The organism is Methylobacterium sp. C33D (assembly GCF_053345825.1).
Genome location: NZ_JBKFAV010000045.1, coordinates 1 through 49339, shown reverse-complemented (window position 1 = coordinate 49339; position 49339 = coordinate 1). Strand labels below are relative to the sequence as shown.

Annotated in this window: 43 protein-coding genes and 1 tRNA gene; 28 read left to right on the top strand and 16 right to left on the bottom strand. The window is 73.5% G+C overall.

Features of this window, described 5'->3' with window-relative positions; genetic code table 11:
- Window positions 1-48: 48 nt before the first annotated feature.
- Window positions 49-125: transfer RNA gene (locus ACLBXO_RS26985), tRNA-Met, on the top strand.
- Window positions 126-348: 223 nt separating this feature from the next.
- Here the strand turns inward: ACLBXO_RS26985 and ACLBXO_RS26980 are convergent.
- Window positions 349-2493 carry a helicase-related protein gene (locus ACLBXO_RS26980; protein ID WP_447687332.1) on the bottom strand — a complete coding sequence of 715 codons (2145 nt, stop codon included), beginning with the start codon at window positions 2491-2493 and terminating at the stop codon, window positions 349-351.
- Between the two features lie 199 nt (window positions 2494-2692).
- On the bottom strand, window positions 2693-3580 hold the full coding sequence (gene gcvA / locus ACLBXO_RS26975; RefSeq protein WP_447687331.1) for a transcriptional regulator GcvA: 888 nt from the start codon (window positions 3578-3580) through the stop codon (window positions 2693-2695).
- 93 nt (window positions 3581-3673) lie between these two features.
- Here gcvA and ACLBXO_RS26970 point away from each other — a divergent pair, with 93 nt between their 5' ends.
- Window positions 3674-4900 (top strand): MFS transporter, encoded by a 1227-nt coding sequence (locus ACLBXO_RS26970; RefSeq protein ID WP_447687330.1) that lies wholly within the window; start codon window positions 3674-3676, stop codon window positions 4898-4900.
- Between the two features lie 123 nt (window positions 4901-5023).
- Here the strand turns inward: ACLBXO_RS26970 and ACLBXO_RS26965 are convergent, their stop codons facing one another.
- On the bottom strand, window positions 5024-6748 hold the full coding sequence (locus ACLBXO_RS26965; RefSeq protein ID WP_447687329.1) for an adenylate/guanylate cyclase domain-containing protein: 1725 nt from the start codon (window positions 6746-6748) through the stop codon (window positions 5024-5026).
- A gap of 152 nt (window positions 6749-6900) precedes the next feature.
- Between ACLBXO_RS26965 and ACLBXO_RS26960 the strand changes: the two genes are divergently transcribed.
- The 12 genes from ACLBXO_RS26960 to ACLBXO_RS26905 all read left to right on the top strand — a co-directional run bounded on the left by ACLBXO_RS26960 (window position 6901) and on the right by ACLBXO_RS26905 (window position 18531).
- Complete coding sequence (locus ACLBXO_RS26960) at window positions 6901-7470, top strand: DNA-3-methyladenine glycosylase (RefSeq protein WP_447687328.1); 570 nt, start codon at window positions 6901-6903, stop codon at window positions 7468-7470.
- A 109-nt stretch (window positions 7471-7579) separates the two neighbouring features.
- Window positions 7580-8734, top strand: coding sequence for a transporter substrate-binding domain-containing protein (locus ACLBXO_RS26955; RefSeq protein ID WP_447687327.1), 1155 nt, complete (start codon window positions 7580-7582; stop codon window positions 8732-8734).
- Entirely contained in the window at window positions 8731-9357 is a 627-nt protein-coding gene (locus ACLBXO_RS26950) for an ANTAR domain-containing response regulator (protein ID WP_331303682.1), read from the top strand. The genes ACLBXO_RS26955 and ACLBXO_RS26950 overlap by 4 nt, the downstream gene beginning before the upstream one ends.
- 174 nt (window positions 9358-9531) lie before the next feature.
- Entirely contained in the window at window positions 9532-10377 is an 846-nt protein-coding gene (locus ACLBXO_RS26945; protein WP_331316320.1) for a nitrilase family protein, read from the top strand.
- Between the two features lie 37 nt (window positions 10378-10414).
- On the top strand, window positions 10415-11581 hold the full coding sequence (locus tag ACLBXO_RS26940) for a substrate-binding protein (RefSeq protein WP_331316321.1): 1167 nt from the start codon (window positions 10415-10417) through the stop codon (window positions 11579-11581).
- A 252-nt stretch (window positions 11582-11833) separates the two neighbouring features.
- Window positions 11834-12667: a branched-chain amino acid ABC transporter permease gene (locus tag ACLBXO_RS26935; protein WP_331316322.1), complete on the top strand. Its 834-nt coding sequence runs from the start codon at window positions 11834-11836 to the stop codon at window positions 12665-12667.
- Window positions 12660-14462: a branched-chain amino acid ABC transporter ATP-binding protein/permease gene (locus tag ACLBXO_RS26930; protein ID WP_447687326.1), complete on the top strand. Its 1803-nt coding sequence runs from the start codon at window positions 12660-12662 to the stop codon at window positions 14460-14462. The genes ACLBXO_RS26935 and ACLBXO_RS26930 overlap by 8 nt, the downstream gene beginning before the upstream one ends.
- Complete coding sequence (locus tag ACLBXO_RS26925; protein ID WP_331316325.1) at window positions 14455-15198, top strand: ABC transporter ATP-binding protein; 744 nt, start codon at window positions 14455-14457, stop codon at window positions 15196-15198. Before ACLBXO_RS26930 ends, ACLBXO_RS26925 begins: the two co-directional genes overlap by 8 nt.
- A 149-nt stretch (window positions 15199-15347) precedes the next feature.
- On the top strand, window positions 15348-16280 hold the full coding sequence (locus ACLBXO_RS26920) for a DUF1028 domain-containing protein (protein WP_447687325.1): 933 nt from the start codon (window positions 15348-15350) through the stop codon (window positions 16278-16280).
- A complete protein-coding gene (locus ACLBXO_RS26915) occupies window positions 16261-17673 on the top strand; it encodes an amidase (RefSeq protein ID WP_447687324.1) in 1413 nt (470 codons plus the stop codon). The genes ACLBXO_RS26920 and ACLBXO_RS26915 overlap by 20 nt, the downstream gene beginning before the upstream one ends.
- 166 nt (window positions 17674-17839) lie before the next feature.
- On the top strand, window positions 17840-18070 hold the full coding sequence (locus tag ACLBXO_RS26910; RefSeq protein WP_020096055.1) for a hypothetical protein: 231 nt from the start codon (window positions 17840-17842) through the stop codon (window positions 18068-18070).
- Between the two features lie 44 nt (window positions 18071-18114).
- Window positions 18115-18531, top strand: coding sequence for a DUF1236 domain-containing protein (locus ACLBXO_RS26905; RefSeq protein WP_447687323.1), 417 nt, complete (start codon window positions 18115-18117; stop codon window positions 18529-18531).
- Between the two features lie 395 nt (window positions 18532-18926).
- On the opposite strand, the gene ACLBXO_RS26900 is transcribed toward ACLBXO_RS26905, so the two are convergent.
- The 5 genes from ACLBXO_RS26900 to ACLBXO_RS26880 form a co-directional block, all read right to left on the bottom strand.
- Window positions 18927-22403: a CheR family methyltransferase gene (locus tag ACLBXO_RS26900; protein ID WP_447687322.1), complete on the bottom strand. Its 3477-nt coding sequence runs from the start codon at window positions 22401-22403 to the stop codon at window positions 18927-18929.
- The gene (locus ACLBXO_RS26895) at window positions 22384-22944 is read right to left on the bottom strand and encodes a PAS domain-containing protein (protein ID WP_447687321.1); all 561 of its coding nucleotides are present in this window, start codon (window positions 22942-22944) and stop codon (window positions 22384-22386) included. The genes ACLBXO_RS26900 and ACLBXO_RS26895 overlap by 20 nt, the downstream gene beginning before the upstream one ends.
- Window positions 22945-23182: 238 nt before the next feature.
- Window positions 23183-25765, bottom strand: a complete 2583-nt coding sequence (locus ACLBXO_RS26890) for a PAS domain-containing protein (protein ID WP_447687320.1) — start codon at window positions 25763-25765, stop codon at window positions 23183-23185.
- Between the two features lie 258 nt (window positions 25766-26023).
- Window positions 26024-26380: a hypothetical protein gene (locus tag ACLBXO_RS26885; RefSeq protein WP_331316335.1), complete on the bottom strand. Its 357-nt coding sequence runs from the start codon at window positions 26378-26380 to the stop codon at window positions 26024-26026.
- 194 nt (window positions 26381-26574) lie between these two features.
- Complete coding sequence (locus ACLBXO_RS26880; RefSeq protein WP_331316336.1) at window positions 26575-27675, bottom strand: SMP-30/gluconolactonase/LRE family protein; 1101 nt, start codon at window positions 27673-27675, stop codon at window positions 26575-26577.
- A gap of 236 nt (window positions 27676-27911) precedes the next feature.
- Between ACLBXO_RS26880 and ACLBXO_RS26875 the strand changes: the two genes are divergently transcribed.
- The 4 genes from ACLBXO_RS26875 (at window position 27912) to ACLBXO_RS26860 (ending at window position 31538) form a co-directional block, all read left to right on the top strand.
- A complete protein-coding gene (locus ACLBXO_RS26875; RefSeq protein WP_447687319.1) occupies window positions 27912-28190 on the top strand; it encodes a DUF6894 family protein in 279 nt (92 codons plus the stop codon).
- Window positions 28191-29219, top strand: coding sequence for a Holliday junction branch migration DNA helicase RuvB (ruvB, locus tag ACLBXO_RS26870; protein WP_447687318.1), 1029 nt, complete (start codon window positions 28191-28193; stop codon window positions 29217-29219).
- Between the two features lie 67 nt (window positions 29220-29286).
- Window positions 29287-29907: a glutathione S-transferase family protein gene (locus ACLBXO_RS26865; RefSeq protein WP_447687317.1), complete on the top strand. Its 621-nt coding sequence runs from the start codon at window positions 29287-29289 to the stop codon at window positions 29905-29907.
- 59 nt (window positions 29908-29966) lie between these two features.
- Window positions 29967-31538 (top strand): ABC transporter substrate-binding protein, encoded by a 1572-nt coding sequence (locus ACLBXO_RS26860; protein ID WP_331316339.1) that lies wholly within the window; start codon window positions 29967-29969, stop codon window positions 31536-31538.
- A 16-nt stretch (window positions 31539-31554) separates the two neighbouring features.
- Here the strand turns inward: ACLBXO_RS26860 and ACLBXO_RS26855 are convergent, their stop codons facing one another.
- Window positions 31555-33030 carry a short-chain fatty acid transporter gene (locus ACLBXO_RS26855; RefSeq protein ID WP_447687316.1) on the bottom strand — a complete coding sequence of 492 codons (1476 nt, stop codon included), beginning with the start codon at window positions 33028-33030 and terminating at the stop codon, window positions 31555-31557.
- 161 nt (window positions 33031-33191) lie between these two features.
- Window positions 33192-35183, bottom strand: coding sequence for a putative bifunctional diguanylate cyclase/phosphodiesterase (locus tag ACLBXO_RS26850; RefSeq protein WP_447687315.1), 1992 nt, complete (start codon window positions 35181-35183; stop codon window positions 33192-33194).
- Between the two features lie 459 nt (window positions 35184-35642).
- Between ACLBXO_RS26850 and ACLBXO_RS26845 the strand changes: the two genes are divergently transcribed.
- The 6 genes from ACLBXO_RS26845 (at window position 35643) to gph (ending at window position 41677) form a co-directional block, all read left to right on the top strand.
- Window positions 35643-35987 carry an MliC family protein gene (locus ACLBXO_RS26845; RefSeq protein WP_447687314.1) on the top strand — a complete coding sequence of 115 codons (345 nt, stop codon included), beginning with the start codon at window positions 35643-35645 and terminating at the stop codon, window positions 35985-35987.
- Between the two features lie 163 nt (window positions 35988-36150).
- Window positions 36151-37107 (top strand): GlxA family transcriptional regulator, encoded by a 957-nt coding sequence (locus ACLBXO_RS26840; protein ID WP_447687313.1) that lies wholly within the window; start codon window positions 36151-36153, stop codon window positions 37105-37107.
- 137 nt (window positions 37108-37244) lie between these two features.
- A complete protein-coding gene (locus ACLBXO_RS26835) occupies window positions 37245-37691 on the top strand; it encodes a (2Fe-2S)-binding protein (protein ID WP_331316344.1) in 447 nt (148 codons plus the stop codon).
- A 10-nt stretch (window positions 37692-37701) separates the two neighbouring features.
- A complete protein-coding gene (locus ACLBXO_RS26830; protein WP_447687312.1) occupies window positions 37702-39978 on the top strand; it encodes a molybdopterin cofactor-binding domain-containing protein in 2277 nt (758 codons plus the stop codon).
- Between the two features lie 31 nt (window positions 39979-40009).
- Entirely contained in the window at window positions 40010-40804 is a 795-nt protein-coding gene (locus ACLBXO_RS26825; RefSeq protein WP_447687311.1) for an SDR family NAD(P)-dependent oxidoreductase, read from the top strand.
- A 186-nt stretch (window positions 40805-40990) separates the two neighbouring features.
- On the top strand, window positions 40991-41677 hold the full coding sequence (gene gph, locus ACLBXO_RS26820; protein ID WP_447687310.1) for a phosphoglycolate phosphatase: 687 nt from the start codon (window positions 40991-40993) through the stop codon (window positions 41675-41677).
- Here gph and rclC read toward each other — a convergent pair.
- The 4 genes from rclC to ACLBXO_RS26800 form a co-directional block, all read right to left on the bottom strand.
- The gene (rclC, locus tag ACLBXO_RS26815; protein ID WP_331316348.1) at window positions 41674-42297 is read right to left on the bottom strand and encodes a reactive chlorine resistance membrane protein RclC; all 624 of its coding nucleotides are present in this window, start codon (window positions 42295-42297) and stop codon (window positions 41674-41676) included. The genes gph and rclC overlap by 4 nt on opposite strands.
- A gap of 36 nt (window positions 42298-42333) precedes the next feature.
- Entirely contained in the window at window positions 42334-42681 is a 348-nt protein-coding gene (locus tag ACLBXO_RS26810) for a carboxymuconolactone decarboxylase family protein (RefSeq protein ID WP_331316350.1), read from the bottom strand.
- Between the two features lie 87 nt (window positions 42682-42768).
- Window positions 42769-43752 carry an AraC family transcriptional regulator gene (locus ACLBXO_RS26805; protein ID WP_447687309.1) on the bottom strand — a complete coding sequence of 328 codons (984 nt, stop codon included), beginning with the start codon at window positions 43750-43752 and terminating at the stop codon, window positions 42769-42771.
- A gap of 84 nt (window positions 43753-43836) precedes the next feature.
- Complete coding sequence (locus ACLBXO_RS26800; RefSeq protein ID WP_447687308.1) at window positions 43837-44562, bottom strand: TetR/AcrR family transcriptional regulator; 726 nt, start codon at window positions 44560-44562, stop codon at window positions 43837-43839.
- A gap of 180 nt (window positions 44563-44742) precedes the next feature.
- On the opposite strand from ACLBXO_RS26800, the gene ACLBXO_RS26795 reads away from it, so the two are divergent.
- The 4 genes from ACLBXO_RS26795 to ACLBXO_RS26780 all read left to right on the top strand — a co-directional run bounded on the left by ACLBXO_RS26795 (window position 44743) and on the right by ACLBXO_RS26780 (window position 48593).
- The gene (locus tag ACLBXO_RS26795; protein ID WP_447687307.1) at window positions 44743-45948 is read left to right on the top strand and encodes an acyl-CoA dehydrogenase family protein; all 1206 of its coding nucleotides are present in this window, start codon (window positions 44743-44745) and stop codon (window positions 45946-45948) included.
- A gap of 82 nt (window positions 45949-46030) precedes the next feature.
- Window positions 46031-47209 carry a beta-ketothiolase BktB gene (bktB, locus tag ACLBXO_RS26790; RefSeq protein WP_447687306.1) on the top strand — a complete coding sequence of 393 codons (1179 nt, stop codon included), beginning with the start codon at window positions 46031-46033 and terminating at the stop codon, window positions 47207-47209.
- Window positions 47210-47226: 17 nt separating this feature from the next.
- Window positions 47227-48267 (top strand): phosphotransferase family protein, encoded by a 1041-nt coding sequence (locus tag ACLBXO_RS26785; protein WP_447687305.1) that lies wholly within the window; start codon window positions 47227-47229, stop codon window positions 48265-48267.
- Entirely contained in the window at window positions 48264-48593 is a 330-nt protein-coding gene (locus tag ACLBXO_RS26780; protein WP_447687304.1) for a DUF6285 domain-containing protein, read from the top strand. Before ACLBXO_RS26785 ends, ACLBXO_RS26780 begins: the two co-directional genes overlap by 4 nt.
- Before the next feature lie 138 nt (window positions 48594-48731).
- On the opposite strand, the gene ACLBXO_RS26775 is transcribed toward ACLBXO_RS26780, so the two are convergent.
- On the bottom strand, window positions 48732-49127 hold the full coding sequence (locus tag ACLBXO_RS26775; RefSeq protein WP_331316359.1) for a CsbD family protein: 396 nt from the start codon (window positions 49125-49127) through the stop codon (window positions 48732-48734).
- 67 nt (window positions 49128-49194) lie between these two features.
- A partial coding sequence (locus tag ACLBXO_RS26770) for a CsbD family protein (protein WP_447687333.1) occupies window positions 49195-49339 on the bottom strand: 145 nt, incomplete at its 5' end.

The following is a 49339-nucleotide window of genomic DNA, read 5'->3' as shown; positions in this document are numbered from 1 at the left end:
GCATCCGGGCCAGCCGCACACACTTGCGGATCATCCGCACACACTTGGCGCGGGGTGGAGCAGCCCGGTAGCTCGTCAGGCTCATAACCTGAAGGTCACAGGTTCAAATCCTGTCCCCGCAACCAAAGTCAGTTGAAAAAGCCGGTCCGCACCATGCGGGCCGGCTTTTTTCGTTTTTGATACTGGTTCCGGTCGATCGGATCGGCGCCGCCGTCCTTGCGAGCGCAGCGAAGAAATCCAGCGGCGCCACGCTTTTCGAGGAGGCGCCGCCCTGGGTCGCTTCGCTGCGCTCGCGATGACGGAGCGAGCCGGTTCGACCGATGCGTTCGACCGGGAACGGTATCGGCCTCACCGCGCCCCGCCGCTCCGCCGGCTCCGGCGCTCGGCCTTGCGGGTCGCGGTCTCGCGCAGGTGCTGCTCGATGGCGTCGTTGGCCCGCCCGCGCATGTGGCGGATGGCGTCCACGTCGTCGAAGGTCTCGGGGAAGCGCCGGGACAGCCACAGATAGGCGCTGGCGAGCTTCACGGTCCGCTCCTGGTAGTCGAGCGCGCCCGCGAGATTGCCGCGCAGGGCCGGGACCGTGAGGCCGGCGGCGCGCGCCTGGCACCAGCGCTCCAGCAGCCCCATGGCGATCTCGTCGCGCCGGTCGATCGGGCAGACCGAGAAGGCGAACTTCTCCTCGATCGGCAGCCGCGCCCGGTCGACCGTCCGGGCGACGTCCAGCACCTCCTCCAGGGCCGAGGGCTGGAACGGCGAGCCCGCGTAGAAGGTCGCCCGCGCGAAGTGGGTCAGCACCTCGTACAGGCTGTGCGTGCGCATCTCCTCGGCCACCGAGCGGATCGCCCCGAGGTCCGGGCGGACGTAGAAGCGCGTGTCGGCAGCAGGCGCCGTCGGGGCGCCCGAGAGGGCGGTGCGGATCGGCTCGGCGGCGTACGGGTCGGTCGCCGCCACGTAGCCGACATCCTGGTGGCCGTAGCGGCCGGCCCGGCCGGCGATCTGCCGGATCTCCGAATGGGTCAGCGCCCGCTCGGCGGTCCCGTCCCACTTGCGCACCGCCGAGAACACGATCCGCTTCAGCGGCCCGAGATTGAGCCCCATGCCGATCGCGTCGGTGGTCACCAGCACGTCGGCCTCGCCGGAGCGGAAGCGCGCGGCCTCGGCCCGGCGGACCTCCGGCGACAGGGCGCCGTAGATCGTCGCGACCCGGTGGCCCCGGGCGACGAGGATCTCGCGGTTCTCGTGCACGGCCCGGCGGGAGAAGGCCACGACCGCGTCGCCGGCCTCGACCTTCTCCAGCGGCACCGGCTCCTCCAGCAGCAGGAGCGGCGACTTGCGGGTGAAAGGGATCACCTCCAGGGACTCGCCGGCGGCCTCTGCGGCGCGGCGGACATAGGACAGAGCGTCGTCGGAGCCGCAGACGATCACGGTCCTGGCGGCGACGCCGAACAGCGCGTTGGTCCAGGCCCAGCCGCGGTCGGGGTCCGACAGCATCTGGATCTCGTCGATCACCGCCACGTCGATCGGACGGGTCAGGTCGGCGGTCTCGATGGTGCGGGCGGTGTGGGTCGGGTCGGCCGCGCCCAGCACCTCCTCGCCGGTGATCATGCCGGCGCGCAGGCCCCGCTCGCGCAGGGTCTCGTAATTCTCCAGCGCCAGCAGCCGGAGCGGCGCGAGGTAGGCGCCCGTCCCGGCCGCGGTCAGGTGCTGCAGGGCCGCGTAGGTCTTGCCGGAATTGGTCGGCCCCATGTGGAACACGATCTTCCGGTCGAGGCGCCGGGCGGCGGTGAACCGCTCGATATAGGCGCCGAAGCCGACCTGATCGCGCAGCCGCCGCAGGCGCGAGCCCTCGCGCGCCACCGCCTTGGCGTGGCGGCGGACGGGGGTGAGCGTGTCGTTGAGGCCGCGGGCGAGCTTCGGGCCGTAGGTGAACACGCGGGACCGGAGGGAGCGGTCCATGTGGGCGATGTAGGCGGCGGCGTCCGCCCCGACCTCGCGCAGGTCGACGAGGAGCTGCGCCCGCAGCCGGTCGACCGGCTTGTGCAGGGCGCGGGTCGCCTGCAGGGCCGTGCGCGCCACGGCCTCGCGCAGGGCCTCCAGGCGGTGGGCCGGGTCGTTCCGGGCGGCCATGCGGGCGAGGATCTCGGCCGCCTCCGGCTCCGGGGCGATGTCGAGCCGCAGGTCCAGGCGGCCGTTGTCGAGGAGCGGGATCTCGGTCCGGATCAGCCAGGTGATCCGGTGGTCCTTGGTGACCACGGCCCGGAGGTTGGGGATCGCCGTCCGGATCGCCGGGATGCCGGTCTCCGCGAAGGCCCGGGCGGCCCGCATCTCGCGGAGCGCGCGGGCGACGCGCTCGTCCTCCACCTCGGCGCCGTAATCGGGCAGGTCGAGATGGGCGAGCAGCCGGTCGAGGTCGACCGCGTCGGGGGACAGGCCGAGGCGGCCTACGGATTCGATCAGGCTCTCGATCGTCGGGCGGAGACGCTTGCGCGCCATGCGGTCACCTTCGGCAGAAGCGTCCGACGCCAACCCCGGTGCGGTCGGGGGCGTTCCGGATCCGATCCATGCGCCGAACTGCGTTCGGGCGCTACGGCGACATCGTCTTGGCGAGCGCAGCGAAGCAATCCGGTCGGCGCTGTGCTGACCGAGGGCGCGCTGCCCTGGGTCGCTTCGCTGCGCTCGCGAAGACGGGATCTCACGGCTGCCGGGCCGCCTCGGCGAGCCAGCCGCAGAAGGCCCGCACCGCCGGATCCTCCACCCGGGGGTCCGGGACGTAGGTGTAGTAGCTCCGCGCTGGCAGGGCGGGGCCCGCGAAGGGCAGGGTCAGGCGGCCGGCCGCGACGTCGTCGGCGATCAGCCGCTCCGGCCCCATGGCGACGCCGAGCCCGTCCAGGGCGGCCTGGAGGGTCAGGTAGAAGTGCTCCAGCGTCACCGTGGCCCGCGGCGCCAGGTCCGGGACACCCGCCGCCCGCAGCCAGTCGGGCCAGACCCGCGGCAGCGTCGCGGCGTGCAGCAGCGTGTGCTGCCGGAGATCCTCCGGGACCCGGAGCGGCAGCCGCCGCAGCAGGTCCGGGCTGCAGACCGGGATGCGCCGCTCGGACAGGAACGGCTCCGCGCGGTGGCCCGGGCGGCTGTCCGGCCCGCCCCGGATCGCCACGTCGAACGGCTCCGCCAGGCTGGCGAGGGGCACGTTCGAGGTCGTCAGCCGCACCTCGATCGACGGGTTGGCCCGCTGGAAACCCGACAGGCGCGGGATCAGCCAGCGCAGGGTGAAGGTGGCAAGCGCGTTCACGTGCAGCAGGCGCGGCCGGCCGCGCTCGGCCTGACGGGCGGTGGCCAGGGCGATGCGGTCGAGGGCGGCGCCGATCTCGGTGGCGTAGGCCGTGCCGGCCTCGGTCAGGACCACGCGCCGGTTGTGGCGCTCGAACAGCGGCAGCCCGAGCCAGCCCTCCAGCATCTGGACGTGCCGGCTGACCGCCCCGTGGGTGACCCGCAGCTCGTCCGCGGCGCGGGTGAAGCTCCCATGCCGCGCGGCCGCCTCGAAGGCTTTCACGGCGTTGAGCGGCGGCAGGCGACGGTGCACGGGTCAGGTTTCCTCACGCGAGCGTCAGCTTAAGTCGTTTGTCAGCTCCGGGCCAGGGCGCCATCCTGGCGTCGCACCACGAAGGATGGCTGGATGTCCGTCGCGTCCGATCTGACCGCGTTTCCCGAACCCATGTCCCTGTCGGACGCCCGGCGCACGCTGGTGGCCACCGGCGTGAACCACGCCCTGCACGACGGCTACACGGACCTGATCTACGTGCTGCTGCCGGTCTGGCAGGCGGAGTTCGGCCTCGACTACGTCGCCCTGGCGTTCCTGCGCTCGCTCTACAACGGGGCGCTGGCGGCGCTGCAGATGCCGGCGAGCCGCCTCGCGCAGGCGTGGGGCGTCCGGACCGTGCTGGTGCTCGGCACCGTGCTCAGCGCGGCCGGCTACGCGATCGCCGGCGCCTCGGGCGGCCTCGTCGGGCTCGGGATCGGGCTCCTGCTCGGCGGCGCCGGCAGCAGCACCCAGCACCCCCTGGCGTCCGCGGTGATCGCCCGGGCCTACGGGCCCGGCGCCCGCGGCCCACTCGGCACCTACAATTTCACCGGCGATCTCGGGAAGGCGGCGGTCCCGCCCCTGGTCGGCCTGCTGCTGACCCTGACGGGCTGGCGGCACGCGCTCTGGGTGATCGCCGGCGCCGGGATCGCGGTCGCGCTCGCGGTCGCGCGCCTGCTGCCGCGTGAGCCGGCGTCACGCAGCGGCGGTACGGCGGCGCGTCCGGCGCCCCATCCGTCCGCGACCGGGCCGGGGCGCGGCACGGGCTTCCGCCTGCTCGTCGCCATCGGCATGCTCGACAACGCCGCGCGGCCGGCCTTCCTGCTCTACCTGCCGTTCCTGCTGCAGGAGAAGGGCGCGGCCCTGACCACGGTCGGCCTCGCGCTGTCGCTGGTCTTCGTCGGCGGCGCGCTCGGCAAGGCGGTCTGCGGGCGCCTCGGGGACCGTCTCGGCGTGACCCGGACCGTGATCCTCACCGAGACCGGGACGGCGCTGGCGATCCTGGCGGTGATCGCGCTGCCGCTGGCCCCCGGGCTGATCCTGCTGCCGCTGCTCGGCGTGATGCTGAACGGCACCTCGTCGGTGCTCTACGGGACCGTCCCGGAACTGGCCCCGGGCGGCCGGGTCGAGCGGGCCTTCGCGGTGTTCTACACCTGGACGCTCGGCGGCAGCGCGCTGGCGGCGCCGCTGCTCTACGGCCGGCTCGGCGACGCGGCCGGCCCGCACTGGGCGGCCGTGGCGGCGGCCGGGACGGCGCTCGCCGTGGTGCCGCTGATGCTGGCCCTGGCGCCGCGCCTCGCGACGGGGCGGCAGCGGGCCTGAGGCGCGCCGCCCCCTCGGATCACCCGTCATCGCGCGCGCAGCGAAGCGACCCGGGGCAGCGGGACTTCTCGGCAGCGCGACGCCACCCTGGGTTGCTTCGCTCCGCTCGCGAGGACGTTCGCGTCAGGCGCTTCCGAGGGTGCTGACCCGGACGGCCTCCGACCGGCCGTCCACCGCCACGTCCCGGATCTCCGCCGGCGCCACGCGGGCCGCCGCGTAGACCGCCTCCGACACCACGGCCACGCAGCCGAGGACCTTGGTCAGGCCCTGGAGCCGGGCCGCGACGTTGACGGTGTCGCCGAGCGCGGTGAACCGGGCGTCGGTGGCGTCCCCCATCTCGCCGACGATCGCCGGGCCGGCATGCACGCCGATCCCGTACCGGAGGGTGTGCTCCAAATCGGCCGCCAGGAGCCCGTTCAGGGTGTCGACCGACTCGGCGATGAGGTCGATCGCCTTCAGGGCCTCCCGGGCGGCCGCCTCGGCCTCCGTCTCCAACCCGAACAGGGCCAGCAGGCCGTCGCCGAGGAACTGGTTGGTCGAGCCGCCGGCCTCCCGGACGGCGTCGCCGACCGCGCCGAGGAAGCGGTTGATGATGAACACCGTGTCGTAGGGCAGGCGCTCCTCGGCGAGCCGCGTCGAGCCGCGCAGGTCGACGAACATCGCCACGATGAAGCGCTCCTCGCCGGACTGCGCCCGGTCGAGCAGGTCGGCCTGGCGCATACGCGGCTGCGGCGGCAGCAGCGGCACCACGGCCATGTCGGTCTCGGGCCGGAACTGGCAGGCGAGGCGCACCCCGGGACCGGCCGCGATGCGCTCCAGCACCGCCCGCTCGGTGCGGCCGGGCGCCGGCGCCCCGTCGCTGCCGTCCGTCACCCGGATCCGGCAGGTCGAGCACCGGCCGCGGCCGCCGCAGACGCTGGCATGGGGGATCCGGTTGCGCCGGCTCGCCTCCAGCACGCTCGTGCCGCGGGGCACCCGCACCACCCGCCCGTCCGGGTAGCTGAGACGGATCGTGCCGCGCTTGATCTCGGCGAGCGTCCGCGCGCCGCGGGCCGCGATCACCGCCGCCACGAGGCCCGCGTAGGTCCCGAGCAGCCCGTCCCGGATGGCGGCGAGCCGCGCCACTTGGTCGGGCAGCCCGACATGGACCGGCTGGAGCGCCGCGGCGCGCCACGCCGGATCCTGCGCCAGGGTCAGGACCATCCGGCCGCCCTGCGCGAAGCCCAGCAGCGCCAGCACCGGCACCAGCACCGCGAGCGCCAGCAGCCAGGGCGCCGTGCGGTCGAAGCCGGGCTTCAGCCGCAGCCAGAAATACAGGCCCATGCAGCCGTGTATCCAGGCGACGACCAGGACCGTCACCTGCATCAGGCCGAGGGTCGGCGAGGCGATCCAGAAGGCGTAGAGTTCCTGCGCGTAGCCCTTGTCGAGCCCCTCGGTGACGAAGGAGACCCGGGTCGCCACGATGTGGCTGATGAGCAGCGGCGGGATCAGCAGGCCGGAGACCAGCTGCAGGGCCTCGGACGGCCGCCAGTGGAAGAAGCGGGCCGCGTAGAGGGCCTGGAGCCCGAGCAGCAGGTGCACCACCAGGGCGCCGTAGAGCGCCGTCAGGCCGGCGGGGTTGAGCCAGACGGCCGTCACGAGGTCGAGGCCGTCCTCCATGGCGTCGAGGGAGACGTTGCCCAGGGCGTGGTTCAGCAGGTGCGTCAGCACGTAGCCGAACAGGATCAGGCCGCTGGCCAGCCGGAGACGCCGCAGGTTCAGGCGCAGGCGCGCGGCCCGCGGGGCCGACCGGGGTTGCGCGCCCGACTCGGCGGACCGGAGCGTCGCGATCGAGGCTGTGCGCACCATGCTGGAGGTCCGAGGGGATCGGTTCAGGGCCCGCCATTCACGGGCCCCTCGTACCAGCAAGACTTCCGCGGCGTCCGATTTATTTCTAATCGCCCTCGATCCGCGGGATCCCGGCGACGCCGATCGCGCGGGCCGCCCGCGCCGGAGACCCGATGCTGGACACCTTCTTCGCCCGCGGCGCCGCCGCGGTGGCCTCCGACCTGATCGGCGCCCGCCTGTTCGTCGGCGCGGCCGGCGGGATCATCGTCGAGACGGAGGCCTACGACAGCACCGATCCGGCCTCCCACAGCTTCCGCGGCCCGACCCGGCGCAACGCCAGCATGTTCGGCCCGCCGGCCCACGCCTACGTGTACCGCTCCTACGGGATGCACTGGTGCCTGAACCTCGTCTGCGAGCCCGGCAGCGCCGTGCTGCTCCGGGCCCTCGCGCCGACCGAGGGGCTGCCCGCCATGCGGGCGCGCCGCGGCCTGGAGGATCCGCGCCTCCTCTGCGCCGGCCCCGGCCGCCTCTGCCAGGCCCTCGGCGTCACGGACGCGCTGGACGGGGCGCCCCTCGCGCGGGCGCCGTTCCGGTTCGAGCCCCGCGATGCGGGCGATTCCGGGGCCGTCGCGGTGGTGAGGGACCGGCGCATCGGCATCACCCGCGGCGCCGAGACGCCGTGGCGCTTCCTGCTCGCCGGCTCCCGGTTCGTGAGCCGGCCGGCGCGGACGGCCGCCGGGTGAGGGCGCCCGCCGCGCGTGCGGGTCGGGGAGCCTTCGCAGCGGGTGCTCCCTCGGCTAGGACAGCGGGGCACGCAGCCCTCCGGGCGCCTGCGGCGAGCCCGGGGGAACCATGGCGGCCAGGGATGAAGCGACGTGGCGGGTCGGCGTCCTGTTCTCCCGCAGCGGGGTGAGCGGCATCACCGAGACCGAGCACTTCCTCGGCACCGCCCTGGCGATCGAGGAGATCAACCGGGCCGGGGGCGTGCTCGGGCGGCCGATCGAGCCGATCTGCTACGACCCCGCCGGCGACACCGACGCCTACCGCACCCTGGCCCGGCGGATGCTCGCCGAGGACGGGGTCGAGGTGGTGTTCGGCTGCTCGCTCTCGGCGAGCCGGAAGTCGGTCATGTCCACCGTGGAGCGGCACAACGGCCTGCTCTGGTACCCGTCGATCTACGAGGGCTTCGAGTACTCGGAGAACATCATCTACACCGGGGCGACCCTCAACCAGAACGTCTTCGCCCTGGCCGACTACCTGCTGCAGGAGCACGGCAACCGGATCTTCCTGATCGGGTCCGACTACATCTACCCGCGGGAATCGAACCGGGTCATGCGCGACCTGATCGAGGCGAAGGGCGGGGCCATCGTGGGCGAGCTGTACGCGGCCCTCGACGCGGACGACGCGGCCCACGCCGCCATGATCGCGGCGATCCGCGACGCCGCTCCGGACGCGGTCTTCTCCACCGTGGTCGGGCGCGGCGCCGAGCGGCTCTACCGCGCCTACGCGGATTCCGGCATCGACCGCGCCCGCTGCCCGATCGCCAGCCTGACCCTGGCGGAGGGCCAGATCCGCGCGATCGGCCCCGAGCACTGCACCGGCCACGTCCTGGCGGCGCCCTATTTCGGGGCGCTGCCCGGCGAGGAGAACCGGCGCTTCGTCGCCGCCTTCCAGGCCCGGTTCGGGGCCGAGCGCCCCACCAGCATGTGGTCGGAGACCGCCTACGCGCAGGTCCACCTCTTCGCCCGGGCGCTCGCGGAGGCCGGCACCCTCGACGCCGAGCGCCTCGGCGCGGCGGCCCTGCGCCAGCGCCTCGCGGCGCCGGAGGGCGAGCTCGCCTTCGACGGCGAGACGCGCCACATCTGGCTCACGCCCGGCATCGGCGTCGCCCGCGCGGACGGGCAGTTCGACGTGGTCTGGCGGGCGCGGCGGCCGGTGCGGCCCGACCCGTACCTCGCGTGGTCCCGGTTCGAGACGAACTGGCTGGAGGAGGGGCTCGCCGCGTGACCGGCCCCGCCCGCAAGATCCTGGACGACCTGCGGCGCGCCCGCGCCCTCGTCATCCATCCCCGGGACGAGGAGGGCGCCGCGCTGCTGGAGCAGCTCCGCCGCCTCGGCTGCGCGGTCTCCCTGGCGTGGCCGCCGCCCGCCGCCCTGCCGGCCGACATCGACACGCTGTTCATCCAGCTCGACGACGCCCAGGTGATGCACCTGCTGCCGTCGATCGAGGCGATCGAGCCGGCGGTCATCGCCATCGTGGCCTACGAGAGCCCGACCTCGCTGAAGGCGATCGCCGACGTCAACGCCCACGGCGTGCTCAACAAGCCGCTCCACCCGCGGGGCGTGCTCACCCAGTTCGCCCTGGCCCGCTACCGGCGCGGCTACGAGGGGCGGCTGACCAGCAAGATCAACCGGCTGGAGGAGACCATGAAGGGCCGCCGCACCGTCGAGAAGGCGGTCCGGCTGCTCGTGGACCTGAACCGGATCGACGAGGACGCCGCCTACAAGATGCTCCGCGACCGGGCCACCGCCGCCCGGGTGCCGATGGCGAGCGTGGCCGAGAGCGTGGTCTCGGCCCACGAGGCGATGAGCGGTCTCGGCCTGCGCATCGCGTTGGCGGAAAAGACCTGATCGCAGCAGCCTGCCGCATTTATGGTCTTGCGGTCCGGAGTGCGGCGCGTATCGTAATCTTACCGGGCAAGGTTGCCCCGCAGCAGCAGTGCTGCACGACATCACGGCTTTGAAGCCTCTGGTTCGCGGACGATCTTGTCTGCGCCCAGGGGCTTTTTGCGTTTTGGAGCTTTCATGGTCCAAGCGAACGATCCCGCGCGCCCGCCGATCCGGGTCTCCTGCATCCAGTGCGAGCCGGAATTCGGCGCGGTGGCGGCGAATCTGGCGCGAGCCTCCGACCGCGTCCGCGCGGCCGCCGCCGAGGGCGGCCGGCTGATCGTGCTGCCGGAACTCGCCAGCACCGGCTACGTGTTCGAATCCGCCGCGGAGGCCGCCGCCCTGGCCGAGCCGGTGCCGGACGGACCGACGACCCGCGCCTGGGCGGCGCTCGCCGCGGAACTCGGCGTGCACATCGTGGCGGGGATCGCCGAATCCGCCGGCGACGTCCTCTACAACGCCGCCGTGATCGTCGGGCCGGAGGGCTATATCGGCACCTACCGCAAGGCGCATCTCTGGGACCGGGAGAACGTGTTTTTCGCCAGGGGCGATCTCGGCTTCCCGGTCTTCGACACCGCGCTCGGCAAGGTCGGCGTCGCGATCTGCTACGACGGCTGGTTCCCCGAGACCTTCCGGCAGCTCGCGCTCGCCGGCGCCGAGATCGTCTGCATCCCGACCAACTGGGTGCCGATGCCCGACCAGCCCGCGGGCGAGGCCGCCATGGCCAACACCCTGCACCGGGCCGCCGCCCACTCGAACGGGATCTTCATCGCCTGCGCCGACCGGGTCGGGATCGAGCGCGGCCAGCCCTTCGAGGGGCAGAGCCTGATCATCGGCCCCAAGGGCTGGCCGCTCGCCGGCCCGGCGAGCCGGGACCGCACCGAGACGGTCTCGGCGCTGGTCGACCTCGCGGAGGCCGGCCGCAAGGACCTCAACGCGTTCAACTCGCTCCTGCGCGACCGCCGCGCCGACATCTACGGCTGAGTCCGCTTCGCACCGTCGTCATCCAAGGAGTTCGTTCATGGTGAAATGGTCCCTCGTCGGCGCCGCGGCGCTCGCCCTCGCCGCCGCACAGGCCGCCACGGCCGCGCAGGCCGCCGACGGCAAGCCGATCGTCATCGGCATCCCGATCGGCCTGTCGGGCGCCAACAGCGTCGTCGCCCCCTCGGTGGTGCAGTCGGCCGAGCTGGCCGTGGAGGAGATCAACGCCAAGGGCGGCGTGCTCGGCCGCAAGCTCGTCCTGGAGGTGGCCGACGACGCCTCCGGGGCAGCCGGCGCCCAGAAGGCCTTCGACAGCCTGATCTACCAGAAGAAGGTCGACGTCCTGATCTCCATGGAGACGAGCGCGGCCCGCAACGCCGGCCTGCCCGCCGTCACAAAGGGCCGGGTGCCGTACATCTACACCTCGTTCTACGAGGGCCATTCCTGCAACAAGAACATGTTCGTGGATGCCTGGGTACCCGAGCAGCAGGTGCCGCCGGTGGTGGACGCCTTCAAGGCGAAGGGCGCCAAGACCTACTTCCTGATCGGCAGCGACTACGCCTTCGGCCGCGGCATGCTGGGCTTCGCCAAGAGCTACGTCGAGAAGACCGGCGGCAAGGTGGTCGGCGAGGAGTACCTGCCGATGGACGGCAGCGACTGGACGGCGATCATCTCCAAGCTGAAGGAGGCCAAGCCCGACGCGCTGATCACCTCGACCGCGGGCGGCGCGCCGAACGTGACGCTGACCAAGCAGCTGCGCGGCGCGGGCGTGTCGCTGCCCTTCGCCAACCTCGCGCTGGACGAGGGCACCGCCAAGAGCATGGGCGCTGACGCCGAGGGCGTCTACCTCTCGGCCTCCTACGTCACCGGGATCGACAGCCCAGAGAACAAGGCCTTCCTGGCGGCGATGCAGAAGAAGTTCGGCGCCGAGCTGCGCACCCCGAACGACCTCTCGGTGCCGGAATACGAGGCGATCTACCTCTACAAGGCCGCCGTCGAGAAGGCCGGCGGGACCGAGACCGCCAAGGTGCTCGAGGCGCTGCCGAGCGTGAGCTTCACCGGGCCGCGCGGCACGATCGCCATGAACAAGCAGCACCACGCGCCGCTGACGATGTATCTCGGCCAGATCCAGAAGGACGGCACCGTGAAGGTCGCCGGCACCTTCAAGGACGTCGATCCCGGCGCGCAGTGCCCGAAGCTGCAGTAAGAAGGGCCGGGGCCGGGGGATCCGAAGATCTCCATCGCCCGTCGAGGCTGCCGGATCCACGCTGCTGTCCCCGCTGCGCGGCTGCGAGACGAAGCGCGGGTCCCCTCTCCCGGACGGGAGAGGGAGCAGGTCGCGCCCTGCCACCACCGCCGGTGTCCACCGGAGATCCGTGATCACCGTAGCCTCCGCGGGGCAGGAGGCGCGTCGTCACCCGCCGCGCCCTCTGCCGTTCCCGCGCACCCGGAAACCCAGATGCTGCTCACCCTCGACATCCTGACCACGGCGGCGATCCTGTTCATCGTCTCGATCGGCCTCCTGGCGATCTTCGGCGTGCTCAAGATCATCAACTTCGCCCACGGGGCGTGGCTGACGGTCGGCGCCTACTGCGCGGTGGTGACCGCCCGGCTCGGGCTCAATCCGTGGCTGGCCCTGCCGCTCGCCTTCATCGTCGGCGCGGCGCTCGGCGGGCTCGCCGAGCACTTCATCATCCGCCCGCTCTACCGGCGGCCCCTCGACGCGATCCTCGCCACCTGGGGGCTCGGCATCGTGGTCGGCCAGCTCATCACGCTGGCCTTCGGCCGGGACGTTCAGCTCACCCCGAACCTCTACGCCGGGACCGTCGAGGTCCTCGGCGTCGACTACTCGGCCTACCGCCTCGTGGCGCTCGGCATCGCGCTGGCGATCGGCACGCTGTTCGCGCTCACCATCGAGCGGACCCGGCTCGGCCTCTCGGCCCGGGCGGTGATCATGAACGAGACCCTGGCGCGCAGCCTCGGCATCGACACGGGCCGCGTGCGCCTCGTCGTGTTCATGCTCGGCGCCGGCTTCGCGGGGCTCGCGGGCGTCCTGCTGACGCCGCTCACCAGCGTCGATCCGAACATGGGCGTCTCCTGGCTGATCGGCGCCTTCATGCTGGTGATGGTCGCCGACGCCTCGTACGTGGCGCTCGCGGCGGCCTGCCTCGTCTTCGGGGCCGCGCAGGTCCTGATCAGCACCTTCGTGAGCCCGATCCTGGGCAGCATCGCCGTCGCGGTGCTCGCCGCCCTCGTGCTGCGGATCAGCCCGAAAGGTTTCTCCCGTGCTTGAGACCCTGCCCGTCGCCGAGCGCGCCACCGCGGCGCCCGGACGCCGCCTGTCCCGCGCCGCGCCCTTCGTGGTCGCGGCCCTGGCGGCGCTGGCCCTCTGGATCGCGCCGCTCTTCCTCGACACCTTCGCGGTCAACGTCCTGACCCGCTCCATGATCTACGCCGTGCTGGCCGTCACGGTGGACCTGCTCTGGGGCTTCGCAGGGATCCTGACCTTCGGGCAGGCGGCGTTCTTCGGCATCGGTGCCTACGCCACCGCGATGATCCTCGCCGCCTACGGGGCGACGCCGCTGGGAATCGCCGCGGCGGTCGCGGCGGCGCTGGTCGCGCCGGCCCTGCTCGGCCTCGCGGTCGGCTGGCTGTCCTTCTACCACCGCTCGACACCGCTCTACGCCTCGGTCATCTCGCTGGTCGTCCCGATCGTCGTGGTGCAGCTCATCTACTCCGGCGGGGAATGGACCGGTTCCAGCAGCGGCCTCGTCGGCTTCGACGTCCTGCCCTTCGAGATCGAGGGCTATTTCCGCCTCGCGGCGCTGTTCCTGATCGTCGTCACCCTGGCGGCCTGGATCCTGGTCCGGGCCGATGCCGGCCGCGCCCTCGTGGCGCTGCGGGACAACGAGGCGCGCTGCGCCTATCTCGGCCTCAACCCGCGGCGCCTGCAGATCCGCCTGACCGCGTCGCTCGCCGCCGTGGCAGGGCTCGCGGGCTTCCTGTTCGCCAACGCCTCGGGCGTCGTCGCGCCCGAGAATGCCGGCTTCCTGTTCGGCACCGAGCTGGTGATCTGGGTGGCGCTCGGCGGCCGCGGCACGCTGCTCGGCCCGGTGCTCGGCACCGTCGCCATCGACTACCTCGCGGCGAACCTGTCGGGCGACCTGCCGTTCCTCTGGCAGCTCCTCCTGGGCACGGCCTTCGTGGCCATCATCATCCTGCTGCCGGGCGGCCTCGCCGACCTCGTCGGCCGCCTGTGGCGGGCGCTGCCGGCGGGCCGGCGGGAGGCCGCGCCGCCGCGCCTCGCCGCGCGGGCGGCCGGGTCGGAGCCGACCGGGACCGGGCTCCCGATCCTCAAGGTCGAGAACCTCGCCAAGGCCTACGGCGCCCTGACGGTTCTGGAGGGCATCGACCTGGAGATCCGGGCGGGCGAGCTCGTCAGCCTCGTCGGGCCCAACGGCGCCGGCAAGACCACGCTGATGCGCTGCCTCAGCGACGGCACCGAGCCGTTCAAGGGCGCGATCGCCATCGGCGGCACGCCGATCACCGGGCTGACGCCGAACCGGATCGTCGGCCTCGGGGTCGGGCGCAAGTTCCAGGTGGCGAGCGTGTTCGAGAGCCTGTCGGTGGCCGACTGCCTGCGACTCGCCCGGGCGTCCCGCGACGGCCTGAGCCCGGTCGGGCAGGCGGAGACGCTGGGCCTGCCGCAGCCGGCCCTCGACGTCCTGCGCATGACCGGCCTCGATCGCCTGCTGACCCGGCCGACGCGCCTCCTGTCGCACGGCCAGAAGCAGGCGCTGGAACTCGCCATGGTGGTCGCGCTGGAGCCGCGGCTGATCCTGCTCGACGAGCCCACCGCCGGCCTGACCAAGGCCGAGCGCACCACCATCGGGACCGTCCTCAAGGCGCTCACGGCCGAGGGCCGGATCGCCGCCGTGCTGGTCGAGCACGACCTCGACTTCGTGCGCGAGATCTCGTCCCGGATCGTGGTGCTGCACCAGGGCCGGCTGGTCCTGGACGGCACGGTCGAGGACGTCGTCGGCTCGGAACTGGTCCGGACCATCTATTCGGGAGGCGGCCATGGGTGAGGCAGCGCGGCGGGCAGCACGGCAGATCGCGCCGGCGGGGGCCGCCCTCGCCCTCGACCGGGTGTCGAGCGGCTACGGCGCCGTCTCCATCGTGAGGGACGTGTCCCTCTCGGTCGGGCCGGGGGAGATCGTGGCGCTGCTGGGCAAGAACGGCATGGGCAAGACCACCCTGCTCAAGACCGTCCTGGGGATGGTGGCCCTGCGCGGCGGCGCCGTCACGGTCGGGGGCCAGGCGCTCGCCGGCCTCACGCCGGCCAAGCTCAACGCGCTCGGCGTCGGCTACGCGCCGCAGGAGCAGCCCCTGTTCCAGGACCTGTCGATCCGCGACAACCTGCGCCTCGCGGTGCCCGCCGACCGGATGCTGCCGGAGGCGCTGGAGCGGCTGTTCGGCCACTTCCCGTTCCTGAAGGACCGGCTGGCCCAGCGGGCCGGCACCCTCTCGGGGGGCGAGCAGAAGATGCTGATCCTCGGGCGCGCCCTGATGCTGCGCCCGCGCCTCCTGCTGATCGACGAGATCTCCGAGGGCGTGCAGCCCTCGATGGTCGAGCGCCTGCGCGGCGTGCTCGAGGCCGAGCGGGCTTCGGGCGTGTCCATGCTGGTGGTGGAGCAGCACGTCGCCTTCGCGCTGGCGCTCGCCGACCGCTACGCGGTGCTCAAGCTCGGCGAGATCGTCGACAGCGGTCCCGCCCGGGTACCGGACGCGCAGGCGCGCGTCATCGATCACTTGGCGGTGTGAGGTCGGCCCGGATCCGCCACCGTCATCGCGAGCGCAGCGAAGCGACCCGGGGTCGCGCCACGCTCCCGGACGGAGCGCTGCTGGATGGCTTCGCTGCGCTCGCAGAGACGGTGGTGGATCGGGAGCAGGGAGGAGGAAGCCGTAAGCGCATGAGAGAACTCAACACCTTCTCGATCGCCGCCCGCTGCCCGCGCACCGGCCAGCTCGGCGTCGCGGTGGCGAGCGCCGTCCCGGCGGTGGGCGGGCTGTGCCCGTTCCTCAGGGCCGGGATCGGGGCCGTCACCACCCAGTCCTGGGTGAACCCCTACCTCGCCGCCCGCATCCTCGACGGGCTGGCCGGCGGGCAGGATCCCGACGCCGCGCTGGCGGCGGCGCTCGCCACCGACGACCGGCCGGACCTGCGCCAGCTCGGCCTCGTCGACGGGCAGGGGCGGGCCGCCGCCTGGACCGGCGCCGGCTGCACGGCAGAGGCCGGCCACCGCACCGGGGCGGGCTTCGCCGTCCAGGGCAACATGCTCGCCGGGCCGGGCGTGATCGACGCCATGGCGGAGGCGTTCGCGGGGAGCGCCGCCCGGGATCTCGACGAGCGGCTGATGCGCGCCCTGGAGGCCGGCGACGCGGCCGGCGGCGACCGGCGCGGCAAGCAGTCGGCGGCGCTCACGATCGTCGCCGGCGAGGATTACCCGCTCCTCGACCTGCGGGTCGACGAGCACGCGGAGCCCGTCGCCGAGCTGCGCCGCGTCCTGGCGGTCGCCCGCCGTCAGCTCGTGCCGTTCGTGGCCGGCATGCCCCGGAAGGACGGCCCGGCCGGTGCCCTGCCGGACGACGTCGTGGCGATGCTGCTCAGGCCCCCCGCCGAGCGACCGGGCGCTGCCGGGGCTGCAGCCCCCGACCTGCTGCGCGACGTGATCGGCCTGCGCCAGGACCCTGCGCGAGTCGCGCACCTGCTGGCTCAGTTCGCGCCGGTGCTCGCCGAGATCGCGCGGCTGCGCGACCTCGACCTCGCGGACATCCACCCGCCGGTCGTGTTCGATCCGACGCTCCCCTACCGCCGGGTGCCCCATGACGACCGCCGCGACTGACGCCCTCTGGCAGGCGCCGATCACCGAGCTCGCGCGCCGGATCGCGGCGCGGGAAGTGTCGAGCGCCGAGCTCGTCGGCGCCTGCCTCGACCGGATCGCGCGGCTCGACGGTACCCTGAGCAGCTTCGTCCACCTCCCGGCCGCGGCCCTCGACGCCGCGCGCGCGGCCGATGCCGAGATCGCCCGGACGGGTCCGCGCAGCCCGCTCCACGGCATCCCGATCGCCGTCAAGGACAACTACACCACGGCCGACATGCCGACCCGGGCCGGCACGGCGGTGGAGGCCCTGACCTTCCCGGCGGCCGACAGCCACGCCGTGGCGCGGCTGCGGGCGGCCGGCGCGGTGATCCTCGGCAAGACGCGGATGCACGAATTCGCCTGGGGCATGGTCACGCCGCCGACCCGCAACCCCTGGGATCCGGACCGGGTGCCCGGCGGCTCCAGCGGCGGCTCCGGCGCGGCGGTCGCGGCGCGCCTCTGCCCGGCCGCGCTCGGCTCGGACACGGGCGGCTCGATCCGGATCCCGGCCGCCCTGTGCGGGGTCGTCGGACTCAAGCCGACCTACGGCCGGGTCGGCCGGTCGGGGATCGTGCCGCATTCCTGGTCCCTCGACCATGCCGGGCCGCTGACCCGCACGGTCGCCGATTCCGCCCTGTTGCTGCAGGCCCTCGCCGGCCCGGATGCCGGCGATCCCGCGGCCAGCGCGGCGCCGGTCCCCGACTACACGGCCGGGCTCGACCGCCCGATCCGGGGCCTGCGGGTCGCGGTGATCCGCAACCACTTCTTCGACGCGGTCGACGACGACGTCGCCGACGCCGTCGAGGCGGCGCTCCGCTTCCTCGAAGACCGGGGCTGCGCGGTGCGCGACGTCGCGGTGCCGTCCCTGCGCCACGGCCTCGGCGCCATCTACGCCATCGAGCTCGCCTCCTCGACCGCCTACCACGACCGCAACCTCGCCCGGGGCCACGTGGCGGGCTTCGCCGCCGACGTCCGCGACCTCGTGGAGATGGGCCGGCTCGTGACCGGGCCGGACTACCTGCGGGCCGAGCGGGTGCGGGCCCTGATCATGGACGAGATGGCCGCCGTCCTGGCCGAGGCCGACGTGATCGTCGGGCCGGCCTCGCCGCTGACCGCGTGGCGGGCGGACGAGTCCGCGGTGACGCTCGGCGGGCGCGCCGAGAGCGTGCTGGCGGCCTCCTGGCGCCTGACCTACCCGTTCAACCTCGCGGGCCTGCCGGCACTCGCGCTGCCCTGCGGCTTCGACCGGCGCGGCCTGCCGATCAGCCTCCAGATCGCCGCCCGGCCCTTCGCCGAGGCCGAGATCCTGCGCGTCGCCCACCAGTACGAGCGGGCGCACGCGTGGTGGTCCCGGGTGCCGCCCCTGGCCGGCTGAGGCGCCGCCCCGGTCCCGCGCGGCTGTGCGGGACCGGGGCGGTCGATTGTACACAACCAATACCGTGCTGCTTCGCGAATATCCGCGTGATCTACCGATCAATGCGCGTGGAACCCTTTCTCCGCCGCTGCCGTTGCTGGCTTCGATTGAAGTCAGGAGGCTATCTATGCGCACCATCATCCTCTCGGGCGCCCTGTTCGCGGCCCTGTGCGGCGCCGCGAGCGCTGAGGAGACCACCGTCATCCGCCGGGACGGGCCCGCCGTCGTCGACCACCGCGACACCGTGGTCGAGAAGCGCGAGGTCACCACCGGCAGCGTCGATTGCGGCTCCAAGACCGTCCACAAGGAGGACGGCATGGGCAACTCCAAGACCGTCCACAAGGAAGGCTGCAACTGATCCGCGGCGGACAGCGACGCCCTGACGACCCTGGAGATCTCAGCATGACCAACAAGCTACTTCTGTCGCTGGCGACGGCCGGCCTCCTCGCCCTCCCGGTGGCCGCCCAGGCGCAGGGCACCCTGCGGGGCGCGGCCGAGGGTGCGGCGGTCGGCGCCGATGCGGCCGGCCCGGTCGGCGGCATCGTCGGCGGCGCGGTCGGCGCGGCGACCGGCACGGTGGGCGGCATCCTGGGCGTCGACGACCGCCCGCGGTTCCGCAGCTACGTCCGCGACCGCGGCGTGCGCTCGTACAGCTGGGGCGGCCCGGTCCGGGTCGGCACCGTGCTGCCGGAGGACAGCGTCACCTACTACGACGTGCCCACCGAGTACCGGGTGCGGCCGGGCTACCGCTACACCGTCGTGAACGACCAGCCCGTCCTGGTCGATCGCGGCCACCGCATCGTCGAAGTCATCGACTGATCGGGTAGGCGCCGGGATCCCGGCGCTCCGCCAGGCAGGACGGCCCGTTCGGCATCGCCGGGCGGGCCGTCGCGCGTGTGGCGGGCCGTGCCGGACGAGGAGACGAGCTCGCGCGTCTCGCGCGGGCACGGGCGCTGGAGGCGGGGCGCGACGGACCCCCTCTCCCGGGCGGGAGAGGGCCGGGGTGAGGGACGAGAAGGATCAGGATCGAGCGCCCCGTCGCCGTTCAGCCGAGGTCGAGACTTTCTCGGTGAGGCCGCATCCCTCACCCTGTCCCTCTCCCGCACGGGAGAGGGGACCCGCGGCCGGTCCTGAAGCCGCTGCCGACACGGACGCGCGGATCCGCCGGCCCCGCCGCGGGCGCGCTGCCGGTCGCGGCGGGATCGGCCGCCGCCTCACCCCCGCGTGAGCACCAGTTCCGGCAGGTGCAGGGTGATCCGGTAGGCCGACGCGTCGTGGCTGCGCGTCACGCGCGCCTCGAGCTGGCGCAGGGACATCTCCACCAGCAGGGTGCCGAAGCCCCGGCCCGGCCGCGGCTCGGCCACGCGGGCCACGCGCTCGCACCAGTCCAGGACGAGCCCCTCCGCCTGCCGGTCCCAGGTGACCGACAGCGCGCCGTCGTCGGACCCGAGCGCGCCGTACTTCACCGAGTTCGTCGCCCACTCGTGCAGGATCATCGCCAGCGACGACACGTGCCGCCAGTTGATCGCCACGAGGGGACCCTCGATCACCGTGGGGACGTGGTCGCGGTACGGGCGCAGGGTCGCGCCGATCAGGCCCGCGAGGTCGCTCATGCCCTGGCCGTCGGACGGGTCGGCCAGGGAATGCGCCCGCCCGAGGGCCGAGATGCGGTCGCGCATGTCGGTGGCGAAGACGCCGATCTCCCGGTGCGTGCGGGCGCCCGCCGAGATCATGCCGCCGATGATCGCGAACAGGTTCTTCACCCGATGGTTCATCTCCCGCAGCATCAGGTCGCGGGTCTCGGCGAGCGCGTATTCGGGCGACACGTCGATGCAGACGCCGACGATCCGCTTCCGGTCGCCGCTCCGGGTCAGGCGCCCGTAGCTGCGGATGTGCCGCGGCGCGTGGTCGGCGGCGCGCACGCGGAGGCGCGCCTCGAACTCGTCCAGCCCGTGCGCCGCCTGGGCGAGCGCCGCCTCGAAGCCGGGACGGTCCTCGGGCAGCACGCTGGCCGCCAGGGAGGCGGTCGGGTGCGGGGCGTCGGGCGCGAGGCCGAACATCGTGCCGGCGGTGCTGTCGACCACGACGGTCCCGGCATCGGGGCTGTACTCCCAGACGCCGATGCCCCCGGCCTTCACGGCCAGTTCCAGCCGCTCGCGCTCCGCGGCGAGCTGGCGCTCCAGCGACAGCGCCTCGGTGATGTCGGTGAGCACCAGGGTGGCGCCGTCGACGCTGCCGTTCTGCAGGCGGTAGGGCAGCACCCGCAGCGAGAGGGTGCGCTCCCCGTCCCGGGTGGCGACGCGCCGCTGGATCACCGAGCCGCCGGCGCAGACCTCCTGGGCGTCGTGCAGGTACTCGTGCCCGGCGAGCCGGCTCGACACGTCGGCGAGGGGGCGGCCGCGATCGCCCGGCTGCAGCGGGAAGATCGTGGTGGCCGACGTGGTGAAGCTGCGCACCTTCAACTCGCGGTCGAGCACCACGACGGCGAGGTCGGTGGATTCGAAGAAGTTGCGCAGGTCGGCATTGGCGATGGTGAGCTGCTCGACCTTGGTCTTCAGCTCGTCGTTGACCGTGGACAGCTCCTCGTTCGTCGACTGGAGCTCCTCGTTCATCGACATCATTTCTTCGTTGGAGCTCTTCAGCTCCTCGTTCGTCGTCTCCAGCTCCTCGACCGCCGAGCGCAGCTTGTAGCGCGTGCGCAGCAGCTCCTCTTCCAGCGCCTCGACGTGGTCGCCGCCGGCATCCATCTCGATCAGGTCGAGGTCGTCCGCCGCCCGGAAGGCGCCGGTGTCGCGCAGGACCAGGAGCATCGAGCCGTCGGGCAGGGGATCGCAGATCAGCTCCACCGGCTGGACGCCGTATTCCGAGCGGATCTCCACGTCGCGGACGACCACGCGCTTGCGCGCGTCGCGGGTCTGGCGGAGCAGCGGCCCGATCACGTCGCGCAGGCCCGGGCGCGCCAGGGTGATCGCGCTGGTGCCGCCGGTCCGGGTCACCGGGAAGTCGAAGTAGCGGCTCAGGCGGCCGTAGGCGGCGATGATGCCGCCATCCTCGTTGAGCACCATGCTGGGCGGGGCGTAGCGCTCCATGACGCGGCGCACCGCCACGGTCTCGTCGGCGATCGAGGGCTCGCCGCGCCGCTCCTCGCGGCCGCCGCGCCGGGTCTCGCCGCGCCGGGCGCTCCCGGGCAGGTCGATCGGGTATTGCGGCGCGCCCGGCGGACGCTCGAACAGGCGGGCGTGCTGGTCGATGACCGGGAACAGGTGCTCGAACCGGCTGACGCTCTCCGAGGGGCCGAGGAACAGGTAGCCCCCCGGCCGGACCGCGTAGTGGAACAGCGGCACCACCGATTGCTGGAGGCGCTCGTCGAAATAGATCAGCAGGTTGCGGCAGGACAGGAGGTCGACCCGCGAGAAGGGCGGGTCCTTGACCAGGCTGTGGCTGGAGAAGCGGATCAGGTCGCGGATCTCGGCCGCGACGGTGAAGCGCTCGGCGTGCGGGACGATGTAGCGCTCCCGCATGTGGGCCGGGATGTCGGCGAGCGCGGCGGCCGGGTAGGTCGCCTCCCGGGCGATCTGGAGCATGCGCTCGTCGATGTCGGTGGCGAAGATCTGGACCGCCGGCGGCAGGCCGAGGCGGCGGGCGGCGTCGGCGAACAGCATGGCGATGCTGTAGGCCTCCTCGCCGCTGGAGCAGCCCGGGATCCAGACCCGGATGTCCTCCTCGGGGTCGCGGGTGCGCAGCAGCGGCTCCACCGCCCGCTCCCGCAGGATCTCGAACAGCTCGGCGTCGCGGAAGAAGCGGGTGACGTTGATGAGGAGGTCGCGGAACAGCGCCTCGCACTCGGCCTTGTCGGCCCGGACGCGGCCGAGATAGGCCCGGGCGGAGTCGAGCCCGAGGACGTGCATGCGCCGCTCGACCCGCCGGACCAGGGTGGTCCGCTTGTAGCCGGAGAAGTCGTGGCCCACCGCCGCGCGGATGACCCGGCAGAGGTCGTCGATGTGGTCCGCGACGAGGCGGGCCTCGTCGTCGACGGCGTCGGTGCCCCGGCGGCGGAAGAAGCTCGTGAGGCAGTCCACGATCTCGCCCGGCGGCCGCACGAAGTCGACGAGGCTGGTCCCGACCGCCGAGAGCGGCATGCCGTCGTAGCGGGCGGTGTCGGGCTGCTGCACCACGCAGACGCCGCCGTGCTCCTTGATGGCGCGCAGGCCGGTCGTGCCGTCGGCCCCCGTGCCCGACAGGATCACGCAGGCGGCGTTGGCCTGCTGGTCGACCGCCAGCGACAGGAAGAAGTCGTCGATGGGCCGGCGCAGGCCCCGCGGCTGGACGAAGTGGGTGAGTTCGAGGACGCCGTTCTGGATGACGAGGCCGCGCCCCGGCGGGATGATGTAGACCTTGTCGCCCGCGATCCGCTCCCCGCCCTCGCACTGGAGCACCTCCAGCTCGGTCTGCCGGTCGAGGAGCTGCGCCAGCATGCTCTCGTGGTTGGGGTCGAGGTGCTGGACGATGACGAAGGCCATGCCGGTCGGCGGCCGGGCGCGCGCCAGCATCTCCCGCAGGGCCTCGAGCCCCCCCGCCGAGGCGCCGATGCCCACGACGGGGCCGGCGAAGGGCGGGGCGGTCACCGTGCCGGCGCCGTCCAGGACCTCCGAGGCCTCGCCTCCGGGGGCGTTAAGGAAATCCTGGTGCATCGAGATCCGCGAGCGTGAGCTTGGCCTGCGCGACCGTGGCGACCGTGTTGGCGATCGTCATCAGCGAGCCCTCGATGATGAGCCCACTCTCCGCAAGCGTCGGGGTCAGCCGGGACAGGGTCCGGCCGAGTTCGGCATCGTAGGCGGAAAGCAACTCGGGTTGCGAGCGGCTGACGTCGAATTGGGATGCGAAAAGGTAGCGCACCTCGCCCGACAGGGCCTTCAGTTTGGACATGTACAGTAGATTGACGAAGGGCTTCCCGTCCTTGCGGAAATTCAGGATCGGCGTGCGCACCGTGTCCTGCCGGTCGTTCTCCAGGAAGGCGTGGATCTTGGCCCGCGCCTCCCGGTTGTCGGCGTCGCGCTGGAGGAGGCGGCAATTGCGCCCGACGACCTCCGCGCCCGTGTAGCCGGTGAGCTGGTGGAACCGCTCGTTCACCAGGAGCAGGACGTTGTCGTCGCCCGCCGCGGCCAATGCCAGGGCGATGTGGGATTTCTCGAAGAAGGTCGTGAGTTCGGCCGGGATGGTCTGCGTGTCCACGGTAGATTCCCTGTCGCCTCCGTTCGGCACGGTCCTGCCGATCCTCTCCCAGGGCCGCCCGCCCGACGGGCCCCGTGCCGAGCACGCCCGCGATGGTGCCCGCGAGGACGCCCGCGAGGACGCCCTCATGGGCGCGCCGCCGCGGTATGGCAATGACGTCCGGGCCGGCGAACCCGTTCCGCGCGTCCCTGCGACGCCGTGTGCCTCCGGGGCACCAGCCGCCCGCGGCCTCCGGACCTCAGCCCTCGCCGCCGATGATGCCGCGGATGCGGGTGGCGAGCGCCTCCAGGGCGAAGGGCTTCGTCATCACCTGCATGCCGGGCCCGAGATGGCCGTGGTTGAGCGCGGCGTTCTCGGCGTAGCCGGTGATGAACAGGACCTTCAGGTCCGGGCGGTGCTGGCGGCCGGCATCGGCCATCTGGCGGCCGTTCATGCCGCCGGGCAGGCCGACATCGGTGATGAGCATGTCGATGCGCACGTCGGACTGGAGCACCTTCAGCCCCGAGGCGCCGTCCGCCGCCTCGATCGCCGCGTAGCCGAGATCCTCCAGCACCTCGGTCACCAGCATCCGCACGGTCGGCTCGTCGTCCACCACCAGGACCGTCTCGCCCTGCTCGGCGCGGGGCGCGTGGGCGAGGTCCGGCAGGCTCGCCTCGGCCTCCGCCTCGCCGAGATGGCGGGGCAGGTACAGGCAGACCATCGTGCCCTGGCCGACCTCCGAGTAGATCCGGACCTGCCCGCCCGACTGCTTGGCGAAGCCGTAGATCATCGACAGGCCGAGGCCCGTGCCCTCGCCCAGCGGCTTGGTGGTGAAGAACGGGTCGAAGGCCTTGGCGACCACGTCGGGGGTCATGCCGGTGCCGTTGTCCGAGACGCAGAGGGTCACGTACTGCCCCGGCTCCAGCTCGCGCTCCTGGGCGGCCCGGTGGTCGAGCCAGCGGTTGGCGGTCTCGATGACGATGCGCCCGCCCGCCGGCATCGCGTCCCGGGCGTTGATGCACAGGTTGAGCAGCGCGTTCTCGAGCTGGCTCGGGTCGACCAGCGTCGGCCACAGGCCGCCGGCCCCGACCGACTCGATCGCCACCGACGGGCCGACCGTGCGGCGGACGAGCTCCATCATGCCCTCGACCAGGCGGTTCGCGTCCGTCGGCTTCGGGTCGAGGGTCTGGCGGCGCGAGAAGGCCAGCAGGCGGTGGGTCAGGGCGGCGGCGCGCTTGGCCGCGCCCTGCGCCGCGCCGATGTAGCGGTCGAGGTCGCCGACCCGGCCCTGCAGCATCCGGGTCTGCATCAGCTCCAGCGAGCCGACGATGCCGGCCAGCATGTTGTTGAAGTCGTGGGCGAGCCCGCCGGTGAGCTGGCCGACCGCCTCCATCTTCTGCGACTGCCGCAGGGCCTCCTCGGCGCGCATCAGCTCGGCGGAGCGCTCGGCGACCCGCTGCTCCAGGGTCTCGTTGAGGCTGCGCAGCGCCGCGGTGACGCGGTCCCGCTCCGCCTCGACGGCGCGGCGCTCGTCCACGTCGATCAGGACCCCGGGGAAGCTCAGGGGCGTGCCGTCGGGCGCGTGGTCGACGCGGCCGTTGGCCTCCAGCCAGTAATAGTGCCCGTCGGCGCGGCGCACCCGGTACTGGTGCGCGTAGGCGCCGCCGCGGGCGACGGCCGCGTTGATCGCGGCCGCCAGACCGGGCTGGTCGTCCGGATGCACGGTCGCGACGATTTGGGCGAGGGGGATGCCGTCGCGGCCCAGCGCCGGGTCGAGGCCGAAGCTGCGGGCGAAGCCCTCGTCGACCGTGAACCGGTCGCTCGGCAGGTCCCAGTGCCACGTGCCGATGATGGCTCCGGCCGCGAGGGCGAGCTGCACGCGCTCGATGTTGGTCCGGGCGAGCGCCTCGCTGGCGCGCAGGGCGTCCTCCGCCTGCCGGCGCGCGGTGATGTCCCGGAACAGCACCGAGACCTGGCGCCGGCTCGCCGGCCCGATCCGGGCGGCCGAGACGTCGATGAAGCGGTCGGCCTGGGCGAAGAAGCGCTCGAACCGGATCGGGACGCCGGTCCGGAGCACGCCGCCGTAGAGTTCGAGCCAGGCCTCCGCGTCCTCGGCCGACACGAGGTCGCGCAGCGTCCGCCCGACGATGCCGGCGATGCCGGTGTGGCGCTCGTAGCCGGGATTGGCCTCGACGTGGACGTAGTCGCTCAGCGGGCCGTGCGGGCCGTCGAAGAACTCGATGATGCAGAAGCCGTCGTCGATGGCCTCGAACAGGGTGCGGTAGCGCTCCTCGCCGGCGCGCAGGGCGTCGCGGGCCTCGCGCTGCTCGGTGATGTCGCGCGCGACCCCGGAGAACCGCACCGGCCGCCCCGCGGCGTCGCGCTCGATCTCCCCCTGCCGCGCGATCCAGCGGATCTCGCCGGTATCCGGCCGCCGGATCCGGTAGACGACGTCCCGCGGGGCGTCGCCGCGGCGCCGGCTCGCCGCCGTCGAGACGAGGGCCCGGTCCTCCGGCAGGATCAGCGCCTCGACCAGCTCGGCCGGGTAGGTGTCGCGCGCCGGCAGGCCGTAGAGCCGGCAGAATTGCGGGGTCGGGTGCAGGAGCCCGTCCGCGACCCCCACGGTGAACAGGCCGATCCCGCCCGCCTCCTGCGCGCGCAGCAGGCGCGCCTCCGCCTCCCGGAGGGCCGAGCCGGCCCGGTCCGGGTCCGCGGGGGGCGGCGGGAGCGGCCGGGCGTCGCCGTCCCCCTCCGCGCCGGCCGCCCGCGCCCGGAGTCCGGCGGCCTCCTCCTCCAGCGCGCGGGCGCGCCGCAGCAGCGCCTCGGTCCCCGTCTCGTCCACGCTCAGCGCCCGCGCGTCGCGACCGAGTCCCCCGTCGGCCGCGCGGGGCGGTCGGGGCGGGTCGCTGGGGCCGGGAGGGCGGGTGATACGGGCACGGGGCTGGCGCTGCGACAGGGTGGCGGGTCGTGGCGCCTTCTGCCGGAAACGGACCTGGGACGCTACGGGAACGGACCATAACGCGCGGAAACCGCTAAGGCTGCGTCGGCCGGCCCGAAGGCGACGAGACCGGCGGGCGCCCCCGGGCGATGGGGGCGCCCGCTACGGCTCGGCGAGGCGGCAGGTGGCGCCGCTCGCGCGGGGCCAGCCGTAGTAGATCGTCTCAGTTTGCACGTCGGCGAGGCCCACGACCTCCGGCACCGAGGCCTGCTGCGTGTCGAGCACCGCCCCGCCGGCCCCGGTGAACGTGCACAGGACGGTCACGTTCGTCGCCAGGTCCGGGCCGGTGTTGCGCAGGTTGACCATCGCCCGCTGCGGCTCGTGGGAGTCCGGCGGCGTGTGCAGCCGGGTCTCCCGCAGGACCAGGGCGGCGTCGGCCCGCGCCGGCGGGGCGAGCGCGACGATCAGGCCGGCAGCCAGGAAGGCACCGGCCCGCCGCGACGACTGCATCCTGCGCATGGTCGATCCATCCTATCATCGTGCCGGGCGACGGTGCCGGGTCTGGCGACACGGTCTCGGCTCCGGCACCCGTCTCGATCCAACTTGTAACCCGGGATCCGGGTTCGCCGTCAGGCGCCCCGTGCCGAACGCACCGCCGAGCCGAGCCGAGCCGAGCCGAGCCCGAGCGGAGCCGAGCCCGAGCGGATCCGGCCTCAGTTGCGCAGCGGCGCGGCGTCGATCTGCATCCGGTAGATCGTCGTCGGGAACTTGACCGCCGATGCGCCGCCGCCGCTCATCGCCGGCGTGCGGTTCATCTGCGCCGCCGGGATCCACAGGCCGCCCTGCTCGTCGATCCACATCGCGTCGACCCAGACGAGGCGCGGGTCCTGGACCAGCGTGCTCATCGTCCCGTCCGGCGCGATCTTGAGGATCCGCAGGCCGTCCGTGTCGCTCGCGTAGATGGTGCCGCCCGCGTCGATGGCGGTGCCGCCCGTCGCCACCGTGGCGGCGTGGAGCTTCACGTGCTTGGCGCGCTCGTCGTCGCTCACGGACGCGTCGTCGAGGTACCGGGTCTCGATGCTGTAGAGCGGCCCGGTGCACGCTTGGTAGTAGAAGGTCTTGCCGTCCGGCGAGACTTCCAGCTGGTCGGCGTGGATGAAGAGCAGCCTGTCCTTGTCGTCCCGGAGCACCCGGCCCTGGCCGGTCAGCGGGCGCTGCGCGATGGTCGACCAGTGGCCGTCGAGCACCCGCCGCAGGCCGCCGGTCTGGCGGTCGAGGACGATCAGCCCGGGCTGGCCGGCATCCGTCAGGTAGATGCGGCCGCCGTTGAACCGGAAATCGTCGATGAAGCTCTTCTCGGTGGTCGCCGCCTGCAGCGGGTAGACCCTGCGCACGGCGTTCGTGGCGAGGTCGATCTGCACGAGCTTCGGGCCGCCCGGCAGCGGCGCCGCGCCCATGCCGGGCGCGCCCTTGTCGACCACCCAGAGGTCCCCGTCCGGGCCGATGCGGATGGCGTTGACCGCGACGAAGGCCTTGGCCGGGTCGTCGCCCGTCTTCCAGGCGTTCCAGGCCGCGTCGGGGAACGGGACCGCCTTGCCGTCCCGCCACTCGCCGAGCTCGATCCCCTTGTCCTTGCTCTGCCGCTGGAACGGCGAGAACAGCCGGCCGTCCGAGGACCGGGTGATGCCGTTGAAGACGAGGTCGTCCGATTCCACCATCGGCTTGAGGGCGTCGGACCCGGCCGGCGCCTCGGCGGCGCGGCCGGGCGTGCCCAGGCCGACGGCCAGCAGGAGGGCGAGGAGCGTGGCGCGCATGGTGGGATTCCGGTCCGGCGGTGAAGCGTCTCGCCCGGTAAGCCCGCGGAACGCGCGGTGTTCCGGGCCGGTCCCATCGGCCGCAGTCGTGAGTCCGGCGCGAGTCCGGCGCGAATCCGGCGCAGGCCGCGCAGGAGGCACCTGCGACGCTTCGCCGGGGCTGGATCCGGCGGAGATCAGAACATATAGTGAACACAGGGTGAGCGCCGCGCGGGGCGGCCGAGGAGGAGCGAGGGATGGCCAAGTACCGGTTCCACTGCACCAACGGCCTCGAATGCGTGTTCGACGCCCGCGGCACCGAGGTCCGCGCGACGGCCCGCCTCGTCGACCGGGCCCGGAAGGTCGCCTCGGACGTGCGGCGCTCGCTGGCCAACCGCACCGACTGGGCCGAGTGGCGGGTGAGCGTGCACGACCTCTCGGGCCGGCGGGTCCTGGTGCAGCCCTTCGTGCAGCCCTTCGAGCACCCCTTCGAGCACCCCTTCGAGAAGGCGTCGGGTCGCGCCAGGGCGGCCTAGATGGTGGCGCCGATCAAGACGGTCCGCCCGGGACCGGTCCCGGGCGCGACCGCCGCGGAGGCGGATCGGACGATCCGTCCCCTGAGCCTTGCCGAGTTCATCGGCCAGCGCGCGGCGCGGGCGAACATGCAGGTGTTCATCGAGGCGGCGAGGAAGACCGGCCAGGCGCTCGACCACGTGCTGTTCGTCGGGCCGCCGGGCCTGGGCAAGACCACGCTGGCGCAGATCGTGGCGCGCGAGCTGGGCGTGAACGTCCGCTCGACCTCCGGACCGGTGATCGCCAAGGCCGGGGATCTGGCCGCGCAGCTCACCAACCTGGAGGAGCGCGACGTCCTGTTCATCGACGAGATCCACCGGCTCAACCCGGCGGTCGAGGAGATCCTCTACCCGGCCATGGAGGATTACCAGCTCGACCTGATCATCGGCGAGGGCCCGGCGGCGCGCTCGGTCAAGATCGAGCTGCCGAAGTTCACCCTGGTGGGCGCCACGACGCGGGCGGGCCTGCTGACGACGCCGCTGCGCGACCGGTTCGGGATCCCGATCCGGCTGGAATTCTACGAGATCGACGAGCTGGAGCAGATCGTGGCGCGCGGCGCGCGGGTGCTGGGCCTGGGCCTGTCGGCGGAGGGCGCCAACGAGATCGCCCGGCGGGCGCGGGGCACGCCGCGGATCGCGGGGCGGCTGCTGCGGCGGGTGCGGGACTTCGCGGTGGTGGCGGAGGCCGAGACGGTGACGCGGGCGATCGCCGACCGGGCACTGCAGCTCTTGGACGTGGACGGGGCGGGTCTCGACGTGATGGACCGCAAGTACCTGAGCCTGATCGCGCGCGCGTTCGGGGGCGGTCCTGTCGGCATCGAGACGATCGGGGCGGCCCTGTCGGAGCCCCGGGACGCGATCGAGGACATCATCGAGCCCTACCTGATCCAGCGCGGCTTCGTGCAGCGCACCCCCCGCGGGCGCGTCCTCACCCGCCACGCCTACCGGCACCTGGGCCTGCCGGAGCCCGAGGCGGCCGCGGTCGCGGCCTGAGCGCCGGCCGAATTGCCGGATCCCGCGGCCGGCCCTAGCTTCCCTCCGCACGGCGGAGGCGCCCGCGATGATCGATCTCTACGCCTGGAACACCCCCAACGGCCGGAAGATCAGCGTGGCGCTGGAGGAGATGGCGCTGCCCTACCGGGTCATCCCGGTCGACATCACGCAGGGGGCGCAGCACGCGCCCGACTTCCTGGCGATCAGCCCGAACAACCGCATCCCCGCCATCGTCGACCCGGACGGGCCGGACGGGTCGACGATCCCGGTGTTCGAGTCCGGGGCGATCCTGCTCTACCTCGCCGAGAAGACCGGCCGCTTCCTGCCCGAGGACCGGCGGCAGCGCGTCGCCGCCCTGGAATGGCTGATGTGGCAGATGGGCGGCTTCGGGCCGATGCCCGGTCAGGTCCACCACTTCCTGACCGTCGCGGAGGCCGACCGCGCCTACGGCCTCGCCCGCTACAGCAAGGAGACGCACCGGCTCTACGGCGTGCTGGACCGGCGCCTCGCGCAGGTCGCGTACGTCGCGGGACCGCTCTCGGTGGCGGATTTCGCGATCCTCGGCTGGGCGTGGCGCCACGAGCGCCATCAGGTCGACCTCGCCGACTACCCGCAGGTCCGGCGCTGGTACGACCGGATGATGGCGCGCCCCGCCGTGCAGCGGGGCTTCGCCGTCCCGCTGAGCTGAGGCGGGGCGCCCCTGGTCCGGCGCTTGCGACGCCGGGATCCACCGTTCGCGGAGTGACGATGAGGCGACGCACCTTCCTGGCCGCGGGGGCCGCGGCCCTGGCGGCCCCGTCCGTCGGGCGGGCGCAGGGCGCCCGGGTCCTGCGCATGGTCCCCCAGGCGAACGTCACCTCGATCGACCCGATCTGGACGACGGCGATCGTCACCCGCAACCACGCCTACGTGATCTACGACACGCTGTTCGGCCTCGACGCCGACCTGCGGCCGCAGCCGCAGATGGCGGCCGGCCTCAAGGTCGAGCAGGACGGGCGCCGGGTGACGATCCCCCTGCGCGCGGGCCTGCGCTTCCACGACGGCACGCCGGTCCTGGCACGGGACTGCGTCGCCAGCATCCGGCGCTGGGCGGCGCGCAACGGCTTCGGCCAGACCCTGATGGCCGCCACCGACGAGCTCGCCCACGACGGCGACACCGACATCGTGTTCCGCCTGAAGGCGCCGTTCCCGCTCCTGCCGCAGGCGCTGGCGAGCGTCAGCCAGCCGGCCTTCGTCATGCCCGAGCGGGTCGCCCGGACCGACCCGTACAAGCAGATCACCGACGCGACCGGCTCCGGGCCGTTCCGCTGGAAGGCCGACGAGTTCAACTCGGGCAGCCTGATGGTCTACGAGCGCCACCCCGGCTACGTGCCGGCGCCCGGCACGCCCAGCCTGACGGCCGGCGGCAAGGTCGCCCATTTCGACCGGATCGAGTGGCGGATCATCGCCGACGGCGCCACCGCCGCGGCGGCCCTGCAGAACGGCGAGATCGACTGGTACGAGCAGCCGCCGCCCGAACTCCAGCAACTGCTCGCCCGCAACCGCGACATCGTGGTGGAGGGCCTCGACCGGCTCACCAACCCGGCGATCCTGCGGATGAACCACCTGCAGCCGCCGTTCGACGACGTCGCGGTGCGCCGGGCGGTGCTGCCGGCGATCGTCCAGGGCGACTTCATGGCGGCGATCGCGGGCGACGATCCGGCCAATTTCAACGATCGCTGCGGGATCTTCACGCCCGACACGCCGATGGCGACGCAGGCCGGCCTGGACGTGCTCACCGGGCCGCGCAGCCTCGACGCCGCCCGGGCGGCGCTCAAGGCCGCGGGCTACGACGGCGCGAAGATCCGGCTGATCGGCCCCACCGACATCCTGGCCCCGTCGGCGCTGACCCAGGTCGCGGCCGACCTGCTCCCCCGGATCGGCTTCAACGTCGACCTGGCCCTGAGCGACTGGGGCACGGTGATCCAGCGGCGCGTCTCCCGCGAGCCCGTCGAGAAGGGTGGCTGGTCGGTGCTGCTCACCACCTTCTCGTCCTTCGACAACGCCGACCCCGCCGCCCTCCAGCCGCTCCGGGCCAACGGGCCGAACGCGTGGTTCGGCTGGCCGTCGGTGCCGCGGCTGGAGGCGCTGCGGACCGCGTGGTTCGCGGCCTCCGACGCGGAGGCGCGCCGGGCGATCTGCGCCGACATGCAGCGGATCGCCCTCGAGGAGGTCGTGTTCGTGCCGGTCGGCTCCTACCGCTCGATGACCTCCTACCGGCGCACCCTCACGGGCCGGCTCCCGGGATTCCCGATCCTCTGGAACCTCCGGCGCGCCTGAGGGCGCCGGAGGCGCCTCAGGACGGCATGACCGGCGGGTGGTAGGTCAGCGTGAAGGCCAGCGCCCAGAGCAGGAACAGCACCAGCGGCAGGTGCACGATCAGCTGCAGGAAGCTGAAGCCGACGATGTCGCGCGCCTTGAGGCCGATGATGCCCACGAGCGGCAGCATCCAGAACGGGTTGATCAGGTTCGGCAGCGCCTCGGCGGCGTTGTAGATCATCACCGCCCAGCCGAGATGGACCTTCAGCTCGTTGGCCGCCTGCAGCACGTAGGGCGCCTCGAGCAGCCACTTGCCGCCGCCCGACGGCACGAAGAATCCGAGGATCGCCGAGTAGACGCCCATGGTCAGCGGGAAGGTGCCGGTGGTGTTGAGGCTGACGAAGGCGTGGGTGATCGCGTCGGAGGCCGAGGCCCCGGCGGCGTTCTTCGGCCCCGTCAGCATGCCGCTGATCGCCGCGTAGAGCGGGTACTGGATCAGGATGCCGGCGGTGGCCGGCACCGACCGGGCGACCGCCGTGAGGAAGCGCTTCGGCCGCCAGTGCAGCAGCAGGCCGAGGGTCAGGAACAGCAGGTTGTAGGTGTTGAGGTTCGAGATCGCCACGATCCAGGATTGGCGCGCGAATTCCTGCACGATCCAGCCGCCCGCGATCAGCACCAGCAGGAGCGTGAGGATCGGCGAGTGCTCCAGCCACTCGCCGGGCTGGCGCGGGGGCGCGAGGTCGTTGGTCTCGCGGGCCACGTCGACGCCGAGCGCCTCGGCGGTCACGGCGGTCTCCCGCCGCGGGGCGGAGGCGTAGGCGATCAGGATCGAGACCACGAACAGGATCGCGGCGACCAGCATCGACTGCCACAGGAAGATCGTCTCGCTGAACGGGATCACGCCCGAGATCGCGAGGAGGTTCTTGGTCAGGCTCGCGGGGTTCGCCTGGAGCTGCGCCGCCGAGGAGCTGAGCCCCAGCGCCCAGGTCGCGCCGAGGCCGAGATAGGCGGCCGCGCCGGCGGCGCGGTAATCCATCCGCAGGTCGGTCCGGCGCGCCAGCGCCCGCACCAGGAGGCCGCCGAAGATCAGGCTGAGGCCCCAGCTCAGGAAGGACGACACCATCGTGGCGGCGGCCACGAACCCGACCGCGCCGCGGCCGGAGCGCGGGATCCGCGCCAGCCGCTCGATCAGCGCCTGCATGGGCGGCGACACCGCCACCACGTAGCCGCCGATGGTCACGAAGGCCATCTGCATGGTGAAGGGGATCAGGCTCCAGAAGCCGTCCCCGAAGCTCTTGGCGACGGCCGCCGGGGCCGCGCCGTTCGCCATCGCCCCGAGGGCGACGATCACCACCGCGATGGCGACGAAGATGAAGGCGTCCGGGAACCAGCGCTCCGCCCAGTTGGTGAAGCGGATGCCCAGCCGTTCCAGCGTCCCGGCCGCGGTCGAGGCGGCCGGATCGGCCGGGCGGGGACGGGTCTCGGGGGCTGTATCGGCGGGCGGGGCGGCCATGGAACTCCTCCGAAGCCGGCTCTTCGGGCCGGTGGCCCACTCAGGATGGCGCGGGCGGAGGTCCGCTCAAGGTGCCGTGTCGGTCACGACCGTGACAGTGGGGCGCCCCTGACGGCGGATGTCGCCCGGCGGCCGCGTCAGGCCCCTCTTCAGGCCCCTCTTCAGGCCCTGCGGCGCACCGCGCCGGCCTCGGCCACGCGCCCTGCCTCGCCCTCCGTCTCCTCCTCTGTCTCGCGCGCCAGCCGCTCCAGCAGGTCGGCGAGGGGCATCGGGCGGCCGATGTGGTAGCCCTGGGCGTAGCGGCTGCCGTGCCGCTGCACCACGTCCAGCTGGGCCTGCGTCTCGATCCCCTCGACGATCCCGTCGAGGCCGAGGTTGCGGCACAGGTCCAGGATCGTGGAGACGAGGCTGCAGCCCCGGTCCGTGTCGATGTCGGCCATGAAGCCGCGGTCGATCTTGATCTTGTCCAGCGGCAGGCGGTGGACGTAGCCCAGGCTGGAATAGCCGGTCCCGAAATCGTCGAGGGCGATCTTGATGCCGAGGCTGCGCAGGGTGGTGATGGCCGCCTTGGCGTGGTCGAAGTCGCGCATCAGGGCGGTCTCGGTCAGCTCGAGCGTCAGGCGGCGCGGGTCGAGGCCGCTGCCCCGCACCGCCGCCAGGATCGCCAGGACGGTCTCCGGCGCGGCGAGGTCGTGCGCGGAGAGGTTGAAGGACAGGCCGGTCCCGGGCGGCAGCCGCGCGCCGTCGGCGAGCGCCTTGCGCAGGAGCAGGAGCGTCACCGTGTGGATCATGCCGCAGCGCTCGGCCGCCGCGATGAACCGGTCCGGCGCGACGGGGCCCAGCGTCGGGCTCGTCCAGCGCGCCAGACCCTCCACGAAGGCGGTCCGCCCCGTCTGGAGGTCGAGGACCGGCTGGTAGTGCAGCACCATCTCGGCGGCGAGATCCGCCGTCCGCAGGGCCGTCTCCACCGCCTGCTCGGCGCGGATCGCGTCCTTGTGCTCCTGCGAGAACAGGGTCGTGGCGCCGCGCCGCTGCTCCTTGGAGTGGTAGAGCGCGTAGTCGGCGCGGTCGAACAGGGCGTCGGCGTCGTGCGGGATCCGGCAGGGCAGGGCGAGCCCGCCCGAGCAGCCCGTGACGACGCGGATGTCGCCGATCCGGATCGGCTGCTGCAGCGCGGTGCAGACGCCGTCGCAGAAGGCGAGCGCCGCCGCGGCCGAACCCGGCGCGCGCAGGAGCACGCCGAACTCGTCGCCCCCCAGTCGCGTCACCACCACGTCGGCGCCCGCGAAGCCCGCGAGGCGGCGGCCGGCCTCCGCCAGCACCCGGTCGCCGACATTGTGCCCGTAGGTGTCGTTGATCGGCTTGAAGCGGTCGAGGTCGAAGATCGCCAGAGCGAAGGGCGTCTCGGTCGCCGCGGACGACCGGATCGCCTCGTCGAGCTTCTGGAAGAAGTAGCGCCGGTTGGGCAGGCCGGTCAGGCTGTCGGTCTGGGCGAGGCGCGCGTTCTCCTCCGAGAGCCGGCTCGCCACGGCCTGGGACGCCACGAGGTCGACGAAGGCCCGGTAGTTGGTGTTGAGGATGCGGACCATCACCGCCGTCACGAAGGCCGTGTTGGCGGCGATGGCCAGGAAGACGTCGTTCCCGCTGGTCACGCAGCAGAACAGGAACACGCTCATGACGATGCCGGTCACCAGGAAGGCCGCCACCGGCAGGTGCGTCAGGCAGAAGATGCAGGCGATCACCGTGACGGCCACGAAGATCGCCACGTGGCCCTGCTCGTAGGGGCCGCCGTACCGGTTCAGCACCATCGCCCAGACCACGAAGGCGGCCGAGAAGAAGACCGTGAGCGCCGTGGTCAACCGCAGGTGGCGGGCCGCCCGCGCCTCGCTGAACGTCTCGGGCCGCAGGCGCAGCCAGTGCGCCGCCCGCACCACGCACAGCGCGATCACGACGGCCGGGATGCCGAGCGTCAGGGCGGCGGGCGCCAGACCGTAATGGGTCAACGCGAGTGCGCCGGCATTGATCGAGAGAAGCCCGTAGAGGGTCGGGACCTGCTTCTGCAGCTCCGCGAGCTGACGCGTGGCGGTCAGTCCGCGGGCGGATGTGGTCCACGTCGCGATCAGTAACGAGAGCGGGTGTTTGGAACGGTTCATTGGAGCTGCAGCTGCGCAATTTCCGTATTACTATTTTTCTTTCATTAAAGAGACATTTAAATGGCGGCAGAGCAGGATGGTCCTCCGAGGCGTGGCCGCCAGCGCTCGCGAGCCTTTTCTCGACGATCTGCAGAAGACGCGCCCGCGATCGATCGGATTTGCGGAGGCATTCGCCCGGTCTTGACTGATTGAGGCTCCGAACTCTCTTGCCGCAATTGCTGTGGATTCATTTCAGGTCTTCGTCGACTTGTCCCGCCCGGGCCCGGCAGGGCCCGACCCGATGCCGGTCCGGGTCTCGACCGCGCCCCGCGCTCCGAAAGCCCGCCGGGACCTGCCGCCCGCCTGCCGCCCGCCTGCCGCCCGCCTGCCTGCCGCCTGCCTGCCGATTGCCCGCCCGGCGCATCCCGGCGATGATCACCGCCGCGACGGGACTGCGGTCGGGAGGCTGGGGAGAGAGCGATGAGAACCCGTGACCGGTCCGTCCGGCTGGCGATCCTCGTCGGCGGCCTGTCCATGGCCGCCGGGCCCGGGCAGGCCGAGACGATCGACGTGACCTTCGCCTGCCCGGACGGACAGGCTCTGGCCGTCACGTTCGTGAACGCCGCGGGACCCGACAGGGCGGTCGTCCGGCCGGCGAACGGCGCCGCCGTCACCCTGCCCGTGCAGATCAGCGGGTCGGGGTACCGCTACGCCGACGCCACGCACGAGCTGCGGGGCAAGGGGCGGTCGGTCACGTGGACCGACGGGGCCGCCAAGCCCGTCACCTGCACCGACCCGACACCGCCCGACGCCAGATCCCGCTAGGACACCGGGGGGCCGGGCAAGAGATCGGGACCGGCCCCGGGACCGGCCCCGGGACCGGCCCCGGGACCGGCCCCGGACGCGGATGCCTCGGTTCCGGCCACGACTCTTGTCACGGCCCGGCCGGGGCCTGATGTTGGCCGCCGGCGAAGCGGAGCGGTGGTCCATGGCTGTCGTGCGGCGGATCGGCCTCGTGGTCTGTCCCGATTTCGATTTCATGGCCCTGGCGGTGACCTCGCCGTTCGTGCTGGCCAACAAGTACGCGGGCGCGCCGGTCTACGACGTCCGCCTGCTCGCCGAGCAGGGCGGCCGGGTGCGCGCGGGGCTGGGGCCCGACATCGCCACCGAGCCCCTCGGCGCGCCGGATGCCTTCGACACGATCCTGGTCGCGGCCGGGATCGGGCTCCCGGAGACGACGCCGGGCCTCGCCCGCTACCTCCGGGCGGCGGCCCGGGCGACGCGGCGGGTCGCGGGGCTGTGCATGGGGGCCTTCGTCCTGGCCGATGCCGGCCTGCTCGACGGGCGCCGCGCCACGACCCACTGGAACCACGCCTCCCAGTTCCGCGCGCGCTATCCCGCGACCCGGCTCGACATCGACAAGATCTACATCGCCGACGACAACCTCTGGACCTCGGCGGGCATGTCGGCGGCGATCGACCTCGCCGTCGCCATGGTGGAGCGCGATCTCGGCCGCGACATCGCCACCCGCGTCGCCCGCGGGCTGGTGATGGAGCGCCGCCGGGCCGGCGGTCAGGCGCAGCACTCGGCGCTGCTGGAGGTGGACGCGCCCACCGACCGGATCCAGAGCGTCCTCGCCCACGCGCGCCGGAACCTGCGGCTGCCGCTCACCACCGAGGACCTCGCCGCCGTGGCCTGCCTCAGCCCGCGCCAGTTCACCCGGCTGTTCCGGGCCGAGACCGGAACCTCGCCCGCCAAGGCCATCGAGACGCTGCGCGTCGAGGCCGCCAAGCTGATGCTGGAGGAGAGCCGCCTGCCCATCGAGGCGATCGCCCGGGAGGCCGGCTTCGCCAACCGCGAGCGGATGCGCCGCGCGTTCCTCCGGGTCCACGGCGCGGTGCCGCGGGTGATCCGCCGGGCGGCCGGGCCCCTCGCGGTCGCCTGAGCGCACCCGGCGACGGCCGGGCATGGCCGGATAAGGCCTGACATGGCCGGAAACGTGGCTTCTACGGCGTAGGCCGCCCTGCGCGGCGACCGTAAGCATGGCCGGGGGGCTCAGCCGATCCTCGGAGGCAAGCGGCCATGGTGAACCTGACGATCAACGGCCGGCCGCACGCGGTCGAGGCCGAGCCCGACACGCCGCTGCTCTTCGTCCTGCGCGACACGCTCGGGATGACCGGCACCAAGTACGGCTGCGGCATCGCCCAGTGCGGGGCCTGCACGGTGCTCCTCGACGGGCAGGCGACGCGCTCCTGCCAGGTGCCGCTGGAGAGCGTCGGCGATCAGGCCGTGACCACCATCGAGGCGATCGAGCAGGATTCCGTCGGCCGGAAGGTCGTCGAGGCCTGGGTCTCCGTGCAGGTGCCCCAGTGCGGCTACTGCCAGTCGGGTCAGGTCATGGCCGCCACGGCCCTCCTCAAGCAGACGCCCAAGCCCACCGAGTCCGAGATCGCCGAGGCGATGACCAACCTGTGCCGCTGCGGGACCTACAACGCCATCGCCGCCGCCGTGCGGCAGGCCGCCGCCTGAGGAGGCCGCCATGGACCAGCTCCGCGATCGCGCCCAGCACGACATGGCCCGCGTCGATCCCGGCCCCGGCGGCCAGACCGCCCGGCCGGCCCCCTCCCGCCGCGGCGTCCTCGCGGCGGCCGGCGGTGCCCTGGTGCTCAGCGCCGTCCTGCCGGTGCGCGCCGCCCGGGCGGAGGCGCAGGGCCCCGCGGAGGGCGCGGGCGCCCTCGCGCCCAAGCCCGGCACCCGGGTCGCGGCCTTCCTGGAGATCCACCCGGACGGGACCATCAAGCTGCTGAGCCCCTTCGTGGAGGGCGGCCAGGGCATCGCCACCGGCCTGGCGCAGATCGTCGGCGAGGAGCTCGACGTGCCGCCGTCCCGCTTCGTGGTGGAGTGCGCGCCGCCCGGTCCCGACTACGCCGTCGTCAACGGCATTCGCATGACCGGCGGCAGCTTCTCGACCCGGTCGAGCTACGACGTCATGCGGCGCCTCGGCGCCACCGCCCGCGACCTCATGATCCGCGCCGCCGCGGCCCGGCTCAAGGTCCGGGAGGGCGAACTCACCACCCGGGACGGGGTCGTGCTGCACGCGGCCTCGAACACGGCGCTCTCCTACGGCGCCCTGGCGTCCGACGCGCTGGCGCTGAGGCCGAACGAGGGCGTCGCCCTGCGCGACCCGCGGACCTTCCGCTACATCCGCCAGCCGGTCCCGCGGATCGACGTGCGGGACAAGTCGACCGGACGGGCGATCTACGCGATCGACCAGAAGGTCGACGGCATGCTCTACGCCGCCGTGCAGCACGCGCCGCGGCTCGGGACCGAGCCGGAGCGCCTGACGAACGAGGCCGAGGTCGGGGCGATGCCGGGCGTGCACGCGGTGCACCGCCTGCCGGGGGCCGTGGCGGTCACGGCCGACAGCTGGTGGCGCGCCCGCAAGGCCGTCGAGGCGCTGCAGGTGACGTGGTCGGCCGGCAAGGCCAGCGGCCTCGACACGGTGGCGGCCGACTTCTCCTCCGCCGGCATGCTCGCCGCGCTGAAGGCCTCGGCGGATCCGGGCCACGTCGCCGAGGCCGAGGGCGACGTGGACGGCGCCTTCGCCGAGGCCGCCAAGGTGGTCGAGGCGGAGTACGAGGCGCCCTACCTCGCCCATGCCCAGCTCGAGCCGCCCTCGGCGATCGCGCGCTTCAACGGCGACGGCACCCTCGACGTCTGGCTGCCGAACCAGATGCCGGAGGTGTTCCAGGCGGTGTCGGCCAAGGTCGCCGGGCTGGAGCCGGCCCGGGTCCGCATCCACTCGCCGATGCTCGGCGGCTTCTTCGGCCGGCACTTCACCTACGAGGCCGGCAACCCGTTCCCGCAGGCGATCCTGCTCGCCAAGGCGACCGGCCGGCCCGTGAAGGTGCTGTGGTCGCGCGAGGAGGAGTTCGCCCGCGACGCGGTCCGGCCCCTGAGCTTCAGCCGGTTCCGGGCGGCCCTCGACGCGGCGGGCCGGCCGACCGCCCTCACGGTGCGCACGGTCGGCGAGGGGCCGATCGGACGCTACTTCAGCATGATGATGCGGACGCCGGTCGACCCGTCCGCGGTCGAGGGTATCGTCGAGAAGCCCTACGCGGTGCCGAACCGGCGCATGACCTTCACGAAGGTCGCCCATCCGGTGAACATCGCGTTCTGGCGCTCCGTCGGCCACTCGATGAACGACGCGTTCTACGAGAGCTTCCTCGACGAGGTCGCGCAGGCCGGCGGGCAGGATCCCTTCGCGCTGCGCGTGGCGCTCCTCAAGGACAGCGCCCGCCACCGCGCCCTGCTGACGGCGGTGGCCGAGATGTCGGGCGGCTGGCGGCGCGGCCCCTACCGCGCCGAGGGCGGCCTGCGCGCCCGCGGCGTCGCGATGGCCTCGCCGTTCGGGTCGGAGACCGCCACCGTCGCGGAGGTCTCCGTCGAGGGCGGTGAGGCCCGCGTGCACAACCTCTGGATCGCGTTCGACCCGGGCAGCATCGTCAACCCGGCGATCGTCAAGGCGCAGGTCGAGTCGGCGGCCGCGCTGGGCCTGTCCTCGGTCCTGTTCGAGCAGATCGTCTACCGGGACGGCGTGCGCCAGTCGCGGAACTACGACACCTACCCGGTCCTGCGCCGGGAGCACATGCCGGCCGTGCACGTGCGCATCGTCGAGAGCGGCGCGCCGATGGGCGGCGTCGGCGAGCCGGGGCTTCCGGGCGTGCCGCCCGCGGTGCTCAACGCCGTCGCGGCGCTGACCGGCCAGCGGATCCGCGCCCTGCCGATGGCCAACACCAAGCTCGGCGCCGCCTGAGCGCCCGGCAGCTCACGACGGGACGACCACGATGACACAGGCTCACGGCAAGGCCCTGGTGACGGGCGCCTCCTCGGGGATCGGCGCGGAGTACGCCGCGCAGCTGGCGGCGCGGGGGCACGACCTCGTCCTCGTGGCGCGCGACGCGGCCCGGCTGTCGGCCCTCGCCGCGCGCCTCGGCGGGGAGGCCGGGGTCGCCGTCGAGGTCCTGCGCGCCGACCTGACCCGGCCGGCGGACGTCGCCGCGGTCGGCGCGCGCCTCGCCGCCGATGACGCGCTGCGCCTGCTGGTGAACTGCGCCGGCCTCGGGCCGATGGGGCCGGTCCTCCCCGGGCCGGCGGGGGGCTACGACCCCATGGTCGCCCTCAACGTGACGGCGCTGCAGCACCTGACGCTGGCGGCGGCCGCCGCCTTCGCGGAGCGCGGCGGCGGCACGATCGTGAACGTGTCGTCGGTGGTCGCCCTGCTGCCCGAGCGCTTCAACGCGGTCTACGCGGCCAGCAAGGCCTACGTGCTGGCCCTCACCCAGGGGCTCGCCGCCGAGCTCGCGCCCCGGGGCGTGCGCCTGCAGGCGGTCCTGCCGGGCATCACCCGCACCGAGCTGTTCGCGCGGGCGGGCGCCGATCTCGACCGGATCCCCGCCGCGATGATCATGGAGGCGCGGGACCTCGTGGCCGCGGCCCTCGCGGGACTCGACGCGGGCGAGCCGGTCACGATCCCGTCCCTGCCCGAGATCGACGACTGGACGGCCTTCGAGGCCGCCCGCCTGCGCCTCGGCCCGAACCTCTCCCGCAGCGCGCCGGCCGCGCGCTACGGCCGCGGCTGAGCGGCCTCCGGCGCGCGCGGCCCGACTTGGGCCGACTTGGGCCGACTTGGACCGACTTGGACCGACCTGGCCCGTCCCCGCCGGACCCGCCAGGAACCACCCGTCCCGGAGATCGCGGCGTCGGCGTCCCGCCGCGGGTCGCCTGCGACGCGGAGATGTCCCTTGCCTGCGCCCATGACCGCACCCATGCCCCCGTCGCGCTTCGACGCCGTTCTCCTCGACCTCGACGGCACCCTCGTCGACAGCCTGGCCGATCTCCGGACGGCCCTGAACGCCACCCTGGCGCGGGAGGGTCTGCCGCCGGTCGGGACGGCCGCGATGCGGGCGATGGTCGGCGACGGCGCGGTGGCGCTGCTGCGGCGCGCCCTGCGGGCCTCGGGCGGCGCTCCGGAGCGGGCGCCGGACCTGCTGCCGGCCTTCCTGGCCGTGTACGAGCCGCTCGCGGCCGCCGGCACCGCCCTGTTCCCCGGCGCCGCCGCGGCGGTCCGCGACCTCCGGGCGGCGGGCTACGCGCTGGCGGTCGTCACCAACAAGCCGGCCCGCGCCACCGGCCTGATCCTCGACGCGGTGGGGCTGGCGCCGCTGATCGACACGGTCGTGGGCGGCGACACGCTGCCCGAGCGCAAGCCCGATCCCGCGCCGCTGCGGGAGGCCCTGCGCCGCCTGCGGGTCGCGCCCGGGCGGGCCGTCATGGTCGGCGACATGCACCACGATATCGCGGCCGCCCGCGCCGCCGGCACCGCCGCCATCCTGGCCCGCTACGGCTACGGGCGCCCCGAAGACGCCGAGGCCGCCGACGCCGTCCTCGACGACATCGGCGGCCTGGGAATGATGATCGGGGCGCTGCCCGCGGGCGGCGCCCCGGTTACCTAGCGGCTTCCCGCGAGGTCGAGGCGGGCGGGGGCGCCCGGCGCCCGGGCTTCCCGCTCGAGGATGGCGCGGGCGCTGTCCGCGAGGACGAGCCAGGCGCCGGCCATGAGCGTGACGTCCTTGAGGACGAGGCGGCCTGCGCCCGACAGGTAGGGGAAGCCGTGCTCGGCGTCGCCGAGCGCCGCCACCCAGGCCTCGGGGGTGGTCACGAGGAACGACAGGGTCACCACCGGCGTCAGGAAGGCCAGCACCGCCCCGGCGAGGCCCAGCCGCCGCGACGCCAGCCCGACGAGGACGAGCAGGCCGATCAGCAGCTCGACTGTGCCGAGGCCGCGGGAGAACGCGTAGGTGTGGTTGGCCGTCTGCCACGCGCGGGCGGCGAGATTCAGCTCGCCCTCGTGGGTGAGGTGCTGGGCGTACTGGTCGGGATGGGCGTAGAAGAACGCCATCACCGGGCTGTTGGCGACGAAGGGCGTGATGCTGTCGGCCTCGTAGGGCACGAACTTGAGCGCGCCGATCCAGAGGAAGATGACCGCGATGGCGACCCGCATGGCCTGGAGGCCGAGGCGGTTCGAGCCCGGCCCGGAGACGAGGCCGAGGACGCGACGAACCTGCGTGTTCATGGCACGATTCCTTGCTCAACCGGATGGGGGAGGGGGCTACGCCTCGGCGGAGGCCGCGAAGGCGTCGAGCGCGCGGGTCGCGTAGACGACCGCGGCACCGGCATTGAGGCTGGTGGCGACCCCGAGGGCCTCGGCCAGCTCGGCCTCGGTGGCGCCGAGCTTGCGGGCGGCGTCGGTGTGGACCGTGATACAGCCGTCGCAGCGCAGGGAGATCGCCACCGCCACCGCGATCAGCTCGCGGGTCTTGGCGTCGAGCTGGCCGGTCTTCTGGCCCGCCGTGCTGAGAGTGCCGTAGCCCCGCACCGTGTCGGGGCTGAGCTTGGCGAAGTGTCCGACGCCGGCGGTGACCTGCTGGCGGTAGGTGTTCCAATCGATCATGTGCATGACGACCTCCTTCGTGATGACGAGGAAGGTAATCAGGGCCGGCCGCGCCCTCGATGACCGCGCGGCGCAGGCTGATGACCGGGCGGATCAACCCGCCTGCGGGGGGGCCTCCGGCTGCCGGGCCTGCCCGGGGCGGATCCCGTACTTGCGCAGGAACGCCCGGCTCAGGGCGGCCGCGGACTGGTAGCCGACCTCCGCGGCGAGACGGTCCAGCGCGACCGTCTCGGTGCGCAGGCGGTGATGGGCGAGCCCGAGCCGCAGGTCGGTGAGGAATTCCAGCGGCGCGACGCCCGCGGCGGCGCGGAAGGCGCGCACGAGGCTCGCCCGCGACGCGGCGGCCGTCGCGGCCAGTTCGTCCAGCGTCCAGGGATGCACCGGATCGCGCACCAGCGCGAGCACCGCCCGGGCGGCGAGCGGCTGGCCCAGGAGGCGCAGCAATCCCTCGGCCGGGCCCGACGCCTCGAGATGCGCGCGCAGCATCATCATGAACAGCGCGCTCGCGAGGTTCTCGGCGACCGCGACCGACCCGGCGCGGAGGTCGTTCAGCTCCGCGCGGATGCCCGCCAGCAGCGGCGCGAAGCGGGTGGCCAGGGGCTCGGCGCCGACGTTCAGGACGAGGAGGTCCGGCAGGGCGGTCACGATCAGGGTCTGGGGCGCCGCCTCGAAGGCCAGGCGGCCGCAGATCAGCTCGACGTCGGGCTCGGCCCCGACGGTGGTCTTGAACCGCAGGGTGTCCGCGTGGCGGACCGCGACGGGCAGGGGCGTCGCCGGCCGCGGCCCCGCGCCGTGGAACAGGTGCGCGTCGCCGCGCGGCAGGAGCAGGATGTCCCCGGCCGCGACCTGCAGGGGCGCGCTCCCGGGCCGCCGCAGCGTGGCGCGGCCGCGCGTGACGAGGTGGAAATAGGCCTGCCGCGCCGGCTCCGTCTCGTGCGCGGCGGCCCAGGCGCCGCCGAACCGGCAGACGTCGTCCAGGTGCGGCCGCACGCGCAGCAGCGGCGCGAGGCCGCTCAGCGGATCGTCGACCCCGGCGGCTCCGGGCGCGCCCGCGCGACGCCTGATCGGTCCGGCCATGCTCCCCCGCGCTCCGGAATGCCCCCGGGCCCGGCATAGGCGCACGCGGCAGCCTCGACCAGAGGTTGTTCGTCCGCCGCGGGATCAGCCCGCCGCGATGGCCCTCTCGACGAAGGCGGTCACGCCCGCGATGTAGCGCTGGATCGGGATCCCGCGCTTCCGGTGCTTGGCCCGCTTCACGTACCAGTCCTGCAGGAGCGGCTTGATCAGCGCGGCGGTGAGATCCACGTCGGCGACCGCGAAGACGCCCGCCGCCGCGCCGCGGGCCAGGACCTCGGCGAAGATGCGCTCCGTGGCGGCCTCGCTCGCCGTCGCCATCGTCCGCGCGGGGGCCGGGAAGCCCTTCGCCTCCATGAAGGCGAAGACGAACCAGGGCTGCATCGCCTCGGTCAGGCGGATATGGGTCTCGATCAGCCAGCGCAGATGCGCGGCCGGATCCGCCGCGAGCCCCGCCGGGGCCTGCCGCAGGACCGCCTCGGCCGTCTCGGCCACCTCGGTGAGGATCATCACCAGGAGCGTGTTCTTGTTGTCGAAGTACGAGTAGAGCCCGCCCATGCTGAGCCCCGAGGCCCGGGCGAGGTCGCGCAGGCTCGTCTCGTGGAAGCCCTGCCGGCTCGACAGCTTCAGCACCGCCTCGATGATCCGCGCGAGGTTGGCGACGGCGACGTGGTCCTTCCGGACGCGGATCCGGTCCCGGTGCCGCGCCAGGATCCGGGCGCAGATCGCCTCGGTCGCGTAGGCGTCTTTCGCCGGCAGGTGCGCCGGCAGGTGCGCCGGCAGGTCGGCCGGGGGGGCGTCTGCGGGGCTCATCGATCCATCGTCGCTCCGTCGTCGTTTCGTCGTCGTTTCGTCGTCGCGCCCGCCCGCCCGCCGTGGCCACGACCGGGAGCGGCGCCCGCGGTCTAGCCCGTTGCCAGGCGCGAATCCAGGCGATAAAAAGCGAGCGCTCGCTCGATTTTTATCGCCTGCACCGACCCAGGAGGTGGGCCCGTGGATTTCACCATCTCCCCGCGCGTCGAGGATTACCGCGCGCGGATCGCGGCCTTCGTGGACGCGCACATCCTGCCGCTGGAGGCCGATCCGGCGGCCTATGACGGCCACGGCAACATCAGCCTCCCCGAGCTGGCCCGGCTGCGCGGCCTCGCCCGCGCCGAGGGCCTGTGGTGCCTGCAGCTGCGGCCCGAGACCGGCGGCGCCGGGCTCGACAAGGTCGGCATGGCGGTCTGCTACGAGGCCATGAACCGCTCGATCTTCGGGCCGGTCGTGTTCAACTCGGCCGCGCCCGACGACGGCAACATGATGGTGCTGGAGAAGGTCGCGACCCCGGACCAGAAGGCGCGCTGGCTCGCGCCGATCGTGGACGGGCGGGTCCGCTCGGCCTTCGCCATGACCGAGCCGCATCCCGGCGGCGGCTCCGATCCCGGCATGATCCAGACCCGGGCCGAGCGGCGGGGCGACGGCTACGTGGTCACCGGCCGCAAGTGGTACATCACCGGCGCCGAGGAGGCCGAGCACTTCATCCTGATGGCGCGCACCTCCGACGACGCGCGCAAAGGGCTGACCGCCTTCCTGTTCCACAGGGACCAGCCCGGCTGGCGGATCCTGCGCCGCATCCCGATCATGGGGCCGGAGGAGCACGGCGGCCATTGCGAGCTGCTGTTCGAGGGCCTGGAGATCCCGGCCGAGAACGTCCTGATGAATGAGGGCGACGGCCTGAAGCTCACCCAGATCCGCCTCGGGCCGGCGCGGCTGACCCACTGCATGCGCTGGCTCGGCCTGTCGAAGCGCTGCGTCGAGATCGCCCGGGCCTACGCGGCCGAGCGGCGCGGCTTCGGGATCCGGCTGGCCGACCGGGAGAGCATCCAGCTGATGCTCGGCGACCTCGCCATGCGGATCGAGATCGGGCGCCTCCTGGTGATGAAGGCCGCCTGGGCCCTCGACCAGGGCAGCTTCGCCCGCAAGGAGGTGTCGATGGCCAAGGTGCACGTGGCCAACCTCCTGCACGCGGCCGCCGACACGGCGATCCAGATCAACGGCGCGCGGGGCTACTCCACCGACACGCCGCTCGAGTGGATCTACCGCTACGCCCGGCAGGCCCGCCTCGTGGACGGGGCCGACGAGGTCCACAAGATGGTCCTGAACCGCAACCTCGAGGCCGAGGGCGACGCCTTCTGGTCGTGGGGCGTCGGGGCCTGAGCGGGGCCGACACCGTCCGTCCGCCGCGCGGGGCGCGTCGGCAGGCCGAGTCAGACAGGGAAGCCGAGAGGAAGCCGAGAGTATGACCGAGGTCGTGATCACAGGCGCGGTGCGCACCGCGATCGGCACGTTCGGCGGCGCGCTGGCCGGCACGCCGCCCTCCGCCCTCGCCGCAAGCTGCGTCGCGGAGGCGCTGCGCCGCGCCGGGACCGCGCCCGAGGCGGTCGGCCACGTGGTCCTCGGCAACGTCATCCCGACCGAGCCCCGGGACGCCTACATCGCCCGCGTCGCGGCGATGGAGGGCGGGATTCCCGCGGAGGTGCCGGCCATGACGGTCAACCGCCTCTGCGGCAGCGGCCTGCAGGCGATCGTCTCGGCCGCGCAGTCCATCCTGCTCGGCGACGCCGAGACGGCCGTGGCCGGCGGCGCCGAGAGCATGAGCCGCGCGCCCCACCTCCTGACCACCGGGCGGACCGGGACGCGCATGGGCGACGCGGTGCTCGTCGACTACATGCTCGGCGCGCTGACCGATCCGTTCGGCAACGGCCACATGGGCGTCACCGCCGAGAACGTGGCCGCGCGCTACGACGTCCCCCGCGACGCGCAGGACGCCTTCGCGGCCGAGAGCCAGGCCCGCGCCGCGCGGGCGATCCGCGAGGGCCGATTCCGGGAGCAGATCCTGCCGGTCGAGGTCCAGCGCCGGCGCGAGACGGTGGCCTTCGACACCGACGAGCACCCGAAGGCCACGAGCGCCGAGGACCTCGCCAAGCTGCGCCCCGCCTTCTCCAAGACCGGCAGCGTCACGGCCGGCAACGCCTCGGGGCTGAACGACGGCGCCGCGGCCCTCGTCCTGTCGAGCGCCGCGCGGGCCGCGCGCGACGGCGCGACGCCCCTCGCCCGGATCGTCGGCTACGCCCACGCCGGCGTGGACCCCTCCGAGATGGGCATGGGCCCGGTGCCGGCGGTGCGGCGGCTGCTGGAGCGGACCGGCCTGCGGGCCGCGGATTTCGACGTCGTCGAGTCGAACGAGGCCTTCGCGGCGCAGGCCTGTGCGGTCTCCCGCGCCCTCGACCTCGATCCCGACCGGGTCAACCCGAACGGCGGCGCCATCGCCCTCGGCCACCCGATCGGCGCCACGGGGGCGATCATCACCGTGAAGGCCCTCTACGAGCTGGCCCGGACCGGCGGCCGCTACGGGCTCGTGACCATGTGCATCGGCGGCGGCCAGGGGATCGCCATGGCCCTCGAGCGCGTCCCGTGACGCGGTCCTGAGGCGCCATGCTGGACGCGGATCAGAGGACGGCGCTCTGCGCCTGGATCGGCCGGACCCTGGACGCCGGGTCGGTCGCGCTCGACGACGCGCGGCCGCTGACCGGCGGCTCGATCCAGGAGAACTGGATGCTGTCGTGCCGGGTCGACGGCGCGCCCCGGGGCTTCGTCCTGCGCAAGGACGCGGCCGCCACCATCGCGTCGAGCCGCTCGCGGGCGGAGGAGTTCCGGATCCTGCGCGCCGCCTTCGCGGCCGGGGTGCGGGTGCCGGAGCCGGTCGGCTTCTGCGCGGATCCGGCGGTGGTCGGGGCGCCCTTCGCGCTGATGGGCCTCGTCTCGGGGGTCGGCCTGGGACCGCGGGTGGTCAAGGACGCGAGCCTCGGCGGCGACCGCGCGGCCCTCGCCGAGCGGCTCGGCCGCGAACTCGCCCGGACGCACGGCATCCTGCGGGCGGACCGCCCGGGAACCGCCCCGGCGGGCGACCTCGCCTTCCTCGGCGCGCCCGAGCCGGAGCCGGCCCTGGCGGAGATCCGCGCGCTCCGGGCCAGTCTCGACGGGATCGGCGCCGCGCGCCCGGCCCTCGAATGGGGCCTGCGCTGGGCCGAGCTCCGCGCGCCGGCCTGTCCCGAGCCGGTCCTGGTCCACCGCGACTTCCGCACCGGCAACTACATGGTCGATGCCGAGGGCCTGACGGCGATCCTCGACTGGGAGTTCGCCGGCTGGGGCGACCCGGTCCAGGATATCGGCTGGTTCTGCGCCGCCTGCTGGCGCTTCGGCCGGCCCGACCTGGAGGCCGGCGGCATCGCCCCGCGGGCCGCCTTCTACCGCGGCTACGAGGCCGAGAGCGGGCGCGCGATCGATCCGGAGGCGGTGCGCTACTGGGAGGTCATGGCGCACCTGCGCTGGGCGGTGATCGCCCTGGAGCAGGGCCACCGCCACGTCTCCGGCCAGGAGACGTCGCTGGAACTGGCGCTGACCGGCCGGATGGTGCCCGAACTCGAGGCCGCGATCCTGCGCGAGACCGCGCCCGAGCGGTGGGGCGCCCGATGAGCGAATCCTTCCCGGACGCGCCTGCCGGCGCCGCCCTCCTGGCGGTCGCCCGGCAGAGCCTCCTCGACGAGGTCGCGCCGGCCCTGTCGGGGCGCCAGCGCTACGTCCTGCTGATGGCCGCCAACGCGATGGGCGTGGTCATGCGGGAGATCGCGCAGGCGGGCGCCGCGGCCGGGGCCTGGGAGCGGGCGCTGGGCGCCGCCACATCGCCGGCCGAGCTGGTCGCGGCGATCCGCGCCGGCCGGCGCGACGGGGACGCGGCGCTCCACGCCGCGCTGGTCGAGACGACGCGGATCGCCGCCGGCATCTGGAAGGCCCCGGGCTAGCGATCCCGGGCTCCAGATCCGGGCGTCAGTAGGTGCGGCCGGTGCCCCGGCGCCGGTCGTAGCGGCGCCCGAGATAGGTGACGAGCTTCGGCACGATGAAGGCCGTCAGGAGCTTGCGCAGCATCGGTGGAGCCTCCGTCAGCGGGCGCGGCGGACGAGCCAGCCCGCCGCGAAGGCGACGGCGGCCAGGCCCAGCAGAGTGTTGGTGCGGTTGGCGTCGGCCGTGCGGATCGCCTGCCGGCCGTGATCGGCGCCGCGGCGGCGCACGTCCCGGGCGCGGTCCCGAACCTCGTCGATCAGGTGGTCGGCCCGTCCGCGGGCGGCCTCGGCCAGATGGCGGCCGTCCTCGGCGAGATCGTCCGCGAGGTCCTCGGCGCGGTCGCGGGCGCGGCCGTAGGCGTACTGCGCGCCGCCGGCCACTTGGTTCACCGCGCCGCGCACCTGGCGGGCCGGGTCGCCGGTCAGGCCGCCCAGGGCGGTCTGGGCGCGGCCCTTGAGGTGGCGGGACGCGCCGCGGATCTGGTCGCGGTTCATGCGATGTCTCCTGTGCGGGATGGACGAGGTCGGCGGCGCCGGACAGGCCCGCGCCGCCGGGCCCGGCTCAGCGCTTGCCGGTGATCTTGTCGGCGAGGGTCTTGGCGCCGTCCTTGACGTCGCCGACGGTCTTCTGCGCCTCGCCCTTCAGCTCCTGCGCCTTGCCCTCGGCCACCAGCCGGTCGTTGCCGGTCGCCTTGCCGGCCGCCTGC

Bases quoted from the DNA above. Each gene is read 5' to 3' on its own strand.
- ACLBXO_RS26980 (WP_447687332.1), bottom strand. From the start codon at position 2,493: ATGGCGCGCAAGCGTCTCCGCCCGACGATCGAGAGCCTGATCGAATCC.
- ACLBXO_RS26970 (WP_447687330.1), top strand. From the start codon at position 3,674: ATGTCCGTCGCGTCCGATCTGACCGCGTTTCCCGAACCCATGTCCCTG.
- ACLBXO_RS26965 (WP_447687329.1), bottom strand. From the start codon at position 6,748: ATGGTGCGCACAGCCTCGATCGCGACGCTCCGGTCCGCCGAGTCGGGC.
- ACLBXO_RS26960 (WP_447687328.1), top strand. From the start codon at position 6,901: ATGCTGGACACCTTCTTCGCCCGCGGCGCCGCCGCGGTGGCCTCCGAC.
- ACLBXO_RS26955 (WP_447687327.1), top strand. From the start codon at position 7,580: ATGGCGGCCAGGGATGAAGCGACGTGGCGGGTCGGCGTCCTGTTCTCC.
- ACLBXO_RS26945 (WP_331316320.1), top strand. From the start codon at position 9,532: ATGGTCCAAGCGAACGATCCCGCGCGCCCGCCGATCCGGGTCTCCTGC.
- ACLBXO_RS26940 (WP_331316321.1), top strand. From the start codon at position 10,415: ATGGTGAAATGGTCCCTCGTCGGCGCCGCGGCGCTCGCCCTCGCCGCC.
- ACLBXO_RS26935 (WP_331316322.1), top strand. From the start codon at position 11,834: ATGCTGCTCACCCTCGACATCCTGACCACGGCGGCGATCCTGTTCATC.
- ACLBXO_RS26925 (WP_331316325.1), top strand. From the start codon at position 14,455: ATGGGTGAGGCAGCGCGGCGGGCAGCACGGCAGATCGCGCCGGCGGGG.
- ACLBXO_RS26920 (WP_447687325.1), top strand. From the start codon at position 15,348: ATGAGAGAACTCAACACCTTCTCGATCGCCGCCCGCTGCCCGCGCACC.
- ACLBXO_RS26915 (WP_447687324.1), top strand. From the start codon at position 16,261: ATGACGACCGCCGCGACTGACGCCCTCTGGCAGGCGCCGATCACCGAG.
- ACLBXO_RS26910 (WP_020096055.1), top strand. From the start codon at position 17,840: ATGCGCACCATCATCCTCTCGGGCGCCCTGTTCGCGGCCCTGTGCGGC.
- ACLBXO_RS26905 (WP_447687323.1), top strand. From the start codon at position 18,115: ATGACCAACAAGCTACTTCTGTCGCTGGCGACGGCCGGCCTCCTCGCC.
- ACLBXO_RS26900 (WP_447687322.1), bottom strand. From the start codon at position 22,403: ATGCACCAGGATTTCCTTAACGCCCCCGGAGGCGAGGCCTCGGAGGTC.
- ACLBXO_RS26885 (WP_331316335.1), bottom strand. From the start codon at position 26,380: ATGCGCAGGATGCAGTCGTCGCGGCGGGCCGGTGCCTTCCTGGCTGCC.
- ACLBXO_RS26880 (WP_331316336.1), bottom strand. From the start codon at position 27,675: ATGCGCGCCACGCTCCTCGCCCTCCTGCTGGCCGTCGGCCTGGGCACG.
- ACLBXO_RS26875 (WP_447687319.1), top strand. From the start codon at position 27,912: ATGGCCAAGTACCGGTTCCACTGCACCAACGGCCTCGAATGCGTGTTC.
- ruvB (WP_447687318.1), top strand. From the start codon at position 28,191: ATGGTGGCGCCGATCAAGACGGTCCGCCCGGGACCGGTCCCGGGCGCG.
- ACLBXO_RS26865 (WP_447687317.1), top strand. From the start codon at position 29,287: ATGATCGATCTCTACGCCTGGAACACCCCCAACGGCCGGAAGATCAGC.
- ACLBXO_RS26860 (WP_331316339.1), top strand. From the start codon at position 29,967: ATGAGGCGACGCACCTTCCTGGCCGCGGGGGCCGCGGCCCTGGCGGCC.
- ACLBXO_RS26855 (WP_447687316.1), bottom strand. From the start codon at position 33,030: ATGGCCGCCCCGCCCGCCGATACAGCCCCCGAGACCCGTCCCCGCCCG.
- ACLBXO_RS26850 (WP_447687315.1), bottom strand. From the start codon at position 35,183: ATGAACCGTTCCAAACACCCGCTCTCGTTACTGATCGCGACGTGGACC.
- ACLBXO_RS26845 (WP_447687314.1), top strand. From the start codon at position 35,643: ATGAGAACCCGTGACCGGTCCGTCCGGCTGGCGATCCTCGTCGGCGGC.
- ACLBXO_RS26840 (WP_447687313.1), top strand. From the start codon at position 36,151: ATGGCTGTCGTGCGGCGGATCGGCCTCGTGGTCTGTCCCGATTTCGAT.
- ACLBXO_RS26835 (WP_331316344.1), top strand. From the start codon at position 37,245: ATGGTGAACCTGACGATCAACGGCCGGCCGCACGCGGTCGAGGCCGAG.
- ACLBXO_RS26830 (WP_447687312.1), top strand. From the start codon at position 37,702: ATGGACCAGCTCCGCGATCGCGCCCAGCACGACATGGCCCGCGTCGAT.
- ACLBXO_RS26825 (WP_447687311.1), top strand. From the start codon at position 40,010: ATGACACAGGCTCACGGCAAGGCCCTGGTGACGGGCGCCTCCTCGGGG.
- gph (WP_447687310.1), top strand. From the start codon at position 40,991: ATGCCCCCGTCGCGCTTCGACGCCGTTCTCCTCGACCTCGACGGCACC.
- rclC (WP_331316348.1), bottom strand. From the start codon at position 42,297: ATGAACACGCAGGTTCGTCGCGTCCTCGGCCTCGTCTCCGGGCCGGGC.
- ACLBXO_RS26810 (WP_331316350.1), bottom strand. From the start codon at position 42,681: ATGCACATGATCGATTGGAACACCTACCGCCAGCAGGTCACCGCCGGC.
- ACLBXO_RS26805 (WP_447687309.1), bottom strand. From the start codon at position 43,752: ATGGCCGGACCGATCAGGCGTCGCGCGGGCGCGCCCGGAGCCGCCGGG.
- ACLBXO_RS26800 (WP_447687308.1), bottom strand. From the start codon at position 44,562: ATGAGCCCCGCAGACGCCCCCCCGGCCGACCTGCCGGCGCACCTGCCG.
- bktB (WP_447687306.1), top strand. From the start codon at position 46,031: ATGACCGAGGTCGTGATCACAGGCGCGGTGCGCACCGCGATCGGCACG.
- ACLBXO_RS26785 (WP_447687305.1), top strand. From the start codon at position 47,227: ATGCTGGACGCGGATCAGAGGACGGCGCTCTGCGCCTGGATCGGCCGG.
- ACLBXO_RS26780 (WP_447687304.1), top strand. From the start codon at position 48,264: ATGAGCGAATCCTTCCCGGACGCGCCTGCCGGCGCCGCCCTCCTGGCG.
- ACLBXO_RS26775 (WP_331316359.1), bottom strand. From the start codon at position 49,127: ATGAACCGCGACCAGATCCGCGGCGCGTCCCGCCACCTCAAGGGCCGC.